Genomic DNA, 57,671 nt, shown 5'->3' on the forward strand with positions numbered 1-57,671 from the left:
GTCTTGAAAGTGAGTATAAGTCTGTGGTTGGTGGTGATATTGATGATGGTGACGGCGGAACGATTACTATGCCTAATCAATTAGCAAATGCTACTACTGTTGATGCTGTTAATGCCATTATCAATGATACAATGGCCGACTTCGATGATATCATTAATAGTGTTGCCAGTGGTAATACAGATCCTACTCCAGATCCAGCTGCAACTGCTGATCAAGCTAACACTGCAAAAACTAACGCATTAAACACATTGAACAGTACGTATCAAACAGCTGTCAATAAAGTTAAAGATTCTAATGCTAGTGAAACAGATAAAACTAATGCCAAAACTACTTTAGATCAATTACTGGCACAAGGGCAAACTGATATTAATGATGCGGCAACAGACTTAGATCTAACTGAGATCAGTGATACGTTAGATTCTTACGTTCAAAGTATTAATAATGTAGCGAAAGATTTTAACGCTAGTGATATTGGATATATTCCTGATATGAATACTACTTCAAGTGACAATTCTGTAGAAAGTAAACCAACAACTACTGATGCTAAAATTAGCGGTGTAGTAACTATCAACAATCAAGATGCTGTTGTTTATGACAAAAATGGTAAAGTTGTACCTTTAGTTTCGCTAGCTGCAGGTACAGATTGGAAAACAACAGAAAAATTAACATTAACTGATGGTCGTGTTTTGTATAAAGTTGCTCCTAATGAATATGTTTCAGGAGATGCTGTGACATTTTCTGACAAGAGTGCAGCTTCAATTGTAAAACAGCATGGTGTGTTTACTGTTGGTAATACACAAAGCGTTTTATATAAATTAAGTCCAGATGAAACTTTTACGGCAATTAACTTACGTTCAGTTGCAGCAAATACACCTTGGAAAGTTGACAAAAAAGCTACTGTTAATGGGCAAACTTATTATCGCGTGGCGGCAAATGAATGGATTTTAGCAAATACTGGCTCATTCAAGTAATATAAATTTTAGATTGTTTGATGTGACCCCCGAAGTTAGAAAAACTTCGGGGGTTATTTTATGTCTAAATTATCTAAGTGAAAAATTAGATTTTCCATTTATGGAAAGATGATGGTATTGATCAAAGAAATTATTCCTAAGCTAAGCTTTAAAAATATGACCTGATTTTATGATGCATATCATTTTGTTATCTGTATTAATTCTATAAAATTAAGTACACATTAAAAAGTGGATGATCTTAAACTTGTTAATTTAATTAGATTGCTTGAGTACTTTTTATCTCATTAAGATAAAATTATAGAAAATAAGCTTGTTGTTCTAATCATAAATCGTTAATGTTGAGGATTCTTATCCACTATTAAAGCTTGAAATTTAAAAAACGATAATTTAAAATAAATTTATTAAAGGTACTAATGATATTTATTAGTACTATCTCAGATAAATATGTAATTAGTATCTGCTTATAACTTTTTTGAGTTGTTTAATTAACTTTTAAAACTTTAGTAATGTAGTTAAATTACTGTAATTTTAATGATAAACTCATTGAACTTTAACTGTTAATTTTTATATTTGGGGAAATGTAAATTTGATTTGAGACGATATGAGGGGTGCTAGAATGAACTGTAAGTTTATTTATCGTTTGAAGTTAATTACGATGGCGTTAATAATTTTATTAATTGCTTTCATAAATTTGGAATGTGAGAGTAATGTGCAAGCTCAGGCTGGACAACCTGCTATTTTGGTACAGCGTGAAAACTCACAGTTGCAAAACCTTTTACATAATGGAGGACTGACACAAGCAGTTTTAAAACAGAAACAAACGAGTACTGATATTGATGTAAATAGCGTTACTAAAAGTTCAAGGCCAATTTCCTCTATATCAGTAAGTAGTGCGTCTACCATCCCTGCTTCTGATGCTTATCAGGCACCCACGGAATCAATATCTGGTATTTCAGGAACGTGCAAATGGGATATTAACACAGATGGAGTATTGACCATTCATAAAGGAACACTTGGAACAACCAAATTAGCAGATTTTAAGGTTTCTGATGCTATGAATCCAGGATTGAATGCTAACAATATTCGTAAAAATTATGTTAGCAATTTTGCTAAATATTTTCGAAATATTCAAACTGTTAAGATCGATCCTTTGGTTAAAGCGCCTACAGATGCTAGAATGCTATTTTGTGGATTAATTAATGTTAAAGATTTTGAGGGCTTGGATAATTTAGATACTAGTCAAACAACGATTTTAAATTATATGTTTGCCTATTGTTTGAGCTTGACCAAGTTGGATGTCGGTTCTTTTAAAACTGATCAAGTAACAGAGATGATTCGTCCATTTATTAGTTGTACTAATCTGCAAATTTTGAATTTAAGCGGTTGGAAAATGAACATACCTTATACTAATCAAGTTCAAAAGGATTATTTGCCTGCTGACGGTGACTACTCTTATAACTATTTATATAGTAGCGTGGATAATCCCAAGCTGTGGTGCTTAACGCTAGGAGCCACGGTTGGTCTTCATGCCTTTAATTCGGCAATAGATCTCTTGCCAACTCCTAGTGATGGTTCCACTATTCAAGATCAAAATTCCACTTACACAACTACTGGCAGATGGCAATTAGTTGCTGAAGGAACACCACATCATCCTCAAGGACAAGTCTTTAATAATGTTAAGGATCTACAGAACTTCACCGGCATGAACACTAGAAGTAGCAGCAGTAATCCTGAAACTTATGTTTTACAAACTAAAATAGTTAATCAGTCACCAGTTCTGACGCTTGATAATTCTCTTATGAAATATAGATATGATTATAAATATCCGGAGAAATTACCGGATTTTAATTTTTCAGGGACAGTTAATGATGCAGACAGTTCTAAAATAACTTTTTATTATTTAATCAGGACAATAAATGACCGGACTGCTATTCCGACAGCACCACCAACTGATCCTAAAAACAAATTACAGACTATTAATGTTACTCCTAACACGGATACACACTTTAATTTGACCATCCCTAACGATGAATTACATCGTGCTGACTTACAAACAATAGCCACGCCAGCATCTACGAATATGGACTATACTGCTTCTTATGCTGTGGTTATCTATGCAGTAGATAACGGTACTAAAGACTCTTCAGACAGTAGTGCAACGCAACAAACGATTAAAATTGCTCCCAATAGAATCAGACGCTTTCATTATTATGAAATAACTGCTAGTACCAAAAATGATTTTACTGATTTAGCGGTAGCTGCTGGATATCCAGATATTGCAATTGCTGGTCCTTATGATGATGTGGGGAAAACTTTTGATCGAAAGTCGACTTTATATGTTAATAATTCCGTCTATCAACTTGATAAGAACAAAACTCAGGATTTAAGTGGATATTTTGGATTATTACCTATTAACTATGATATGACTGGTAATTTTGTTGCATACGATAAAATAGGATCATTAACCTTAACGTCAGTGCCTACGCTGGATTTTGGGAGTGATACTGCTCCTGCTGTTAATCAATTACTTCCTATTAAGAAGATGACAGGGCAATTGTCAGTTTCGGATACTACTCAGAATAATAACTGGCAGTTGGACCTACAAGTAACCAAATTTGTTAATGATAAAGACAGTTCAATTAAATTGGATAATATTTTAAAATACAATTCGTTGCCAATTACTGCTGAAACAGGGCCTATTAACATAGAACACTATACTGATGGAGCAACGACTAAAGTAATTAGTGATAGTTGGTGGAATGCTGAACATCAACAAATTGGTGGGCCACAATTGAATCTTTCTCAAAAGCCTGTTAGTGGTCAATATAGCGCCAAAATTACTTGGTCCCTCAATAACGTTATTCAGTAATTAAAAACTGTTACAGTATAATGTATATTTGCAAGTTATGTTAATTATGTAACAAAAAAATTACAAATAGATTATATTCGCGTTTTTTTGATCAATATCGCTTGCAAAAGCTTATTTAAGAGTTAAAATAACATTGTTGGTATAAGATATTGGTTGTATACTATCTTTGATTATTGTGTGTCATGACGACTACCAATTACCATCATTTTTACACACTTTTACTAATCAAAGTAATTTGTGATATAATAACCATATCGTATAAATTATGATTAATTTGAGGAGGAATACCAATTATGAAGAAAACTTCATTAATGGGTGCAAGTGTTGTCGCTGCTGCGTTGTTAGCTGTTGCTCCAATTGCAGCACCTGCAGTAAGCTCTGTATCCGGTACACAAATTGTTAAAGCTGACGATACATCAGATTCACAATATACAGCTGTTTCAAATTATTGGAATTTATTTGGAACTTCTGCTACTAAAGATTTAGCTAATTCTAAAGAAGCAACTCAAGCTTCCGATGCTGCAAATGCTTTAGCTTCAGATGTATCAAATAATTCTCTTACTTTAGATAGTTTAGCAAGTGCAACTACGTTCAAGACTAAAGATGCTTTTTTGGCTGCTTTCCAGAAAGATTATAATGATGAAAATCTTCCCGATGGTGGTCCTGTTGCCAATATTGCTAATTATAAAGTTCGAGTTTCTCAAGTTTTGGATGCTAAAGGCGACATCACAGAAAATGCAAATGCTATTCAAGCAGTAGGGACTAATGGTGGTACTTTAACTGCTGTGTTTGATATTGTAAATCCTAATTCTGGTAAGACTGTTAAGTCACAAAAATTCACATTAAATGTTACACCAAAGGATAATAACGCAACTAAGTTATACGTTAATGCTTCATCAACAGCTAACGTAGTTAGTGGAACTAATATTGCTGATTATTCTATGGGTTACAATGCTGGTGTTACTTCTGTAGTTACTCCTGATGGTAAGGCTGTAACAGCTTTTGATAAAGGTGCTAATACTACTGTTGCTATTGAAAATAAGATTACTTTAGCGAATGGTAATACTGGTTCAGACTGGGGAGATAACTCCAATTTATATGATAACCCTAATACTTTCACTAAAGTAGTTAAAGATGGTAATGATACTAATGCTAATGTTGTGGCTGGTGCTACTAGAGCTTACCGCCAAAAAGTTACTTTGACATTACCAAAAGATGGTAGCTTAAATAACGTCAAGACAATCCATGTTAATGGTGAAGACTTGCCAGTTACAAACAATCAAGTTTCTTTCTATCAAGGTATTAACTTGACAGATGCTAACCAAGATTCTACACTTGAAAAATTAAATGGTGTAGTTACATTGAAGAGTGATGTTCCTGCTTCTCAGTTGTATGACAAGAACGGAAAAGCTATCAACTTACGATTTGCTGTTGGTAACGGTTCTCAATGGTATACAAATGGTAAGTTAACAATCTTAGCTACAGGTAAGACTTATTATAAAGTTGCTCCTAATGAATACCTTTCTGCTGATGATGTAGCATCATACACACCACGTGATAGTTCTTCAACATCTACATCCAATAGTGCAGCTGTTAAAGAAAAAGGTATCTTCACAGTTGATACTCATGTTATGCCTTATGTCAATCAATTAGGCGAATTAAAAGATGGTAAAATTTCACCTATCGCATTACGCAGTGTTCCTGATGGTTCACAATGGCGTTATGATAAGAAGTTGACTTTAGATGGTGTAACTTATTATAAAGTTGCTCCTAACGAATGGGTAAGTTCTACTTACGGTAAAGCCGTAGCTGAATAATTCGAATAAAACTTCTAGAAAAGTCTCCCTCAGGGGGGCTTTTTTTTGTTGCTTAATAATATCCGTGACGGTTATTAAATGTATGTTTTATTTTAGTTACAATTGATTGAATAACTTGCAATTACTTAGTGAAATCATTAGTATCAAAGTGTAATCAATTCTGGAGGGATTTTCTTGAAGAAAACATTCATAACTTCAACTTTAACAGCTGCTTTGTTAACTACTTCTGTTTTACCAAGTGTAGCTAATTTAACGCAAGCAGCTGACAATAACTCATCAACTATTGGTGATGAGCAGGTTAATTCAAAACAACAAGTAGCTAATAAGTCACAGGTTACTGATCAAACAGCGGCACAAGCAACACAAGCAACGCAAGATAGTGGTCATGCGGTTTCGACACAAAATAGTGATCCAACTGTTAGCCCAGTATCACCAGCAGCGACCCCGGCTATTAGCCCAAAAATGGTCACTGAAGGCACTTTTGCGACAACTAGTACTCAACAAGCCTTTATTCAGCAAATCGCACCTTATGCTCAACAAGCTGCTAATTCTCGTAATTTGTATCCATCAGTCATGATGGCCCAAGCCATTTTGGAAAGTGGTTGGGGAACATCGGCTTTATCCCAAGCTCCTAATTATAATTTATTTGGCATTAAAGGTAGTTATAATGGTGCTTCAGTGGATATGCCAACTTTAGAGTGGGTTAATGGCCAGTACGTTTCAGTTGATGCCTATTTCCGTAAATATCCTAGTTATTTGGAATCTTTTAATGATAATGGGGATAAATTACGTTATGGCGTCAGTTGGGATAGCTCCTATTACAGTGGTACTTGGCGTGAGAATACAACTAGCTATCGCGATGCAACAGCTTGGTTGCAGGGGCGCTATGCGACGGATCCCACTTATGCCAGCAAGTTAAATAATATTATCGACACTTATAATTTAACGCAATATGATAACACGGCTGCAGCTGATGCTACTTTACCAAATAATAGTAACTCGTCTAGTAATTCAAGTGGTGTTCCAGCCGAAGGACAAATTCAAACTTTTCGCCATGTTGTTCGAATTACTAATGTAGAATCATATGCTTGGATATATGGTGATACTGGTAAGAATATTCCATTACTTTACCTGCAGAAAAATACTGATTGGAAAACCGATAAAATTAAAACAATGAACGGACGTCAATATTATCGAGTTGCCGGAACTCCCAACGGTAGTCAATGGGTATTATCTAACGATACAACTATCATGCAATAATTTTTCAATTAATAAAGTATCATTAATTTTCTCCTAGATTGTGTATAATCTGGAGATTTTTTTATATAAAATTTGAATTTATGATTAATTACTGTATATCTTTCGTTTATGTTACACATTTGTTAAATCTATTGTTGGTTGATTTAATTCTTGCTAAGATATATATAGTATAAAGATAGAGGAGAAGTAAAATGATTAAAAGAAAATTAATGCTCATTTTAACAGCTTTAAGTGGGATTGTTTTTTTCTTTGGTTTTAACCAGCAACCAGCTCATGCTGAAACAATTAATGAGTACATCCAACGCAATAATATTCAACCAAGTAACATTCAACAGGTCAATGGGACTTTTGACCAGATGTTTGGCTATGAAAATGGCGTTGGTAAGCCTGAGGGGGTTGTTATTCACGAAACTGCAACTCAAGGGGCTACTGCTTGGGATGAAGTAACCTACTTCAACCGCGAATGGCAAACCGCCCAAACATATGTACATGCGTTTGCGGATGCGAACCACATTTTACAAATTCATAATACCGACTACGGTGTTTGGGGAGCTGGTTATTGGGCGAACCAACGCTTTATCCAAATTGAATTGTGTGAAGAAAACACTTATGATGGTTTTGCTCGTTCAGTGAATAATCAAGCTTACTTTACCGCTTATATGTTAAAGAAATATGGCTTGAAGCCATCCTTGGCTGATCATACTGGTAGTGGTACCATTTGGTCACATAATGCGGTTAATCAGTATCACCCTTCTGCTGGTGGTCATACTGACCCAATTGGTTGGTTTAGTAAATGGGGTTACTCCATGGATCAATTCTATCAATTAGTTCAATCTCAGTATGATAAATTGAACGGTAATACTGGTAACAGTAAAGATGGAATTGTTCAAATCAATAATTTAGAAGCTGATTTATTGCAAAAAAATTCTGATGGCAGTTTTAGCAAAATTCCTCTTCGAGCTTTAGCACCAAATAGTGACTGGATTTATAATAAGTCGGTAGAATATCAAGGAAATACTTATTATAAGGTTGCTCCTAACGAATGGGCTGTAAGTACTCAAGCAACAGTTTTACGCTATTCTACACACTAAACTATCATAATTATTTAAAGACTATTAGTGATTTTTTGCTAATAGTCTTTTTTTGTGATCTTTTTTACCAAAAAGAGTAGTCTTTTTAAGTAATTCGCGTTAAATTGTTATTGTTGCAACCGTTAACACGCGGCTGCTCCAATCATAAGGAAGAGGTATTGGGATATGAAAGATTACGATTTAACCAAAGTATCAGTGATGAATAAAGAGGTGTTAAAAACGGCGATTGCGCACCAACAATTACCCATTCGCCAGGAATTTCAATTAACGGCACAAACCATTGCTTTATTTGATTTACAAGGTCAAGCAGCATATCCAACCGTCATTTTTGACCGCCAATTGGGCTATTTTGGGCTTCGCCAAACGACTCGTCAAATTTGGAATAACTATTTTCACCAACATATCTTCGATTTGTACCATACCCGCCGCTTGATTCAATATCACGGGCACTCACGATTATTGGCGCTGTCCTTAGGTTCATTGGTGTATTTTCCATTAGGGGCGATTGGTCATGGCAACAGCGACTGGGTCGGTTTGCACGGGCAGATTGATTGTGCACAAGACCTTCAACACCAACAAGCAACTTTTTATGATGAGTCCGGACAGCAATTACAATTTACTTATAGCCGCCGGCATGATTTGTGGACGGCAATTCATCAAGCTGGCTTTTACGCGCAATATAATGTGCGGGCATTTGAACTGGCAGCTCAAGAGTTAGGCTTGGAACTTAAACCGATCGTTTGGAGTAGCTTATTGAAGCAGGTGATTAACTGTCACTGCTCCTTACATCGTCAATTACCAACCACATACTTAGAAGTTAAAGACTTTTTACAAAGTTTTCAGACCTGGTCTTTAACCCACTTATTAAAGGATCCCGACTTGGATTTAAATGAGCAATTGCAGCAAGAGCAACTGCGTTTTTGGCAAAGTAATTTACATGCGGCGCACTATTTATGGTAGTAATTGCGCCCGCGGTTGCAGATTAGTTGCGCACAACCAGTGGTAGTTAATTCAAAAAAATTGTGTTCAATCCTTTGGTAGTCGTGTTTAGTGCGTGTTTTATGGGAAGTTCAGACTTGTTATCTTAAAGCTACACAAGCGCTTGTGCAAACTTAAGATGGGAGTTTGAACTAGTGAAACATTCGTTACAGCAAGGTTTTGATTTAGCTTTAACTAATCAACGCTTAATTGGTGGCGCCTTGAAACAAGCTGGGGTTTGGCGCAATAATCTGAATTATGAAGATTATTTTCAGGATGCCTTAGTACTGTATGCCACGACGTGGGTCCAATTTGAGCAATCAGCTGGTCAATTTGCACCGTATATTTTTCAAAAGATTGTCTGGCGCACGCAAGATCAGTTGCGCCAAAGTCAGCGCCAGCAACATGAGTCGGTGGAAGAACTCTTTTATTTACCAGATCAGACGACCACGGCACTTAGCGACTGGCAGGTAGTGTTACACCAAAAGGCTCGGCAATTAGCACCGTTAGAACGGCAAGTCTTGCAAGCCTGTATTCTAGAAGTACCACTAACGCAATTGGCGAAACAAGTTCATAAAAGTCCGCGGTATTTACGTAAAATTCGCGCCCAAGTTCGTCAGAAATTAATATCATAAAGTTGATTGATTGAAAAAACACAACTAAAGTTCAGAGACGTTTGAATAACTTTAATTGTGTTTTTTTAATATTTTTCTAATAATTATCCTGCTTAGAATAACATAAATATTATTAAGGATTTTAAGATTAAATGAATTATGGTTTACTGACAATAAATACTCAGTTTGTTTGCCTTAATATCAAATAAAGTGATTTTTTAAAGGGGAAAATTTCATTGACTTGGTGAATTAATGAGCACTAAAATGGAGTATCAATTGTTACGTAGTAGTTGATGCACACACAGTTTATTGAACTTTTTTATAAAATAATTAATTATTTTTTGATTAAATGCTATAGCTAAATAAATTCTTTGATATCAAAGACACTGATAATTTGTATTATTTTTCAAGTAAATCTTTACTGGAAAAATTGTTTAATTTTGCATCGAGAACCATGAGAGATGCAGTGAGAATAGGTGTAGTGATGTTAAAAAGGCAAAAAGTTTTCCAAATTTTCATGGGTTTGGTAACTGTTAGTTTAGTGAGCATTATTTTATTTAATCAGCAAAGTTGTAATCCCACAGTGGTGGCTGCGCAAATTTCGTCATTGCTGCCTTGGACTAGCAAGCAACTTAGCAAAACGCCAACTGCCAGTTTGATGGCAACAGAGCCTTGGACGCGGATGAGTGAACCTGTATATAACTCGCAGGTTTATCAACCGGCAAACTTTCGCTTAACTGGTACGAGTACTTGGAATCCGCAGTCGAAAAGCTGTGATGTGGCGTTAAAGTGGGATGATTTGACAGCACCAGCGGCACCATATCAGCTTAATGGTGGCTATAAAGTTTATTCTTCATCAGCGAGTAATGCGAGCTGGTTGATGGAACCAATCAATTATGGCAAGCACCTCAAAGTTTTGAATGTGTATCCGGATAAAGGAAATTTTTTGAAAAAATGGCTTGCTGGCTATGATAAAGATCCCTCTGACGGTTCGAGTTTGTTAGATATCACTGAAGTGCCACTGACGACTTTTAATAAAAATCCCGATTATTATTTATATCAAAATCATCAAAATGGTGCTTATCAATATGATTCTCTTTTTTTTGGCTCCAAAGATAGCAATGGCAATCAAGATATTAGTGATGTGGCGGGCCAAGCTGTGACCAAGTTCGGGAATACGGGCCGCGCAGTGATTATTGGTCATGATGTTGTCGCAGGCAATCATTCGCTAGCACAACATGCTAACTTCAACAAATATTTAGCCGATAAATTAGGAATTCAAGTCGTGGCAGTGCCCGATGGGCAAGTGCAACCGCGGGTAGGCTCGACCAAAGTTAAATTTGTGAACGCCGGTTTTTTAACTGAGTATCCTAATGAATTACCTACGGATCAAGATTATACGATTTCCAAATCGCATACTTTTGGGCAGTACTATCTCTATGGCGGGCAAGCCCAACGCTGGATGCAATTTGATCAACCTTATTCAGATGCTGAAAATAGTCATTTCTTTGCCTTGAACGCTGCCAGTAATCCTTATGAATTAAGCAGTGGTCAAACACCAGCGGCGAGCGATTTAGGCGATAACAATCATTACTTAATTACCAAAAATAATTATGCGATGATTCAGACCGGTCACACTTTAGGAGCTTGTACCCCTGATGAAGCGCGGATTATCGTGAATACCATTTATTATGTTTCGTCCTTAACGACGACGAATACCGCTAATATTAAAACCGCCAAAGATACAACAGCGCCCAATGAACCCGACGTGACCCTGGCTAATACTAATCCTGGTAATCCGAACCGCCTCAATATTACTTTAGATAAGCATGTGGCTGCTGGAATGAGTTATAACGCGCAAGACGGCGATAATGGTAATCTCTATAATTTTAAAATTACGGCTAATGTTGCCGGGAGGAATGAAGAACTAGATTCGGATGCCATTCATCAAAAGGTTGAAAGTGGTGCTTGGGGTTATCTCTACCAAATTGATAATCAGCCTACCGCCACTTTGACGCCCAATCATGATAGCTATGGGAATGTTACTTTAACCGACATTGACCGCAGTGATGGGAGTGGTGAACACCTGACACCAGATATTAATAATTTAAAAGTTAGTTTTACCGCCCAACGTTCACTCGGCCATTCGCAATTTTTGCATGTTGCTACCGTCGATCGGGCGGGTAATGTTTCCACAACTAAAACGGTGAATCTGAATAGTTATAATTTGCCGTATCAAGGCACCTTAACGACAACAGGGCAAGTGGATGGACAGGCTGCTTCAACGACACCAACTTTTCGTCCCGGCGCGACTGTCCAGTTGAAGAGTGATTATCAGATGCAAAATCAAGCTTATAGTTATCAAGATTTACAAGCACCCATCCACTTCAGTGATCATTTACCAGTCGGCTTAACGTATGTGCCTAACAGCTTACAGGTAACACTGCGAACAACTAGTGGACAAAGTTATACTTTGACGCCACAGCAATTACAGGCTAATCAGCCACTGGACTTTAGTTTATTGAGTCCAGATGGAATGGCTATTTTTCCACCGGGGAGTTTAATTGAAGTAACTTTTCAAGCTGCAACGTCAGCGCAAGATAATTTAGTCCAAATCATCAATCATGCCGAAGTGACGGGCAAGAGTAGTGATCAACTATCCCAAAAGGCCACTAGTGATCTAACGCTGACGCGGGCTGGTGTGTTAGAAATTACGAGTGTGCCCCAAGAGATTGCCTTTGGGACTGTGAAGAGCGCACCAGTCAACAATGATAATACTAAAACGATTGGTGATCTGAAAGTGCGGCATTTTAGTTCGACTACTGCTGCTAGTCAGCATTTCAATGTGCAAGTGGCGTTTAATCAGCAATTACGTAATTCATTGCTCACGCCGGTAACGGGGTGGAATTTACAGTTGGATACGGACAATGGTTGGCAATCGGTCACTTCTGCGACAAACTTGGGTCAACAAACGCAATTCAGTGGTAATGTGCAGGGAGGTATCGTCGATTTTGTTAAGCAAATTGGAGTCGGTAAATGGCGGTTAACCATTCCCCGAACACATCCGAAAAGTGATGATTATCAAGGAACCATCACTTGGAGCGTGGTCAATGGAATCAATTAAGTGAACGACATTTTAGCAAAGGCTGGAACAAAATAATTAGAGGTTGAGGTAAAAAGGATTGTTCGTCAATTTCAACGGACATTTTCTTTTGATAGTGCCTTAAACCTCGTTATTGTTCCAACCTTTTTCATTTGCAACTTACATAGTTTTTAAAAACTAAGATCTGACAAGAGGCACTAAGAATCTATTTGGTGAAAGAAAGTAAATTCACGCACAAGAATATGTGGATTCTAAATGATAATTAAATTAAATTTGCTTCGATATCAAAAAAGTTATTTCTTTCAATCAATGTTTGCGTAGTAATTGGATTTTTATTGACTTTAATAATTATTTTGCATTAAAATTATTACGTAAATAATCCACGTGTTTTTAATTAAAATTAGGCTTTATTTATTAAATAAATGCTATTTTGAAAATGATTTTCGGAAATATTTTTAATTATTGTAAAAAATAATCTTGCTGGAATCGAATGTGAGTTCAGAGTTGGTTGGTTTTAGTTGCTAAATGTCAGTTGCGATGAAAAAAGGTGTAATGATGTTTAAATTACAAAAGCTAATTCAAAAAACAATCATAGTGGTGGCGATCGGATTTTTAGGCATTAATGTTGGGGTAGAACCAGTTAGTGCCCAACCGGTTCAAGTTGCAGTTGCCGCTAAAAAGCAAACAAGCACTGATTTAAAATCAATGATTGACCAAGTGCAAAATTTGGGACAACCAGTTGCTCAGTCCACACCAACAACGCAACAATCGCCTACCAAAGCGATTCGCGTTGCTCACACGCCTACAAAAGCTGCTTCTAATTTAGCAAGAACGGCAGTTCCCGAGCCGGTCTATAACTCTACGACTTATGGACAATCCAAGTTTGGTTTAAAGGGTCATAGTACTTGGGATCCACAATCGAAAAGTTGTGATGTTACTTTGAACTGGGATGATTTAAGTTCTCCTAATTCTAAATATACGTTAAATAGTGGTTATAAGGTTAATTCGGCATTACAAGGTGCCAAAACTTGGACTATTGAGCCCATTAATTACGGGCGCCATTTGAAAGTCTTGAACGTTTATCCTGATGATGGTAAACACAACGGGCGTTTTTTAAAAAGTTGGTTGACGGGCTATGATAAGAATCCTGATCCGGCATCAGCTCATGAAAGTATGTTGAATGTAACGGAAGTTTCGTTGCCTGATTTTAACAGTAATCCTGATTATTATTTGTATGCTAATCATAGTTCGGGTGCGTTCCAATATGATGCCATTTATTTTGGCTCGCGAGATAGTAATCTACACCAAGATATTAGTACTACTGCTAGTCAGGAAGTGGCGAAGTTTGGCAATGCCGGTCGGGCAGTCATTATTGGTCATGATGTCGTGGCGGGCAATCACTCAATTGGCCAACATACCAACTTTAATAAATATTTAGCCGATAAATTAGGGATTAAAGTCGTTCAAGTGCCTGATGGCCAAGTGCAACCACGTGTGGGTTCACAACAAGTGAAATTTGTGCATACCGGTTTTTTGACGGAGTACCCCAATGAATTACCAATTGATCGCGATTACACCATTTCTGAGTCGCACACTTTTGGCCAATATTATATGTATAGTGGTCAGGCAGAGCGCTGGATGCAATTTGACCAGCCGTATTCGGACGCAGAAAATAGCCATCCGTTTGCGATTAATAGTGCTAATAATTTGTACGAATTAGCGGTGGGACAGAATCCAGCGCCTAGTGATTTAGGTGATAATAATCATTATTTAATTACCAAAAATAACTATGCTATGATTCAAACGGGTCATACTACGGGAGCTTGTACACCGGATGAAGCGAGGATTATTGTCAACACAATTTATTATGTTTCATCTTTGTCAATGACTAATTCAGCCACGATTAAAACTGCTCAAGACAAGGCCGCACCGAACACGCCTACTATTTATGCTACTAAACCAACTGATCCATACAAAATTCATATTACATTAGATAAGCAAGTGACAGCTAACAATTCCTATGCTACTCAAGATGGTGATAATGGGTCGGTCTATTGTTTTAAAATTCAAGCCAATGTTGCTCAATTTCCAGATAGTGAAATTGAATCGGATGCGATTAACCAAAAAGTGGAAAGTGGCGTCTGGGGCTATTTATATAAGATTGATGATCAATCTTCGGAAACACTCACGCCACGCCGTGATGCTTACGGTAATGTAACTCTGACAAATGTAGATCGTCCGGACGGAAGTGGTGAACATTTGGTACCAAACATCAATGATTTGAATGTGGGTTTTGACGCTTACCGTGCGCAAGGACGCTCGAAAATTTTACACGTTGCCACGGTGGATCGCGCGGGCAATGTTTCGAAAACTGTAGATGTGGCTTTTGGCGATTATTATAATGCGCCGTATCAAGGACAATTAACGCAAGCAACTCAAGGAGCAGAACAAACAAGCTATAATACCACAACGACCTTTCAACCGGGTGATCTAATCAATTTTAAAATGGATTATCAAATGGATGATAAGTCATATGCCTGTCAAAACTTGACTTCACCAATTACTTTTAGTGATCATTTGCCAACGGGTTTAACCTATGTTCCGGGCAGTCTCAAAATCAGTTTAACTAATCCTAGTGGAACTAAGTATAATTTGACACCAAGTGTTGCTGACGCAGCACAGCCCTTAGATTTTAGTATGAACAGCCCTTCCGGAACGATCTTTCCGCCGGGCAGTTCGATTGAAATTACTTTTCAAGCAAAAACTTCCGCACAGGATAATTATGTTAATTTAGTCAATCACAGTGAATTAAGTGGCACTAGTAGTGATGGTACTAAGCAATCATCCGAAGCTAATGTAACTTTGACACGGACGGGCGTGCTGACGATTAAGGAAGTACCGTCGGAAATCAAGTTTGATAAAATTCGTATCCCCAAAGATAGTGGGACAAATGCTTCGACCGTGGGGAATTTAAAAATTCAACATTTTAGCCCTGACAGTACTAATGCGGCCACAGGTTCGCAGAATTTTAACGTGCAAGTTTCGTTTAATCAAGCTTTAGTCGGTAAAAACAAAAAAACTACTAAAAATTGGAGCTTAGATTTGAAAACAGATCAAGACTGGCTGCCAGTGGAGACTGGAACGAAGTTGGGCCAAAAGACTGAATTTACCGGTAATACTACGACGGATGGCATTGTTGATTTAACTAACAAAGTTGGTAAAGGCCAATGGAAATTGACAGTTCCTAAGGTTCGCCCTCAAAATAGTGATTACAGTGGTACTATCACTTGGACAGCAGTAAATGGACTGAGTTAAGTTTTAGAAAATATTGACGTAAAAAGACTCAGTATTCAATTAGGAGCTAGATTTCTAAAATTCTGGTTCGAGTCATAATAGCAGTGTTTTTAGTTTTCACCATAGTAATTGTTTGTTGGTTCAAAATAGTTCATCAAATTAATTTAAGAGATACAATAAAGTGGCTAGATCCTTGTAAATCAAGGATTTAGCCATTTTTGATGGTATACTTAATAAGTAAAGTTAAATGCTAAGGCGGTGGCTATTCCAGAAATGGGGTGGTGCTTATGGTGTAAAAACTGTAAACATAAATCCTAAAGAAGGGAGTAGCAAAGTGTTTCATTGGAACATTCATGATTTTTGCCAAATAATCAATACGATTATCGATGTCGCAAGTTTCGTTTGGATGGTCAAGCAAAGCACAAAAAAATAGCTGTCCTTAGCCACGCCAGACTAGATAGCTATTTAAAGTAGGTTTAAAATTTTGAATAGTCACCGCTTTGGCAACTTTACGGAAAGGTTAGTGTTACAGCACTGACCTTTTCTTACATACAAATAATAACATAGTTGGAAATAGATTTCATGCCAAAGGATCGCATTGATGAGCTTGAGGCTACTTTTCTATTATTAAATTTCGAATATTAATTATCCCTACTTTTCATATTTTGCTATAATGAAGCTTGTTATCTACATATGCATTAAAGCGCAATTCATTGGTCAAATAATGAGGGGATTATTTAATGAAGAAACAGCGAAGTTGGGGAACAGGATTGCTAATAATTTGCAGTTTGTTGGGACTGCTGTTAGTTGGGTGTCACAAGCAGGCAGTTAATCAACAAATTACGCAATCGAAAACAGCTTGGTATTTATACCAAAAGCCCAATCAAAATGTGCAACGCTTGCGTTTTTATCGCAATCAGACAGTAGGGGTGCAACATGTTAGCTTATTGGGCGATCGCCATGGCTCAAGCGTGTTGAATGCTAAGTTTGCGAATCCTACCTATCAGCTCAATCAAGATGGTCAAGAAATCACGATTAATACGACTCATCCGAAAATGATTTTAGCTGTTAAAAAAGCCTACCATGAACAAAAAGCTGGTTACACACTAACCGGCTTTGATGTGACTTATCAGGGTGAAAAGTGGAAGTTGGGTCAGATTACAAAAGTTAATCACGCTAAAAATAAGAAGTATCGTCAGTATCAAAAGCAACAGCGTCAAGCACAGTTAACGACGAAGCAATCAGATCAATTAGGGCCAACTTTATTAAAGCATTTGGTGACACCGTCTTTGAAAAATGCAAGTAGCCAATTAAATAATCAATCAATTGCGGGCGAGTATAATTATCGCGCCCTGTTAGGCATGAGTCGGGTTTACGGGCATTTAAGTATTGATACCAAAGGGCATTTTACGAATACTTTATATGTTCACGCCAAGCAAAGCGTGAAAAATCCTAACCAAGATAATCCAGTGATGTTAGAACAACAGACAATTTCTGGAATTTTAACAAGTTTATATGGTAAATTATATTTTAAGCCGGCTAATGTTTTAAGTGTCAAATACTTTACAGCGGGGCAAAATCCTGAAAATCCGGCGATTAAGTCGTTTAATTTGACGACTAATTCCAAGAGATATGGTCAAAATATTAAATTGGCCAAGTACCGCATTGAAAAAACGGATCAAGGGCTAATGCTTTATAATCAAGACTTAGCAGCATGGACTGATCAAAATCAGTCCACGACTGACGGTGTTCAGCTCTATGAAAATGCCAAAGCAGGCCCCACTTTAAAGCAGCAGTACGATAGGTTGTATCAGCATTATCAAGATTTAAAGAAAGCGCCAGTTACCTCGAATGCAGATTTAAGGCAATATGTTGCAGTTAGCGCTAGTCAACATGATAATACGTTAGCGGGAATTGGTATTAATTTGGCGGGCAAATTTAGCATTACACAAGATGCTAAAAGCTTTACCGGAATTGATCGTCAAGGTCATCAACAACCAACTCGCCAATACGTGGCGTTATTAGAACCGGCTATTTTGCAAGATCAAAAAAGTAAACATACCGTGAATACCCCCGCTGGTCAATTCTTGGTTTTTGGTGTTTATCAACAGCGTTTATATCTATTACAGCAACCCGATAGTGATTCCACGACCACTACGTGGACGGGGTTTAAGAATCTAAAATTAAAATTACCAATTGCGAATATTACGTGGAATTAATGAGGTGACCACATGAAATTATATCGAGAGTTTTTACAAAATCAGCAACTGCGCCGGAGTGTGGTGCTGTTATTATGCATTTTTGTTATTTGGTTAATGCGAGGGATCATGAGTATCGTCTTGTTAACGTTTATTTTTACTTTTTTGTCCATTAATTTTGTCCGGTGGGTGCAAAAACGCCTGCATTGGTCGCCATTTTGGATTGTCACTCCGTTGTACTTAATTATTATCGGGGTGATTTATCTGTTTGCGACGCACTATATTCCTAATATTATTAATTCCACGGTGCAATTATCCAAAAAATTATTTAGTTTTTATAATAGTAATCAAGTGCAAAATAATTCAGTTTTGGCTTACATCGTCGATAGTCTGAAAAGTTTAAAATTAGATGACCAGCTCAAAAAAGGTGTTGCTCAAGTAGTGAAATATTTGACTAGTGTCGGGGCTTTAGGTGTTACAATCGTTTTATCCTTTTTATTGAGTTATTTTTATAGTTTTGATGCGGATAAAATGAATGATTTTGGGCGTTCTTTTCAAAAGGGACACTTGGCATGGTTCTTTCAAGATATTAATTATTTTGCCCAAAAATTTGTGAACACCTTTGGCGTAGTTTTAGAAGCCCAGTTGGTGATTGCAGTTGTCAATACAATTTTAACGAGTATTGTCATGATTATTTTGAAGTTTCCAGGTATTCCGAGTTTAGCAGTCATGATTTTTGTGTTGTCCATGATTCCGGTAGCGGGTGTAATTATTTCCTTGGTCCCATTGTCAATCGTGGCTTATTCTGTGGGCGGTTGGCAACCAATGATTTATATCTGGATTGCTGTTTTATTAATTCATACGCTAGAAACCTATGTCTTAAATCCCAAGTTAATGTCTAGTCGCACCAACTTGCCGATTTTTGTGACCTTCGTAGTGTTACTCATTGCCCAAAAAATGTGGGGTACTTGGGGGTTAATTGTGGGTATTCCAATTTTTACTTTCTTTTTGGATTTACTAAAAGTTAAAACAATTAAAGTCTGATGAAAGTTAGTGTTCTGTATATTACTTTTATGTTAAACTGATATTAGTTGGTAATAGAGTGAGGTATTTTATATGTCATTATTTAATAAGCAACATTCTAATAAACAATCGGATTCTAATCAGCCGCAAGAACAACAAATGGCTAATAATCAACAACCTAATCCGAATATGATGCCAAATCAGGCGATGAATAATAACAATTATGGTGGCGCTAGTCAGCAGACACAGCAAATGCCCGTCCAAGACCCCAATATGGCGTTAAACCAGCAAACACAACAAATGCCGGTCCAAAACCCGAATAACGTAGCTTTGAATCAACAAACGCAGCAGATGCCAGTGCAAGATCCCAACGCGGCGTTGAATCAGCAAACACAACAAATGCCCGTCCAGGACCCGAATGCTTCCATGGGCCAACCGACTCAGCAGATGCCAGTTCAAAATCCGCCGGCCAATGATCAAAACGCGGCTAACGCCAATAATTCGGGTTATTTTCAAGATGTTGCTGAATATCCCGTGCAAAATCCTGCGCCTCAGAATAATGATACCAATTTATATCACTCCAGTAATTTTAATAAGCCCAATGTGACAGTTAATGAAGTCACTGAAAAAACGGCTTCGAAGAATACCGGTTGGGATCAGTGGCGTCAAACTGAAGAACAATTAACCAATCTCAAGTCTGAACAACAAGAATTGAAGCACGTATTGAAGGGGCAATTACTGAGCAGTCGGACTTTTTATCATCAAACGCTTCAAAGAAAGCAAGAGAGTGATGACCCGTATGCCCAAAATGTTAATTACGACTTGCAACAAATTCAACAAATTAATGATTCTTTGAAACGCTGGTTTGGAACCGATGCTATTTCTGGTGAGGTTATGTTTGAAAAAGGACAACAGTATTTAGTTTTAGAAGAACGTTTGGCCCAACCGGATGATGAAAGTACTGATGATTTAGCTAATTTGAATTTTTATTTAGATTCATTTCATGTGTTGCCTAATTTAGTGACGTTAAACTTTGATGAAGAATTAGCGGCCAATTGGCAAGATAACCTGGACGCAGGGGTTGTTAATCCCGAATCACAATTATTAAACTTGTACCAATATTTTCAAACTGAAGCAGACGCCAAAGCCAATGTGAAGCGTTCTGGGATGGGCATTGAAATTAGCCCTCATGCACGTGTAGAAACGGACTCGCAACAAAATATTGATCGCATTTATGAGCGAGATAGTTTAGTGATGAAGGTGGTCAAGGATGAAGACGGGCAACCAGCTAATATCTACCACTACTATAACGGTCAATTGTTAAGCTTAGACTATTTAAATGAAGCAGGAATTAATCTGGTAACAGAGTTTTTTGATAGTCGGGCGAAAGATCAATTGTTGCGTAAGAATTTTTATCGTTTAGATGGCACGTTGGCGGTGATTTTGAATTATCAAGAATCCCAACCGCGGGTTCAGGTCTTCAATCATAATAATTCTTTAGTCCAAGCTTTTGAAACGGAGCAAGATTTTGCAGCTTGGTGGCTGGTCAATAAGGTCTTAAATGATAAGACGACGATTATTGTGCCCCTGAGCTCACCGGTTTGCATGATTCTGCTAGAATATCCGGATGCTAATTATCAAGTAATGCCTTATATTGATGACTTCAAACAGCAACAAACTGAAGTTTCACAGTTATTACCGTTGACGGAACGTTTGAGTGCTGGAATTTTGGTTAAATCAGCTGATGATCAAAAACGTTTAAGTGAATTGACGCAAGGGCAAGTTAATGTTTCCATTGTGAATGCGGATGATGAACAGTAAGAATACTAAATTATAATTTATAAAAGCTGAGACAAGGCGATTAATGAAGCAGCATTAGTTGGTCATTAATTCGAAAGTCGCCAGCTTTTTTTTTGCTGTTGCAATCCATGCTAAAATATAAAGTGATATCTATTTTGTTAAATAAGTTAGGAAAGGATCTTTTGATTAATGCGCAAGCAGCAAATTGATAGTCTGGATGCAATGAAAATCTTAGCTGCTTTAGCAGTAGTTAGTATTCATACGGGCTTTGTTGATGTTTTAGACCGCTTGAGTCACAGTCATTTTTTTACTTTGACAGTTCGGATGGCTGTGCCATTATTTTTTATTGCTGCAAGTTTTTTATTGGCGCGTCATATTAATGTCCATCATGATCGTTTGCCAGCTTTAAAAAATTATACGATGCGGATTGGTAAGCTGTATATTTTTTGGTTGATCTTATACGGGTATTATATTGGGCGCGATGCGTGGGATAGCTTTCGCATATATGGTTGGAATTTGCCACGTTTTTTATATACTTGTGGTCAATGGTTACTGGTGGGTCCTTGGACCATGTTAGTGGGCTGGTATTTAAATGCACTCTTATTTGGAGTTTGGTTTGTTTATTGGTGGGGACGTAAAAGACCTAAATTGGGTTTTAGCATTTCCTTAATTATTTTTTTGACGATTGTGTTCTTTAGTGCCTATGTACCTGTGAACACCGGTATTTTAATCGCTTGCACACTTTTTGTCGGTCCGATTTATGTTTATTTGGGCCAATTTATTGCCCATTTAACGACTTTGCCAAGTTGGAAAATCTTGGGCACGACGTTGGTTGCCGCGCTTATCATAGCTTACTGTGAGTTACATTTTGTCTTACAAGGACATGGTCACAGTGATCAATTAGTGAGCTACTTATTGTTAGCTCCCGTGTTATTTATGATAACTTTGAAAATACCGCTCCATTTGCCACATGCTAAATGGTGGCGCAATTTAAGTACGGTGATGTATTTTAGTCATTACTTATTAATGAAAATTGGTTACAATTTTTTGTATTATCAAATTCATAGTACAACGTTACGTTATGGCTTAGTCGTTATTGCAGCTGTGCTTTGTTACTTGTTGATACTTGGCTTACAGCACACGCGGTTGCGGTTTTTGGTCAAGTGGTCTTATTGACACTAGTTTACTGAAAACATATAATATCTTGTGAGATGTAAACCTAATAAAAGGGGTATTGCGATTATGGCAAAATTAGTATTTATTCGTCATGGCCAAAGCCAATGGAACTTATCAAATCAATTCACTGGCTGGGTTGATGTGGATTTAAGTGAAGAAGGCGTTGAACAAGCTAAAAACGCGGGTCGGTTATTGAAGGCTGAAGGCATTGAGTTTGATCAAGCTTATACTTCTGTTTTGACGCGGGCTATTAAGACGTTGCACTATGCATTGGAAGAAGCCGGTCAATTATGGATTCCGGAAGAAAAATCTTGGCGTTTGAATGAACGTCATTATGGTGCTTTACAAGGATTAAACAAGCAAGAAACAGCTGATAAATATGGTGATGAACAAGTCCATATTTGGCGGCGTTCTTACGATACTTTACCACCATTATTGGATGCTAGTGACGAAGGTTCTGCAGCACAAGATCGGCGTTATGCTGACTTAGATCCACGGGCTATTCCTGGTGGCGAAAACTTAAAGGTTACTTTGGAACGGGTTATTCCATTCTGGCAAGATAAGATTGCGCCGAAGTTGTTAGACAACAAGAATGTGATCATTGCTGCTCATGGTAACTCTTTGCGGGCTTTGACTAAGTATATTGAAGACATTTCTGATGAAGACATCATGGATGTTGAAATGGCTACTGGTCAACCTGTAGTTTATGATTTAGATGATCAATTAAATATCATTAGCAAGACTAAATTAGGCTAGAAATCAGTAATTTTAAGAGAAACTTCCTTAAATGGGAGGTTTCTTTTTTTGTTGTGAAATTTAAAGTTAAGTACTATTTATTTTTGTGAATAAAGGAAAAGTCTAATGAGTAAAGTTGTCTTATATCATGCAACCGATAACTCTAGTAAGGACAAAATATTAATTAATGGTTTTAATATTAAAAAAATTAATTGGAATTATCTTTATGGAAATACATATCGTAAATACTTGAAATAGCCAGGCAGTTTAGGATATGGCATTTATGGTTTTTATAATGATAAGAATTTAGCAAGAAATTATTGGGATAGCTTACAAAATAGTAAAAATTGCTCAATTTTAAAACTTGAGGTTGATATAGATGAGGATAAATGTTTAAACTTTGTCGATGATTTAAATGATATGAGGGCTTTTAGAGAATTTTTGATGAATCCCAAAACGCAATTAATCATAGGTCAATTGAATAACAAGTATAAAAATAAGATTACTCAGCATGAATTAGATGGAGCTTTGTTAGGATACTTTATACAAAGTAATAAAGAGTATATTTGTATTGACTATGTTTGTTGTGCTACAACAACTAACTTATATCAGACGATTCATAGTTATATTCCTAATGGGATAGAGTATTGTATTCGAAATAAAAACAGCATTTATAATGTTGAAGAAATATCATTCGAGGAGGATTGGGAACATGGCTAAATATTTAAAGGGCTATGATGCTTTACTAAAACATAATGATGAAATAGCGGAACAATTAACAGTTGAAGATTTGACCAATTTCATAGAAATGACGTCGGATCATGGTAAATATGAGTACTCTGATGAATTATATTTGTCAGGTATGGTGGCTAATGAAAATTTTAAGTCTTTGTCTTCTGAATTTAATGAATGTGATTTATTGAAACATCAAAATGACAGTGAAATCAATGATTTGACAAGGAAGCGGTGTGAATAAATTGTCCAATTCTGAACCGATTATTAGATTTAAAAATTATAAAATTCATAGAATAGATTATCAAGTGATCGATCAACAGCAGTATAAAAAGGAGTTTGGGAAAGCCAATGTTAGGGTTGGGTTAGGTATAGGTAGCAAAATCAAAGAGCATACAGGTGTTGTTCAAACTAAAGTTACTTTTGGTAATCATAGTGATGAAGAACTTTATCGAAAATGTTATTTAGAAGTTGAGGCTTTTTTTGAAGTTAGTGAGGAGCTAAAAGAAATAGAAAAAATATCTAGCTGTTAATGGATCTGCGATGCTTTATCCGTATGGTAGAATGATCGTGTCAATGATTACGGCCTTGAATGATTCTAAGGTTAAACTGTTGCCAACGCTTAACTTTACGGATGCTTTTAAGGAATGGCATGAGTAGGTTTTTCAATTAATTTAAAAATAACGTTTCTGCAAGAGCTGTTCACAAGTGAAAATTGTGAACATTTTTTGTACTGTTGTTTTGGATAAGATTATAGGGGATTATTTTAGTTTTTGGACAATAATTTAAAGTTATTATAATTAACTGTCAACGTATAGAAAGAATCACGCTTAATTAATGGTTCTAGACTTAACTATTTGGCTAGATCTGCTACAATGATAGGTAATTAAGGATTTGGAGGAGAGACATTATGATTGAAGCAGTAAGTTTACGTGCTGGGATGACATTTATTCAAGATGGCAAATTAATCAAGGTAATGAAGGCTGATCATCATAAGCCAGGTAAGGGCAATACTGTAATGCGCTTGAAGCTTAAGGATTTGCGCAGTGGTTCAATTGTCGACACAACCATGCATCCAGATGTTAAATTGGAGCAAGCAGTTATTGATACAAAAGCGGCACAATACTTATACACGCAAGATGATGTAGCGGTGTTTATGGATTTGGAAACATATGATCAATATGAAGTTCCTTTGGCAATTATTTCCCAGGAAATGAAATTTTTAATGGAAAATATGGAAGTAAAAATTGATTTTTATGGTTCTGAGGTGGTTGGAATTAGTTTACCAACAACTGTTGTATTGACGGTGACGGACACGCAACCTTTAATTAAAGGGGCTACGGCAGCGGGTTCGAATAAGCCGGCAACAATGAATACAGGTTTGGTGGTCGCCGTTCCTGATTTTATTAATGTTGGTGAAAAACTGGAAATTAATACGCAAGACGGAAGTTATGTCAAACGTGCCAATAAGTAGACCAGATCAGCACTTCTTAGTAGCTGAAGATTGGTCCAGTTGGGGCAGTATGTCTTTGCAGGTAGCGACCACTGTCTTGCAAAATTTGGGAATACCTAGTGTCAGTTTACCAGTTAACATTTTGGCAACGCATCCAGGACATGACGTGCAGGCGCCTAAATTAGATGTGAGTCAATGGCTCCAGCAAGTGCTAACTTATTGGGATCAAGTCGCGTTTAGTGGTTTGGCACTTGGTTATTTGGGTACGAAGCAATTAGTTACTATTTGGCAAAAATATTTAGTAAGACATCACTTGCCGTTAGTCGTGCTTGATCCCGCGATGGCTGATCATGGTCAATTGTACGGTTTATTGAATCATGATTATGTGAAAGCGCAACGCCAGTTATTACCATTCGCTGATGTATTGACCCCCAATTTCACAGAAGCGCAGCTGTTATTAAATACTACAATTACGACTCTAGACCAATTAGTTCAAGCATTGAAACAATTAACACAACAAATTAAAGGCAATCAAGTAGTGATTACTGGTGTGGCTAAGCAGGACAAGATTGGCTGCGCTTATCTCGTGGCAGGAAAATTACAATATTTAGCGTATCCGAAAGCTCATCATTCTGTGAGCGGTAGTGGTGATTTATTTACCAGTATTTTGGCTGGTTGTTTACTACAGCAAATGGATTGGTTACCAGCGGTGCAAACAGCAACACGATTAACGACGAAGGCAGTAACATTAACACCAATAGAGCAAAGTGATGTCCAAGTAGCGACAATCGCGGCCGATTTAGAACAATTGAGGATGAGAAAATGACATCAAAAACATTACGGAAAACGATTTTTACCGGTTTGTGTGCCGCAATTATTTTTATTGGAATTAGTCTGTTTCGAATTTATTTGCCAGCACCAACGGGGCGGCCCTTTATTCATTTTGGCAATACTTTTGCGGTTATTTCAGTCATGTTGCTAGGATTTCGAGCAGGTGCGTTAGCTTCGATGATTGGTCTGGGACTATTTGATATTCTCAATGGTTATGCGGCAACATCGTGGTTAACCATTTTGGAAGCTTTGATTTTAGCCTTTGTCACTTCCTGGGTCTTTAAACGAGTACATTATGTAACTGACAAGCGGATCAGTAAATTGTATGTAGTATCGTTTGCAGCGGGGGCTATTAAGTTGTTAACTTCTTGGTGTACGGGGATTATTGAAGGGTTGATGGTTGGAACGCAATTACACGTAGCAATGATTAATGCGTTTGTTAGTTTGCCAGCGACTTTGATTAATTCGCTCGCGACTTTTATCATAGTACCGTTAATTTATGTAGCATTGGAACGAACCTTATTGAAACGGATGAAAATATAATCATATGATTGAATTAGCTGATGGAACTAGAAGACGCCTCAAAAGTTCCGAAATGATTTTTTATTTGGGATTTTCCATTATTTTAAATTCACTGGCCAATGGCTTAACAGTTGCTACTCATCTAGGTAGTGCTGTTTGGACGGCCTCAGCGGTTAATCTCGAAGGTCAGATTTCTTGGAGCTTAGGTACAATTTTGTTGGTTTACGCATTGCTAGTTCAGTGCTTAAATACTCTGATTAGTCAAAAATTAGATTTGACCATGTTTATCAGTAATATGTTGTTTGCACTGTGCTTTAGTTATCTCGTGCAATTTAGTAATCATTGGTTTACTTTATTGAAAGTTCCCCAATTACCATTGATTTGGCGCTTAATTCTCGATATTTTAGGTGTTTGCTTAATTGCCACGGCGGTGTCCGTATATCAACGTGTGAATGTGATGTTACATCCTAATGATGAATTTAGTTTTTTATTACGGTTTCATTTTTTTCACGGAAATGCCGCGTGGGGGCAAATTGTTAGTTATATTATTCCAGTATTAATTATGATTTATTGCTGGGTACGTTCAGGACAATTGCAGTCCGTGGGCATCGGAACTTTGTTCTCATTGTTTTGCCAAGGTTTTGTCATCGGCTGGGCTGATCACCACATTTTTAGCAAATTACAGCACCGTTTTACGACTAAGCCGGCTGAATAAACTAACTGCAAAATGTTAGTGTAGTTGTCTATACCACTAATTTTTGCGTGCTAAAATTAGGACATGATGAGAAGTGAGAGTTTTGGCAATTAATTAGAGTTTTGATAACCTCTGAGACTTTTAGCCTTCCAAATTAATCATTAAAATAACTTGTGTCTTATGAACATTATGTTAAACTTAGCGCGAGTAAATTAAAGCATATCTGTAATTTCAGATAATTGATAAGGTGTAGTAGACGATGACAATACTTGACCACGGGACGCCGATTACATTAGCTGCCATGAAGCAGAATCAAATTTGGCGTACTCAACAACAAGCAACTCTGACAAAAAATTACCGTATGGATGTACTTTTAACAATTCGGTTGATAATTCCTGGCAATGTCAAGAATAATGAAGCTTTACGTAGAGTTTTTATTGCAGGTTTAAAAGAACTAGAATTAATTTGTTCCAAAGAACAACTGCCTATAATTTATTTTGAGAACTATTTACATCGACTGACAGGGCCAGAAGCTTTTTTGATTTTGTCAGAAAGCTCAGTGCTAATTAAACGGCGAATGGTTCGTTTTGAAGATCAATTTACTTTAGGCTGTTTATTTAAAATTGATATTTGGCCGTATGGTTCAGACAAGTGTTTATCACGGACCGATGTTGGTCGTAGACAACGACAGTGCTTAATTTGTTCGCAACCAGCTCAACAATGTTGTCGTGAGCAAAAACATAGCTTAGAGCAATTAAAATTAGCAGTTGATCAGCGCTATTGGGCATATTTTGGTCAATAATTTTCAGTAAAAGTATAAGACTGAAGCAAGCAAAGTTAGTGTTCAAAAATGAACCATTTCGGCTTGTTGCAGTCTTATTTTAGTGGTGAAAATTATAGTGCTCAGCTTTTGTTCATCCGGTGGTGTAGTCTGCTATTTGGGACTTGAACCCCCTTCCAAAAAAGTGTAGTTTAAAATTAGTTAATTTTAATGCTGAACATTTTAGGAGATGCTTAGGATGTGGCTGACAACAAGTGACGGAATCCAGTTAAATTATCAAGTCCGTGGGCAGGGACCAGTCTTAGTCTTTGTTGCGGGTTATTCTGGAACGCAGTTAGAATGGCAACAAGAAGTCGATTTTTTTGTGCAACAGCACTACCAAGTAGTGACAATTGATCAACGCAATCACGGTCAATCACAACGGACGCGGCATAATTTACGAATCGCTCGCCTGGCCGCCGATTTGGCGGAATTATTTGCGGCCTTGGACTTACATAATGCAGTTTTAATTAGTCATTCCATGGGCGCAGCCGTGATGTGGTGTTATGTTAGTTTGTTTGGAACGAAGCGCTTAAAAGCGTTAGTTGATGTGGATGAATCCCCTAAAGCTTTGAATACGCCGCATTGGCAATACGGAGCTTTAGATCTAACTTGGGAAACTGTGCGGCAACAGCAACAGCGCATTTTACAAACGAAAATGACTTATCAACAAGTACCAACACCAATTTGGCAAGCATTGAAAGCACAACAGCAGGCGCATCCATTTGATCCAGAATTAAATGCGCCCTTATTAACTAATCACTTGTTGCAAGATTGGCGCGATGTGATTGCTACCTGTTTGTTACCGCAATTATTTTTAGGTAGTGTGCATTCGCCGATTTGGCACCCCGGTTATGTCGACTTATGCTTGCAGTTAGCTCCCAAAGGTTATGCCCAGATTTTTCAAAATTCGGGGCACTTACCGCATTTAGAAGAAGCGTCGCAGTTTAATCAGTGGGTATTAACGTTTTTGCAAACGGTAGTTTGAGAGTTATTGGTTCAAAAACGGGTTTAGCTGTATAATAAAAGCTTACAGAGTTTGCTAATAAGTTAGCAATCAGAATCTAATGGTAAAGAATTTCAAAAGACAACTGATTGTTCTAGGTAATCCAAGAAGGGAAGATTGACATGAGTGATTTAGAATCCAAAATGAGTACAGCTGCATTGCAGTTAAAACCACAAGATATTTTTTTGTTTAATGCTCAAGCTAATCAAACACCAGGCATTGTGAATATGACAGTCGGGGAACCAGATTTTATTACGCCCCAGCATATTCGTGAAACGGCTAGTCAAGCAATTTTAAATGATAAGATGCACTATACAATTCCGGAAGGCAAACCTGAATTAACACAGGCAATTGCGGACTTTTTAAAGACCAAATATGATCTACAATATGATCCCAAAACACAAATTGTCACTACAATTGGTGTGACGGAAAGTGTTTATACCACTTTAACAGCAATATTAAATCCTGGTGATGAAGTAATTTTACCGACACCTTGTTTTACTATTTATGAACCGGATATCTTATTAAACCAAGCAAAACCAGTTTATTTAGATACTTCACAAACTGATTTTCGGATTGATCCCCAAGTTTTATTAACGTTGTTACAACAACATCCGAAAGCTAAGGCTATTATTTTGAATTATCCGAATAACCCGACAGGGGTAACCTATGATCAACAGCAGCTACAAGCGTTAGCTGATGTGTTACGGCAATTTGAAATTTTTGTTTTGAGTGACGAAATTTATAGTGAACTATCTTATGATGTTCAACACGTTAGTTTAGCGAAGTTTTTACCGGAACAAACAATTTTAATGAACGGTTTATCTAAATCGCATGCGATGACTGGTTGGCGCGTGGGTTATGTTTGTGGTCCCCAAAAAATTATGGCTCATTTGTTACATGTGCATGAATTAGTTACCACTTCCATTCCAGAAGTTAGTCAGGATGCGGCAATTGCGGCCTTGACAGCTGGTCAAGATGATACAAAAGCGATGAAAGTGGAATATCAAAAACGGCGGGATTACTTGTATCAACATTTAACACAGTTAGGTTTTCAAACTTCTAAACCGCAGGGAGCTTTTTACCTGTTTATTAAATTGCCAGCCAGTTTGCCGCAAGATGACGTCCTAGTGGCGCAAGAGTTAATTGCACAAGAAAAGTTGGCTTTATTACCAGGTAGTTTCTTCGGTTTAGGAGGTGCTGGTTATTTGCGGATTAGTTATGCTGCCAGCATGGAAAAAATTAAAACGACGGTCACGCGTTTAGCTGATTACTTGAAGAAAAAGGAAGGTTCTATTGCTTGATGGGTGCAACTTTCCAATCATGGATGACTAAAGTTTTAAAATTGGTTTTAATTGGCTTTAGTGGCTTGATGGTTGTCGGAGCCATTTTAAATAGTTGGACGCTGTTAAAAGAACAGGTAGGTACAGATCGGTGGCTATTGGTAGTGAGTTGGTGTTTACTACTAGGCTTAATCACAGTTTGCACCTGGTTATTAGTCAAAATTCCCGATCAACCAATTAACAATTTAGCGGTGGTCACACTTTTATTAATTATTTTTGCGGGGCTTTTTTTAGCTTGGATTTATCAAACACCAACTAAACAATTTAGTGACTATCATAAATTTTGGAAATTGGGCGCTCAAGCAGTTCACGGACATCCGATTTATCATACTGATAACAGTTATTTTTCTAAGTGGGCTTATCAAACCGGTTTTTTAGTTTACGTAATGGGTTTTATTAAACTATTTGGTGTTAATTTGCGACTGTTTCAATGGTTCACGGTCGTACAACAAGTTGTGGTGCTAGCTCTAACTTATGTGTTGGCACAAAAGTTATTCCACCAAGTAACAATTAGTCGCCTTAGTGTATTTTTTATTGGGATTAATCTGGAATGGTGGGCACTGAACAATCGGGTGACCAGCCAATATTTGGCGTTAATCTTTTTCTTGTTGACCTTTATTCTGCTAATTGATGCTAGACCGTTTCACTGGTTAGCAGCGGGAATTTGCTTAGCACTCGGCAATGTCTTACGGCCCTTAGGGGTCGTCTTTGTGGCTGGGATTGTCGTATTTTGGCTTATTTATCGGTTGTGGACAGTACCAAGCAACTGGAAATCTTCAATAGCTCAGCTATTGGGTTTAGTCGCAGTTTATTTTTTGCTACTGGCTAGTTTGGGCTCCGCCATTAAATTATCTGGTTTAAACGCGTACGGATTAAGTAATCGCGATAGTGAATGGAAATTTGTTATGGGCTTAAATTATCCGACCGCTGGCGCTTACTCAAATGAAGTACGGCACCAGTTTAATTTACATGATAGCCGGCAAGTGATGTTACACAAAGAAAAAAATGTCACCCAGCAGCATATTCGTTATTTGAACAAGCATCACCTCTGGCTGAAATTATTTGTAAAGAAATTTTTTGTTCTATGGTCTAATCCGTCTAACACGCTGTCTTTTTCCCTTTTTGACCAAAATCATACGCCACGACATACTTGGTGGGTAACGATTATTGCTTACGGGATTAGTGTGATTGAGATGGGATTAGTGTTGCTGGGAGCTGTGGTATTGTGGTTGAAGCAGTCCAGTAATTCAAAGTTTAATCTCTTATTACTGGTGTTATTTGCCTATGTTTGCGCGCAACTAATCATCGAAGTGCAAGGGCGTTATCGCTTAGAGTTCGTGCCGATATTAGCGATCATTGCCAGTGTTGGTGTTAATCAGTTTTGGTTGGGGATAAAAGAGTCGAGGTGCGGTCAGTGAGCACAAATAAATTAAGTATTGTGGTGCCCTGTTTTAATGAACAGGCGGTTTTGCCACAATCCATTCCGGTTTTAAAACAAGTCTTACAAAAGCTGATTGTTCAACACCAAATTGCGATTGATAGTCAAATCGTTTTGGTAGATGATGGCAGTAAAGATCAAACTTGGTCGTTAATTGAACAATATAGTAATGCTGATCAAAACGTGACCGGAGTTAAGCTCAGCCGTAATTTTGGACATCAAGGTGCGCTACTAGCTGGTTTAAGTACTGTGGTGCATGATTCCGCTATGGTAGTGTCGATTGATTCGGATTTACAAGATGATCCCCAAGCCATCATTGAAATGGTAGATAAGTATCATCAAGGCTACGAAGTAGTTTATGGTGTACGCAATAATCGCGCTACTGATAGTGCGTTTAAACGTTCAACGGCCGAACTATTTTATCGAGTGATGAGTGTTTTAGGAGTTAAAATGATTCCGGATGCGGCAGATTTTCGATTAATGAGCCAACGAGCTGTTCAAGTACTATTAGATTATCCCGAACGCAATTTGTTTTTACGGGGATTGGTACCATTGGTCGGTTTTCAGAGTGCTAAAGTCTATTACCGACGGGCAGCACGTATTGCAGGGGAATCCAAGTATCCGTTAAGTAAAATGTTGAAGTTAGCTATTGATGGCATTACTTCCTTTTCAATTGCGCCGATTAAATTAATCATGGGTCTAGGCTTTTTTATTGTGCTAGTAGCCTTGTTATTATTACTGTATACTATTGTGCAGAAAATACGGGGCGCCGTAGTATCTGGCTGGTCGTCGTTAATGATTTCAATCTGGGCGTTAGGTGGTGTGCAACTGATCTGCATTAGTGTGATTGGTGAATATGTGGGGAAAATTTTTCAAGAAGTAAAACAACGACCGCGTTTTACAATTGAGAAAGATTTGTACCATGCTAAAGAATCAGCTAACACAAAAGTAAAAAATTAGGGTCAATTTTCTAGTTAAAATTAGCTATAATGAAAGATAAATACTTGCTAAAGGAGTGAGGTTCGTGACTAAAAATATTATTGATGAATTAACTTGGCGCGGTGCCATTAATCAACAAACTGATGCAGAAGGTTTAAAGTCTTATGTTCAAGATCATCAGATTGCACTATATTGTGGGGTTGATCCGACCGGTGATTCGTTACATGTGGGTCATTTAGTAACTTTTATGATTTTAAAGAGATTTCAATTATTAGGTCATAAACCAGTGATCGTTATTGGCGGAGCAACGGGTTCAATTGGCGATCCGTCGGGTAAAAAATCTGAACGTGTTCTACAAACAATGGAGCAAGTGCAAAAGAACCAAGCGGCTTTAACTAAGCAGATGGTGGCTTTATTTGGAACTGATAACTTTGAAATTGTTAACAACTATGATTGGTTGTCAAAAATTGATTTACTCACCTTTTTACGAGATTACGGCAAATTATTTAATGTCAATACAATGTTGAATAAAGAGATTGTCTCTTCGCGCTTACAAGTAGGGATTTCTTATACTGAATTTACTTATCAAATTTTACAGGCGATTGACTTCTTAACGCTTTATCGCCAACATCAAGTTCGCTTGCAAATTGGTGGCGGTGATCAATGGGGCAATATTACCGCGGGCATTGATTTGATTCACCGAGTTGAAGGTAATGATACACAAGTCTTTGGCTTAACTATTCCGCTCTTACTGAAAGCCGATGGGACTAAATTTGGTAAAACGGAAGGGGGCGCAGTCTGGTTAGATCCGAAGAAAACTAGCCCGTACGAATTTTACCAATTTTGGTTTAACACTGATGATCGAGATGTGATTAAGTACTTGAAGTACTTTACTTTCTTAGATCAAGACCAAATTTCGCAATTAGAACAACAAATGCATTCAGCTCCGGAAAAACGGGAAGCCCAACGCGTATTAGCTCAAGAAGTTACCCGCTTTGTGCACGGTCAAGCGGCTGTTGATGAAGCAGAAAAAATTTCAGCTGCCTTGTTTAGTGGAGATTTACTTGCTTTATCTGCGCAAGAAATTGAACAAGGTTTTAGCTCGGTGCCATCAGTGAGTGTTACTGGTCAAATTAGTAACTTGGTGGAATTTTTGGTTGATCAAACCCAAATTGAACCTTCAAGACGTCAAGCTCGTGAAGATATTCAAAACGGAGCAATTTATGTTAATGGTCAACGTCAACAAGACGTTAACTATGAATTAGATCCAACCCAGGCGTTTGATGGGCGATTTGTGATTATTCGTAAAGGTAAAAAGAAGTACACTTTGGTTCGCATCCAAGGGTAGTTAGAAAGTATAGGTAAAAAAGATTGCGACTTCCCCAAAATATTTATGAAATTAAGCGTCAAGCCCGTCTCAATTTAGCGAAACATCCGCGCAGTTGGTTGTATTTGGGATTAGTACCAACTCTAGTATTAATATTGATTATTTATTTAATTTTTTGTTTAGCCGTAAAAATAACTAATCAATTACCTAGTGGGTTAGATTCACAGCAATTATATCGTGTTGTGCAGCAGTTCGTTAGTGCCAGTCCTAAATTATTATGGTATAGCCTTGAAGCACAATTAGCTTACGCTTTAGTAGCGATTGGCACTCAGTTCGCAGCTTTAAATTGGACGCGTGGTCTGAATTATAAAGGCGGCGTATCGCAAAGTTTACAAGTCTTTTCGGGAGTGTATTTCTTTCGCGTTTTGTTTTTATGGTTGATTTGCTATGGTATTTTTGAATTAGGCTTGCAACTATTATGGATTTTCGGGCTTTATTTTAGTTATGGTTTACGTATGGTTTACTTTATCCTGAAAGATCTTTCTCAAGTTCAAAAACTATCTTGGACCCAGACTTTGAAAACTCTTTGGTTTAGTTGGCAAATGATGCGGGGCAATAAATGGCGGTTATTTATGTTGGATCTGAGCTTTTTAGGCTGGGATATACTGAATGGTTTAACTTTCGGGTTGACTAACTTATATGTAGCACCTTATAAAGCAGCTAGTTATGCCGCCTTTTATCAAGATATTTTGGCTGTTCGCATGAAATCTCAATTTTAGCTGAATAATAAGTAACAAAAAACAATACCAGAAAGGACCATTAGTCTGAACTGGTATTGTTTTTTTGTATTCATTGTATGAAGTGCGCCGAGTAATTTGAAGAAATACTTAATTGGTAAGCAACCTTACTCATGCTTCATCAACTGGTTCGACAAAAATGTAATTAGCTAATTTTTGACTTAAAGAAATCTTTTGTTGCTCATCAGTAATGATTAAAACTGAGTGATCAAAGCTGGAGTGTTCCGTAACGGTAATGACTTGGTTTAATTTTAAGCCTAAGCTAGCAAAATGTGCCAAAAAGTCGCGGTTATCAAAAATTCGCACGATTTTGACGGGCAGATTAGGTTTCACCTGACTTAAAATGAGATCATCGGCATCGGTTTCGCCTTGACCATTGCCCGGAATGATACCGCCGTGTGGACACTTTTGCGGAAAGTTCAAATAACGATTTAAAGCAGCCGTCATTTGGGCATCAGTCGCATGTTCTAAAGCATCGGCCTCCGGATGAACTTCCACTAATGGATAGTGTAATTTGTCAGCTAAAAAGACTTCCCAAAGTCGATGTTTCTGGACTAACTTTTCTGCTAAAGCTTGACCTTTGGCAGTTAAGGCAATGGAATTATATGGCGTGTGCTCGATAAAACCATTTTGACTGAGGGTCAAGAGCATTTCAGTAACGGATGGGGCACTAACATTCATCATGGCTGCCAAGCGCTTATTCGTAACTTTTTGTGCGCTTTGCTGTAATTCAAAAATGTTTTTTAAATAATTTTCTTGACTGGGTGACAAATTCTTGCTACCCCCTATAATTTAGGATACTATGCTCATTATAAAGTGTTCGTAAAAAACGTGCAATTTAATTTTAAAAATCGAGGCGAATAGTTGATGAAGACCCGGAAGTTTGATTTCTTTAGTCTAATTATTGGAATATTTTCTTTGTATGTTGGCTACTTGATTATGAGCCATCCTCTGACCGGCTTATTGTCCATCATTGTCGTAGTTGGTATTTTTGCGTTCGTGCGTGGCATTTATCAATTATGGTTAAGCTACTGCTTGAGGAAAGTGACAAAACGGCAGACGGGGTGGTTAATTTTTGCAGCCATTGTAGATATCATTTTGGGCATTATCTTCTTATTCAATTTACCATTGGCAGTTTCTACTTTAATTTATATTTTTGCCATTTGGTTTATTGTTGATGGTCTGGCAGAAATTAGTATCGCTCCTTTATACCATACTATGGGCAAAAGTTATCATTGGCTAATTATTGGGCTGGCAATTTTGAGTATCGTTGCGGGCGTCAGCTTATTATTTCGTCCAATGTTAGCTGCCATATTGATCGTGGCGTTGGCGGCAACTTATTTCTTTGTCGCTGGTATATTAGAAATCGTGGAAGCTTTTTAAATTGTTAATGAGACTACCGACAGTTGACAATTCATAGTATAATTAATGCTGTCAATTTTGCTGTTTCAGCAAATCATTGATGGTACTACATATTAGTCAACAGAGGGGTAGTTATTAGCATGGATCTTTCATTAGTTATTGTGGCGTTGGCGGCTTTTTTGACACCAACGATTTTGGCGCGGTTCAAAGTTTCTTTGATACCGTCTAACATTGCGGAAATTATTGTCGGGGTGATTTTAGGCAAAAGTTGTTTGAATGTGATTCACATTAATTCTGTTTTAGATACGCTCGCTACTTTGGGAACCATCATGTTGTTGTTTTTAAGCGGGATGGAAATTGATTTTTCATTATTTAAAAAACCGGAACCGACCACCACTTTAGAAATTAAGCGGGCCCAAACAGCAGACAATGTCTCACCATTAAAAACGGCAGCCATCGCTTATGGCTCAACGTTAGTGGCTTGTATTGTTTTAGGAATTTTATTTGCCGTGGGTGGCTTGTTTAAGGACGTTTTCTTATCATCAATCTTATTTGCGACAGTTTCTCTAGGCGTCATGATTGGAATTTTAAAGGAAAACAATTTATTGGGTAATACGTATGGTCAAACGTTATTATTGTTTGGTGTCTTAGGAGAAATTATTCCCTTAATGGGGTTGACGATTTTCTCAGCCATTAAAGGTGGCCATGGTACGACTCTGTGGTTATTGTCCTTAGTTTTTCTAGCAGCAGCCTTTTTGTTAGCACGTTTTCGGAATTTCTTTAAAAGTGTCATTAAGCTCAATAAATCGACGACACAACTAGATATGCGCTTTGCCTTTTTGGTAATTATTATTTTGGTAGTGCTCGCTATGTCGGTAGGGGCCGAAAATATCTTGGGGGCCTTTTTAGCAGGAATTGTGATCAAACTTTTGGAGCCACAGAAGGCAACGGAAGTGAAGTTGAATGCCATTGGCTACGGCTTTTTAATTCCCTTTTTCTTTATCTTAACCGGAGTTAAGTTGAATTTGATAACATTATTAAGTTCGAAAAAGACTTTAATTTTGATTCCACTATTATTAGTGGCCTTCTTAGTAGCTAAATTACCAGCTTATTGGAGCTTCAAACGTCTATTTTCTAAGTCGAACGCGATCGCGGGAACGTGGTTAGTGGAAACGACGATGACCCTAGTGATTTCCGGCGTAGCCATTGCGCAAGATATTCACGCTTTAACTAGTCAGCAAAGTGGCGCTTTTACTTTGGCAGCGATTATCACTTGTTTACTGGGACCGTTATTGTTTAAGAAATATTACCAACCGCAAGAACAAAAAGTGACGAAGACGAATGTGCATATTATTGGCACAACTGCGTTGGCAGTAGCTGCCGCTCAGCAATTGCCGAAAGAATGGTATGAAGTGGCGCTTTATACCAACCATCAGGATAGTTATGACACATTTAAAGCTAGTTATGACATTACTTTACTGCCAGACTTAGATGTTTCCAAATTAATTGCCGCAGGCATTTTTGATACTGATATTTTGGTGATTTCACACATTCATTCGAATATTAATTTTCAATTAGCGTTAGCGGCTAAAAAATATGGTGTCCCGCGAGTCTTGGTTCGATTAGATAATCCAGATCCTGATAAATCTGGCACGATGGCCCAAGAATTGACGCAAGCTAATGTTGAGTTCTTCAATACCTTTGATGTGGGCGCAGGCGTTTTGCGTTCAGCCATTGAATCTTCACGAATTTTACCGTTAATTACTTCGAAGCATTCACGTATCTTTGAATTTAAATTGGTTAACCCTAATTTTGCTGGAACAACAGTGGCGCAATTGCCGAAAGATGTGGTGGTCAGTCGCATTATTCGCAACGGCAAGCCGTTAATTCCACATGGCGAAACGTTGTTGCAGCAAAATGATCACTTAATTTTGACGGGACCATGGGAGTCGATTGTAAAATTACGGACGACTTTGGGTGAACAGAATTAAGGACACGGAGATAAAAATAAATTTGCGATAAATACAAATTGGGCTTGGCAAAGAGGTAATTGTTTGCTAATATAAATAAGTGCTCAATTGCCATCTTAGCTCAGTAGGTAGAGCGCCACCGTGGTAAGGTGGAGGTCGTCGGTTCAAACCCGATAGATGGCTTATTATGTAATAGGATGAGATTTTTGATCTCATCCTATTTTTGTATTTAAAAGATGCAACTCCTAACTTAGTTGAGCGGGGCTGGATTATACAAAAAAAGATTGCAACCAAAGTTGTTTCAAACTTGGTCACAATCTTTTTTTAAACGGCATCAATTTAACTAATTATTTAAGCACACCGATACTTAACTTCTTGCCTTGAACAACAGCGGTTACTTGGTAATGATTCAACTTCTGATTTTGTTGTTGTCCTTTATTACTTTTAGCTTTTTTAACGAGGTTATTCAAGTCAGCCCGTTTGATCTTCAACCCACTGGCAAAAGCATTGACGTTAGCTTTGACTTCGTTACTCTTATAATCGTTGAAAGTTAAAGCAACCCGATAGAGGTTCGTTCCATCACTGAGCATTTTATAAGTCGTTGTTGGACTAAATAAAAGCTCCATTGGTTGATTTAATTTTGGCAATTTAGCAGCCATCTTAGCTTGTAGTTGCTTTGAATTATTAAAGTTATTAGCAAAATCTTGTAAGGATAAAATCTTCTTCGGCTTTTGCACCGTTACTTTAATTGGCTTTTTCAAAGCTTTGCTTTGACTAACTTTCACTTGACGCTGTTTAGTTGCTGCTGGTAAAGAAATCGTATACTTATCGTTTTTGACGGTCACACTTTGCTTAGGATTATCTGCAACTTGGTAATAAACTTTGCTACCTTTGTTGGAATTACCCGTAATTTCTTGTTTAAAAACTTTAGTGCCCGTAGTATTGTGTGCGCTAAAGGGCTTATTATCTGCGCTATTATTTGAATTGGAGCAGCCTGCTAATAAGAATGCAAAACCTGCCACAGCAACAGTTAATTTTTTATTAAACATTGTTGTTCTAACCACACTTTCATTTTATTTGTTAACAATCACATTATAGCAGTTTTTCACGTTTAGTCCTATGATGAGTCACAAAACTTTTGACTTTGATAATTAAGTTGTAGTCGCGACTTTGATAATGGTATAATTCGCTAAGGATAACTGTTACAAATGGAGAATAATATGAATGTTTTAAAATCACCAACTTTACGTGGAACTTGGTATGTCATCTGGTTAATAATGGTTGTAATTTCGCAGCATTTGGAACAATTAAGTATTGGTAGTAAGTCGATCCGTTGGGCTTATGCCGTGCTTTTTTTGATTGTTTCAGCATTTTTTTTGTTAATGATGGTTGGGCGCTATCGCCATGAGCAGCTATCGTTTGAAGGCTCAGCCCCCAACTTATTCGAAGGATTGGGGTTGTTTTTTGGCTTTGTGACTTTTATAGCGCTTATCATTGGTATTTTCTTATTTCTGATTAGTTATTTAAAAGCGCAAGGGCGGTTACCATCATTAAGGGTCTCCTCAGACTATCTGGATCGGGGACTGTTAGTTTTTTGGTTTGACTTGTTGGCCTCTGCTTTTATAGTGGCTGTGGAACAACAATTTGTTGTCACGGGCTTTTTCTTTAATTATTTCTTTCGAGAAAATACTTTAACCAATGCTTTATTAGGCATTATTATTAGTGGTATTTTGTATGGACTACTGAATATGGAAGTCTTTCATTTTATTAATTTCTTTATTTACTGTGCAATTGGTTGTTTATTAGCCGTGGTTTATTTAGCGACACAAAATTTTCAGATTAGTTTGTTATTAGGAATTTTTGTAGCTATTTTACGAGTGATTTTGATTTAAAAAAGGGAGACGTGATTGCATGACAGAGTCGAAGCAAGTTGATAGTATTTTAGTTTTAGATTACGGTAGTCAATACAATCAATTAATTACCCGGCGGATTCGTGATATGGGAGTTTATTCCGAGTTATTACCACACACCATCAGTGCGCAGGAGATCCAGGCGAAACAACCGCAAGGTATTATCTTATCTGGGGGTCCCAATAGCGTTTATGATCATGATGCTTTAACGATTGATCCGCAAATTTGGCAATTAGGGATTCCCATTTTGGGAATTTGTTACGGTATGCAATTGATGATGCATGATCTGGGGGGGCAAGTGCAAGCCGCAGGCAAACCAGAATATGGTCGGGCGCAAATTGAAGTTTCAGATACCACGAATTTATTATTTGCTGACTTGCCCCAACAGCAATTTGTTTGGATGAGCCATGGCGATCGGGTGACCCAAATCCCGGAAGAGTTTACGGCAGTAGCCGTGAGCGATAGTACCCCGTTTGCCGTAGTTGCTGATACCCAACGTCAATTTTATGGTGTCCAGTTTCATCCGGAAGTGCGTAATAGTGAGTATGGCTTGGATATTTTACGCAACTTCACATTTCAAATTTGCCAAGCTACGGCTAATTGGAGCATGCAAGATTTTATCACTGAACAAATTGCTAAAATTCGTGCCACAGTGGGTAAGCGCCGAATATTATTAGGCTTGTCTGGCGGCGTTGATTCTTCAGTGACTGGTGTCCTGCTACATAAGGCCATTGGTTCACAATTAACTAGTATCTTTGTCGATCATGGTTTGTTACGCAAAGGTGAAGCGCAGGAAGTAATGGCGAGCTTAGAGGGTAAGTTCGGTCTGAATATTATTAAGGTTGATGCCCAACAACGGTTTATGGACAAATTAAAAGGTGTTACTGATCCAGAGCAAAAACGGAAAATTATTGGTAATGAATTTATTCAAGTTTTTAATGATGAAGCACGTAAGTTAGATGGCATTGATTTCTTAGCGCAAGGTACTTTGTATACTGATGTAATTGAAAGTGGCACTAACACGGCGCAAACAATTAAGTCCCACCATAATGTCGGTGGTTTACCTGAGGATTTGCAATTTACCTTGATTGAGCCCTTGCGGACGTTATTTAAAGATGAAGTGCGTGAACTCGGCGAAAGATTAGAGATGCCCCACGATTTAGTTTGGCGGCAACCATTCCCCGGCCCCGGACTGGGAATTCGAGTTTTGGGAGAAGTCACGGCGGATAAACTCCAAATTGTGCGGGACAGTGATTGGATTTTACGCGATGAAATTAAAAAAGCGGGTTTGCAGGAATCGATCTGGCAATACTTCACCGTGTTACCAGGTATGCGCAGTGTTGGTGTGATGGGTGATGGGCGCACATATGATTATACTGTTGGTATTCGCGCAGTAACTTCCATTGATGGCATGACAGCCGACTTTGCCCAAATTCCGTGGGCCGTGTTAGCCAAAATTTCTACGCGCATTACGAATGAAGTCGACCACGTTAACCGCGTCGTGTATGATATTACTTCTAAGCCACCAGCAACGATTGAGTGGGAATAAAATTTGTTAATCTGTTGAATAGAAAAGGCAATGTAATCAGTTATTTTTGATGACATTGCTTTTTTGATTATTAAGTCAAATGTTGTTTAATATCTAAGGCAATTTGCACCATTTCAGTGGGCGACTTGGTAGCACCGCGGTTTAACCAATTAATTAACATCGCAAACATACCCCCAATGGCAAAATTTTGTAAATAACTGGCGTTGTCCGTGGGAAGGTTAGCTAAGGCACTCTGTTGTAAATTATCTAACCAAGAACGTTCTAACAAATGAAGTAATTTATTTTTTTGTAAGAGTAACAAAATTTGGCGATGTTGTTGCCAAAAGTTAAAAAAGTAAAAAACAATTTCAGTAAATTGTTGGTGATCTTCTTGGGCTAATTGACTGAATAAGGTACAAGTTAGCTGATTCAAATAGGTCATTAAAACATCTTCTAAAGATTGAAAATAATGGTAAAAAGTCCGGCGGGCATAACCGGCTTTGTTGACCACATCAATGACTCTTAAAGAGCTAAAAGAATGATCTGTTAATAAAGCTAATAATGCGCTGATAAAATCGGCCTGCGTTTGGCGGGCCTTAGTAGTTTGTTTAACAAGATAAATTGGCTCATTATTTGACAATTGTGCAATTCTCACTCTCATTGGATTAAGTTACTATGCAAAATTATTTGCAGTTATTATAATCTAAAGTGACTAGCTAAACAATAACGAGTGAGGCATCAGAAATGAAGCGATTAGTTCAACATTGGTACCAATGGGCAGTTTATGTGGCAGGTTTGTTGACTGTCATTTTGGTTTGTGGCGACTGGACATTGCTGCAACAAACGTTATTGGCTTCTTTAGTAGTTTTACATCTACATTTTTATGAAGAAATGGGTTTTCCCGGTGGTTTTCCCTGGATCGGGATGAAAATTGAATTGCATTTAACTGATGATGATTCTCGTCAGTGGGATTTAAATCAAGCTTCATCATTTTTTGGCAATGAATGGTTCGCTGTGGTCGTGTACCTTTTGCCATTATTTGTACCACAAGTTCACTTTTTAGCATTGGCAGCAGTGATTTTTGCTTTTGCAGAAATTGCGATGCACTTGTTTTATTTCAATTGGGCCATGAAAGTTTGGTATAATCCGGGCTTATTAACTGCGTTATTGGGACTATTACCTATTTCGGTTAATTATTTATGGCGTGCGATCTCACAGGGGCAATATTCATGGCTCGATTTAGTAATGGCTGTGATTTGGATTGCCTTTAATTATTGGGTCGCTTTTCGTTCGCCAATCTATAAAAAGTTAGGATCGCTGAAACAATATTCTTTTACTACTGAAGAAGTGAACCGTGCGCAGTATTATATGAAGAAAATGAATAAGGAGTAATAGCAATGAAATTTTTATGTCGACACTGGCAGCACTTAGCTGCAATAATGTTTGTGGGATTGGCGTTTTATATGGGTTTTTGGGGTGGCCGTCAATTAAACACTCTGCAAGTTTTTATGATTATGAGTCTGATGGCTTTATTAGCGCACCAATCTGAAGAATACATTTTGCCTGGTGGCGCAGCCTTAGTGATTAATTTAGGAATTTATCATGAGCCGCAGAATTATCGCAATTTCCCGGGAAATACTTTATCCTCCATGTTAGTTAATGTCATTTCATGGTTGTTTTACTTGTTAGGAATAATTTTTCCCCACTGGATTTGGTTAGGACTAGGGATTATGTTCTTTAATTTGATTCAATTACCCGGGCATGCTTTGATGATGAATAAAGCGTTAAAGACGTGGTACAATCCGGGCATGGCTACCGCGATTTGTTTGTTAATGCCAGTCAGTGTGGGCTATTTTATTTATATTGTAGAAAATAACTTGGTGGTGCCATTAGACTGGTTGTTAGGCGTTGGAGTATTGATTGTGGCAATGGTTGCAATTATTGTTTTACCAGTGCAGTTACTCAAAAATCCTAACTTACCATACAAAGTCGCAGATTGGCAAGTGCAACAATATCGTAAAGTTAAAGCTTTTGCTAGCTGGCAAAAGTAACTCTGCTTAACAGATTATAATTCTAATTGCTTGGCAATTCTCCGCTTTTTAACTATCATAATCAATGAGGCTCAAAGGAAAGGGAGTTAAGTAGAATGTTTTTACAAGTTGATTCAGCTGCACAAACTAAATTGCAACCGTATTTGGATGATCCAAATGCTTTGATACTATTAAACTTTGATGACGGAGTAAGTGATTATTCGCATACGCAAGCTAGTTGTACCTTAAATGTGAACTTTAACTTGACTGTGATTCAAAAGAGTGCTGATCATCATGATTTTCAACAGATGTTAACAACCTCGGTCGGCGACTTTTTAATCAAATCTTATTCACAGGACTTTTTAGACGAACAAATGCAATTAAAAGCTACCGCCGGTGGTGTTTTACAGTTGACCGGGGCGCATGCGGGGATGATTGCTAGTCGCGTACCAGTTGTCGATGAACGTTAACATTTAGGAGTACCACTTACTTAATCTTAAACAAAGTACGTGTAATTTTTTAATTACGCGTATTTTATTTTTTAAATAATTGCGACTATTGCAACACTGATGGAAATTGACAAATTGCTTTGTAGCATCTTAAGAAATTCTTAAACATTTTGCTTCACATTTGGCACAATTCGTTGTAAATTAGTATTAGTAAATTACAACAGGAATTGAGTGGAGATAAGGGATGATTTATGGTGAAACAATTGAATAAAGTTTTAGCAGCTGGTACTTTGATGGCGGCTGGTGTAGCGGCGGTAACGACTCAAACTTCACCGACTAAAGCTGATACTTACAATGCCAAGATTGCCACAACTAATGCGCAAACGAGTACGGTTAATTTATATAATAACCAAGGGCAAGTAATCCCTAATCGACAACTACCGGCCAATACGCAATGGCGCGTTGGTAAAGTTGCTTATTTTCAAGGTGGAAGTCAAAACTTACAAAATGTTTTGATGTATCAGGTTGCACCTAACGAGTGGTTACGCGCTCAAGATAGTTCTTTAAACGTCACACCCACTAACGTAGTGACTAAGAATTTGGATACCGGCGTGACAACACCAGTCAGCCCAACACCAGTTACTAATGCTGCCAGTGTGACCAATACTCCTGCCACCACTGCTACGCCAGTTAATAATGGTGATGTAGTGACAACGGCTAAGAGTATGCTGGGTTACTTTAATTATGGTGCGACTCATGGTATTGGTAACATCGGTTCCGTGGCCAATCCTAATCCTAATGGTGTTACCGATTGTTCTGGTTTTGTTTGGCTAGCTTTAGCCAAAGCCGGTTATCGTGTTCCGGCTAATATGGGTTGGTACACACAAACCATGGAAAACGATGCTAAGGGTGCTCACCAATATTTACAAGCGATTGATCCTAGTCAAGCTCAAGCAGGGGATATTGTTATTGTTAATACCAATGATGGCTTTGGACAAAATGGACATACTGCGATATTAGAAGGACCGTGGCAGAATGTGACACCTGGTAGTAACATGACACCAGTGATTCAGATGGGTGGTCGCACTACTGCTAAGGGTGTTAATGAAGATGGCTTTGCTACGTCATTTTTGAGTTTATTACAAGGTAATTATACGTTAACGATTGCGCGGCCAATTCGTTAAAATTGCTAAAATATTGGAAATTAATCAACCGAATAGTAATAATCTTCACTACGTTGGTGAGCCAAGGTAATTGAGACTTTTCTCATCAATTAATTACGTTTAAAAAATGTAATAGGTGATTGATTGTTACTGCGGTCTAATGATAACTTTGGAACAATAGTTTCAAAGTTATTTTTTTAATTTTAATTTTAATTAAAATCTTGCAATTTTTGCTTATTATTTTATAATGTGAGTTATTAAATAAAGGAGGTATTATTTATGAACAAGCATAAGTCTTGGTTACAAGTATTAATTGTAATTTTGACGGTCATTTGGGGAGGATTGACGGCGACCACACAAGCGCAAGCCGCGGGAACAAATGGTCAAGTGCAAGATGACTATTTGCAAAAAGTGCAAGCTAAAAAAGAGCTAGTGATGGGAACTAGTCCTGATTTTCCACCATATGAATTCGTTAAAAATATTCATGGCAAATCAACAGTTGTCGGAATGGATGTCGAAGTCGGTCAAAAAATTGCGTCGGACTTGGGTGTGAAATTAGTTATTGAGCGGATGGATTTTGATTCGTTGTTGGTGGCTTTAGAGACTGGCAAGGTTGATATGGTCATTTCAGGTATGAATAACACGCCACAACGGGCGAAGAGTGTGGCTTTTAGCAAGGATTATTATCAAACAGGGCAAGATTTATTAATTCGGCAAGCTGATGTACATAGGTATCATAATTACCGATCATTTTCAGGCAAAACTATTGGCGCACAAACAGGTTCTATTCAGTATTCATTGATTAAACAACAAGCTAAAGCTTCGAAACTCAAAGGCATGGATAAAGACAATGATTTAGTTTTGGCGTTGCAAACACATAAGATTGACGCAGTGGCAGTTGATACGGCAACCGCTAAAGCCTTTGTCAAAAATACTAATGGTTTGGTTCGGATTCCTTCGGGTTTTAAGATTTCGTCAGCGGGTTCTGCAATTGCTTTTCCTAAAGGGGCCAATTCTTTAGTACAAGCAGCCAATAAATCCATTGATACGATTCACAAGGATAATTTAATTAATAAAGTCTATTTACCCAAAGTTGGTAAATATATGACCAATAATAAATCTAAGAAAGCCAAGCAAAAAGCTAACTCCATGTGGGCTTATAAAGATTTCTTTGTTGCTGGTGTGGGTTATACCTTAATGATTTCCGCAATTTCGGTCTTCTTTGGGTTCTTATTAGGAATCATCTTAGGTTTAATGCGGTTAAGTCAGAGTTCTTGGGCGCAAAAGTTAGCAGGAGCTTATATTGAATTTGTGCGGGGCACACCGTTGATGGTGCAATTACTGTTTATTTATTTTGGTTTAGGTGTGGTTGTTAATATTCCCGCTTTATTATCGGGAATTATTGCGGTTTCGCTAAATTCGGCAGCTTATGTGGCTGAAGTGATTCGTTCCGGTATTAATTCGGTTAATGTTGGGCAAAGAGAAGCTGCCCGTTCGTTAGGAATGTCACGGGTTTTAACCATGCGGTATGTCGTCTTTCCACAAGCAATGAAAAACATTTGGCCCGCTTTAGGTAATGAATTTATTTCTTTGATTAAGGAAAGTTCGATTGTGTCTGTAATTGGAGTTAAAGATTTAATTTATCAATCGCGTTTAGTGCAGGCGGATACGTATCGTGGCGTAATGCCTTTAGTCATCACCATGATTTTGTACTTTATCATTACGTTCAGTTTGTCGCGTTTAATGAAATATTTTGAAAGGAAAATGGGCCATGGAAACGACTAAACAACAGCCAGTTTTGTTAGCAACGAAACAATTAACAAAAGCATTTGGCACCAATACAGTGCTCAAAAATATTGATTCACAAGTACACGAAGGTCAAGTAATTTGTTTAATTGGACCTTCAGGAGCCGGGAAAAGTACCTTTTTAAGATGTTTAAATTTATTGGATCAACCAACTTCGGGGGCGGTCCTTTTCAAAGAGCAAGACTTAACACAGTTAGCGGATAAACAGCTGGATCAGTTGCGTCAGCAAATGGGGATGGTTTTTCAGCAATTCAATTTGTTCCCTCACATGACAGTTTTGGATAACTTGACCTTAGCACCGCTGAAAGTTAAGCAAATTTCAGAAACGGCAGCGACTGCGAAAGCACAAGAACTGTTAGAACAAGTAGGTTTGAGTGATAAACAAACGGCCTATCCGGCTAATTTATCAGGGGGCCAACAACAAAGAGTGGCCATTGCGCGGGCCTTAATGATGGATCCGCAAGTGCTACTTTTTGACGAACCTACGTCGGCCTTAGATCCCGAAATGGTGGGCGAAGTTTTGAAAGTAATGCAGGATCTGGCTCAAAAAGGAATGACGATGATTGTCGTTACTCACGAAATGGGTTTTGCCCGTAACGTTGCTGATCAGGTTTGGTTTATGGCCGATGGTGGCATTCAAGAGTCTGCTACACCAGCACAATTCTTTCAACATCCTCAAACTCAGCGGGCACAGGACTTTTTAGATAAGATTTTAGAGTCTTAGGGGTTATTTTATGGAACAACAACAAGCGTTAAAAATTTTAACTGATTTAATTGCAATCGAGACCGTTGATCAAAACGAAAGCCAGGTCGCCGACTATATTGCACAGTTGTTTCAGCCGTATGCCGATCAAGTAGCAATTCAACGCGTTAATTTTGCTCCGGGACGCGATAACTTATTAGTTACAATTGGACAAACCGGACCGATTTTGGGTTTTAGTGGTCATGAAGATGTCGTTGCAGCTGATGCTCATGCTTGGCAAACGCCGCCTTTTGCAGGAACTGTTCGTAATGATAAAGTTTATGGTCGCGGTGCGAGTGATATGAAATCCGGCTTAGCAGCAATGATTGTGGCCATGCTTGATTTATTAGCGGCCAAACAGCCGTTGGCAGGACGAGTCCGACTATTAGCCACAGTTGGTGAAGAGACGGGCGAATATGGTGCAGCTCAATTAGTCAAGTTGGGTTTAGTCGATGATTTATCCGGACTAGTTATTGGTGAGCCATCCAATTTGCAGCTGGAAGTTACGCATAAGGGCGTCATTGATTACTGTGTCACTTCACGGGGAAAGGCGGCTCATGCTTCGACACCAGCGGCGGGCAAAAATGCGATTTGGCCATTAATAGACTTTGCCCAAAAAGTGCAAGCCTATTTTGCACAAGCTGAGCTAGCGGATCCTATTTTAGGTAAAATGACGCATGTTCTGAGCCAAATCCAGGGCGGTGAACAGATTAACTCCGTCCCCGCACAAGCAAGTTTAACGGGAAATATTCGGACAACGCCGGCTTACACTCATGAACAAATTTATCAATTTTTAAATGAGCAAATTCAACAATTAAATGCTCAAGGGGCCGATTTAACCATTGAGTATCGTTATCCGGAGTTACCGTTACCGGATCAATCGCAAAGTAAATTAGTGACTATAGCCCAGTCTGTTTTACAAAAGCAACTGCATTTGCCAGGCGAAATCATCGCCGGTCAAGGAGCAACTGAAGCTTCAGAATATATTCAAGTTGGTAAATTTCCGATTGTCATTTGTGGTCCAGGTGAAGGAGTGAGTGATCACCAAGCTAATGAATGGGTCAGTGTCCAAAATTATTTGTTAGGCTGCCAATTTTATCAAGCTTTGGCACAAAATTTTTGGCAAATGAATTAAAAATAGCACTTCACAATAGTTGTTGTGTTAAGTTTCATTACTCAGAAATTTGTTTTCTGCTTTTTAAGAAAAAGGTTGACAAAAAGTTGTTGCTGTTTTAAAGTTGCAATAATTAAAAATTGCTGAGAAAAGATGAGTAAATATCACGCTAATTTAGAGAGTCACGGTGGCTGAAAAGTGATTTAAAACGGATATTGAAGATGGTCTGGGAGCAATCTCAAGTTTAACTTGCGGTTAACAACTGATAACTTGTTTCAGTATGAAAGGTACTGATTAAGAGTAGTATTGTGAGATACTGCTAAAAAAAGGTGGTAACACGCTAAGTGCGTCCTGCATGAATTCATGTAGGACGCTTTTTTGATTTTCGCCAAGGCCGATTTCGCAGTAATCTAAGGAGGATAATTATGAAACAACAGGTTAATCCATTAGCAGCATTACATTATGATATCGTCGGTAGTTTTTTGCGCCCAGCAAATTTAAAACAGGCGCGCCAAGCTTTTACTGAACACAAAATAAGTGCCCGGGATTTAAAACAAGTTGAGAATCAAGCGATTATTGACTTATTAAAGCAAGAGGCGAATTCGGGCTTAAAAGTTGTGACGGATGGCGAGTTTCGCCGCAGTTGGTGGCACTTAGATTTTTTCTGGGGATTAAATGGTTTACAAAAGGCTCAAGCGCAAACGGGTTACCAATTTCATGGTGAACAAACTCGAAATGAGACCGTTAATCTGAACGGTCCGATTAGTGGAGAACAACATCCGTTTGTGGAGCACTTTAAATTTACGCAGGCGCACACGCCGGATAATTTATTAGTTAAGCAAACCATTCCAGCACCGAGTCAATTATTAGCGGAGTTAAGTCGACCAGAAAATCAGGATAGTGTGCGGCAGTTTTATCCTCATGAGGACAAATTATTGCAAGCTATTACAACTGCTTATCAACAGGTTTTAACAGATTTAGCGGCAGCAGGTTGTCAGTTAGTTCAGTTTGATGATTGTTCTTGGGGGCAGATCATTGACTGGACGCTGCATCAAACGCAAACTCCAGCTCGTATTGCCCAAATTAAGCAACAATTTGTCGATTTGAATAATGCAGTGATTGCTTGTGCTCCGTCAGAGTTAACTATTAATACGCATATTTGTCGTGGTAATTATCATTCCACTTGGTTTGTGTCCGGGGGTTATGAGAGCGTGGCAGATGTTTTATTTAAAAAAGAGCAGGTTCAAAGTTTTTATTTAGAATATGATACAAAGCGAGCTGGCAGTTTAGAAGTAATTCAAGCTATTCCAGCAGATACGCGCGTGGTTTTGGGCTTAGTGACGAGCAAGTCGGGGCAATTAGAAGACAAAGCCCAATTAATTCAACGGCTGCAGGTGGCTAGTCAGTATCATCCATTAGAAAACTTGGCTTTGAGTCCTCAATGTGGTTTTGCTTCAACTGAGGAAGGAAATATTTTAACCGAACAACAACAATGGGCTAAAATTCAGCTGCTTCAAGACGTGGCGCATGAAGTTTGGGATGCGTAGTTTAAAAAGAGCAGTATAATTAAAATATGTTTAATAAAGATGATGGAGGCAAGCAAATGGATAATGAAGAAGCGGATTATTTTTGGCAGCAAAAGCTAACTAATGGGCATACACGCGTTGGTTTGGCGCCTAAAGGACAAGAGGAAGTGGGAAGTGTCGGGTTTGTTGATTTGCCGCAAGTTAGCGAATTAAACGTCGGCGATTTCTTACTATCAGTGGAGAGTGATAAAGCAGTGACGGAATTGCATACGCCCTGCGCTGGCCGAGTTGTTCAGTTTAACCAAGCTTTGGTAGAGCATCCAGAATTGTTAAACGAAACTGATCAGCAGCATAATTGGATTGTAGAATTAGCTTAAATTAAAAGCTTAATGGTTGATCAATTTTGCTACTTAAAAGTCTCACGACTGGTAGAAGCATTTTACTGAAAATAGGTATGCTATAATGAAAAGCAGTTGATTAAATTTTAAATTGTACAAAAAAGGTTGGCGAATTTAGTGCCTAATGATAAAAAATTACAACCCCATTTTCATTTAGCTGCGAAAAATCATATGGATATTCCCTGGTCCCGAGTTGTGGCACAGCATTTAAAGCAAACTGCAGTCAATGCTTCCTTGATGGAAAAAGCTACGATTATTGGACGAGTGGGCATGATTATGTTAGCTTCCGGTACGGGAGCGTGGCGTGTGCGCGACTCAATGAATACGATTGCGCGAATTTTAAAAGTGACGTGTTCAGCGGATATTGGTTTGGTTTCGATTTCGTACAGTTGTTTTGATGGGCAAGATGAGTACCGCAGTGTGACAGAAGCTTTATCGCTAGCTAGCAGTGGGGTAGATACGACTAAATTAGCAGCCATGGAAAATTTTGTAGCGCTTTTTGAAGAAGAAGGCGCTTTTTTAAGTGTTGGCAAAATTCATCATTTACTGGATAAAATTCAACAGCGACCCAAAAATTATTCTCCTTTGATATTGGGGCTAGCCGCGGCAGTAGCTTGTAGTGCCTTCGTCTTTTTGTTGGGCGGTGGTCCAGTCGAAATGTTTTGTACTTTTGTCGGGGCTGGTTTAGGTAATTATGTCCGGTCGTTAATGAATAGTAAGCATTTAACACTCTTTGCAGGTCTAGCAGCAGGGGTAGCGGTGGCTTGTTTAACTTATTTAGTCATTTCCAGAACCTTAGAATTTAGTTTGCATATCAATGTGGCACATGAAGCGGGTTACATTGGTTCGATGTTATTCGCTATTCCGGGATTTCCGTTTATTACCAGTGGTTTAGATATTGCTAAATTGGATATGCGCTCGGGCATTGAACGCTTTGTCCATGCTGTCACGATTATCATGGTCGCGACCTTAGTCGGCTGGATGGTCGCCTTAGCCAGTGACTTACGGCCCGATAATTTTGTGCCCTTAGGGTTGAATCCGTGGTTGTTAGCAGTGCTTCGGTTTCCGGCCAGTTTTTGTGGAGTGTTTGGTTTTTCTGTGATGTTTAACAGTTCCAAAAAAATGGCGACTCTGGCCGCTTTTAATGGCGCCATTGCCAATACTTTACGCTTAGAATTAGTTGATTTAACCACATTGCCGCCCGCTGCGGCCGCTTTTGTTGGGGCCTTAGTGGCCGGTTTATTAGCATCAATTATCCATAAAAAGTTTCATTATCCGCGGATTAGTTTAACCGTACCTGCTATTGTAATTATGGTTCCCGGTTTATATATGTATCGAGCAATGTATTATTTAGGCGTCGGTGCGATTTCACAGGGTTCTCAATGGCTATTGAATGCGATGATGATTGTCATCTTTTTACCACTAGGTTTAATCTTAGCGCGAGTCTTGATGGATTCTGATTGGCGACGGGCGAGTTAAACTCAAAAGTGCAATTTTTTCAAGAATGGGGTTAATTGGTCTAGACTAGCTCGGCGCGTTTGCCTATTCTTGAGCGGATTTGCGGGTAAATAAATGACAACTTAATTATTTTAGAGTAAAATTATGACTTAATATTTATTATGCTGAAGAAGCGTTAATGGTGTATCATTAAACTTTAATTTAGAATAATTTAGCAAAGGAGATGTTGAAGTAGTTACCACTGAGTCTTTAGGAATTAATGGAGGGTTTAAATTTATTTAATAAATGGAGTGATATTGATGAAAAGTCATTTAAAAACACTAAGTAGTTGGTTAGTGTTGATATTTAGCTTCTGGACATGCTTTAGTCTTACTAGTCATCATGTCCAGGCTAAGACCTACCAAATTGGAACCGACGTTACTTATCCGCCGTTTGAATTTGCAAACGATCAAAATAAATATATCGGCATTGACATTGATATTATTAATGCCGTCGCTAAAGAAGAGGGCTTTAAAGTCAATACCAAACAAGTTGGTTTTAATTCTGCTGTGCAGTCCGCACAAGCAGGACAGTTGGATGGTGTCATGGCCGGAATGACAATTACTCCGGAACGACAGGCCAAGTTTGATTTTGGAACCCCCTATTTTAAAACTGGGGTTGTCATGGCTGTTGGTAAAGATAGCTCCATCAAAGATTTTAAACAGTTAAAAGGCAAACGAGTAGCGATTAAAACAGGAACAGCGGCTGCTCAATACGCTACGAAGCTGAAGAAGCGTTACGGCTTTAAAACAGTCACGTTTGATGATTCTAACAACATGTACCAAGACGTTGTAACGGGCAATTCGGTGGCCTGTTTTGAAGATCAACCAGTGATGCAATATGCGATTAATCAAGGTATGAAATTAAAAATTGTTACCAAACCAGCGCAAGGTGGTTGGTACGGTTTCGGTGTGAAAAAGGGTACGCATCAGGAATTGCTCCGGCAGTTTAATGCCGGCTTTAAAAAGATTAAGGCTAATGGAACCTATGACAAAATTGTGGCCAAGTATTTGGGCGGTAAGACGCACTCCGCAGTTAAAGGTCAGACTTTTACCATTGGGACTGATGTGACTTTTCCACCGTTTGAATTTGCCAATAAAAATAATCAATACGTCGGTATTGATATTGATGTTGTCAAGAAGATTGCTAAGGATCAAGGCTTTAAGGTAAAGATCAAACCGCTGGGCTTTAATGCTGCTGTGCAAGCCGTTGAATCTGGCCAAATTGACGGGGTCATGGCCGGCATGTCAATTACACCAGAACGTCAAGCCAAATTAGATTTTTCCGATCCGTATTATCATTCTGGGGTCGTCATGGCTACTTCGGATAAGGGTCGAGTAACTAGTTTGAGCCAGTTACGTGGTAAAAAAGTAGCAGTTAAGACGGGGACGGCTGGTGCGCAATACGCTAATAGTATTAAACACAAATATGGTTTTAAGACAGTCACGTTTGATGATTCCAATAACATGTACCAAGATGTGTTAACTGGTAATTCGGCGGCTTGTTTTGAAGATCAGCCAGTCATGCAATATGCGATTAAAAAAGGCACTAATCTGAAAATTGTTACCAAGCCGGCATTAAAAGCACCGTATGGTTTTGCTGTTAAAAAAGGCCAAAATCAAGAATTACTGAAAGCTTTCAATCAAGGCCTAACCAATATTAAGGCTAGTGGTACCTATGATGATATTAAAGCTAAATATCTTGGTGGTAAGGCAGATAAAGGCGTTGCTAAAGCAGGAGCTGATCGTGAAGATCGAAGCTTTATTGGTTTGTTAAAACAAAATAAAGGTGCGCTGTGGTCCGGTTTTGTTGAAACCATGTGGTTAACCGTAGTTGCCATTATTTTTGCAACAATCTTTGGCGTCATTATCGGTTTATTAGGTGTTGTGCCAATGAAATTCTGTCATTGGATTTCTAGTACAGTGATTTATCTGTTCCGGGGCATGCCGCTATTAGTCTTGGCATTATTTATCTATACTGGAATTCCTAGCTTAACTGGCCAAAAAATTCCCGCCTTTTTAGCTGGAACGATTACGTTAACCTTAAACGAAGGCGCGTATATTGCCGCTTTTGTTAAAGGCGGAATTGAAGCAGTCGATGTGGGACAGATGGAAGCGGCTCGTAGTTTAGGTTTGCCATTTGGTAAAGCAATGCGTAAAGTTATTTTGCCGCAAGGAATTAAGATTATGATTCCGTCATTTATTAATCAGTTTATTATTACGTTAAAAGATACGTCCATTTTATCTATTATTGGAATTTTGGAATTAACCCAAACCGGAAAAATTATTATTGCTAGAAACTTAGAAGGCTTTAAAGTTTGGACCATTATTGCGATTATTTACGTCGTTGTAATTACTCTATTAACTTGGTTATCTAATTGGGTGCAAAGGAGGACACAAGGATGAGTACCAAAGTCGAAGTGAAAAATTTAGTTAAAACCTACGGCACTAATGAAGTGTTAAAAGGAATTGACTTAACAGTTCAAGATAATGAAGTTGTGGTCATCATTGGTCCTTCTGGTTCTGGTAAGAGTACGCTTTTACGGACACTCAATAAGTTAGAAGAACCAACTTCAGGTAGTGTTTTAGTTGATGGTATTAATATTGCTGATCCCAAGACGAATATGAATCAAGTGCGGGAAAATATTGGGATGGTTTTTCAGCATTTTAACTTGTTTCATAACTTAACTGTGGGCCAGAACATTATGTTGGCGCCAGTCGAATTAAAAAAGCAAACCAAAGAACAAGCGCAAAAGAGTGCCCAACAATTGTTAGAAACGGTCGGTTTGTCCGATAAATTTGATGCGACTGTGCAGTCTTTGTCAGGTGGGCAACAACAGCGAGTGGCGATTGCCCGCGCTTTGGCGATGGATCCGAATGTCATGTTATTTGATGAACCAACCTCAGCACTAGATCCGGAAATGGTTGGGGACGTTTTGGCAGTTATGAAAGATTTAGCCAAAAGAGGAATGACCATGATTGTGGTGACGCACGAAATGGGTTTTGCCAAAGAAGTTGCCGATCGGGTAGTCTTTGTGGATTCGGGTAAGATTCAGGAACAAGGCGAACCCCAACAAATTTTTGAGCATCCACAAAATCAACGTTTGCAGGACTTTTTAGATAAAGTTTTGAATGTTTAAAAATAAGATTTAAAAAATTAATACTATATTATTAGCCAACTTGGTCTAAAAAAAGATCAAGTTGGCTTTTTGTTCACAAGCGTTTTAATTTTATTTTGGGTGGAAACGCTATATTATGAATGCGTATTAAGAATGTTCTTATTTTTTGAACAATAGACATAATGGAGGCTGGATGATGTCGAAATATACAAAATATACGCAAGACCAAAAAGTTCATTATAAAATGTACAAAGCTAAGAAGCACTGGGTGTTTGCAGCAATTACGACGTCAACTATTTTCTTGTTTGGCGCTAATTTAAATAATATGACAACGCAAGCAGCAACCGTAAGTGGTGATGATGCCAAAAGCGTCGATCAAGTACTGGCTAGCAGCAATTCTGATAGTTCTACTTCATCTGTTACACCATCGGTGCCAACCGAGCAAGAAAAGCCTGCTCCAGTGGCGCAAACGCCAGCATCTGCCACTCCTATTGCTGAATCTGCTGCGACAGTTAATTCAAATACAACAACTACTAATCAAATTCCGGCAGCAACAGCAGTTCAGTCGAATAATACAGTTCAGTCAACTACTAATTCTACAACTAATAATCAAACTGCTATTCATGAGCCAGTAACTACTACTCCAGCAAGTTCAACGGCTGTACAGTCGAACGCCACTAATTCTTTATTACGTAGCACTACTGCAACATCACCCCAACAAGTTTCCTATCAAGATGTTTTACGAGATTCGGGGATTGACCAGAATGGGATTGCCACCGTTACCAAAGATAATTTCTTAGATTATTTTGATTACAGTGGTAGTGGTTCCTACGATCCAAGTACCGGTTTGTTTACTTTTACACCAGATGATCGTTCTCATGTCGGTAGTTTTAGCTTAAAGAAAAAGATTGATTTAAGTAATGACTTTTCGTTAAGTGGCAAAGTTCGTTTGGGCGATAAGCCCAGTTATTATGGTGGTGCTGATGGTGTCAGCTTTGCCATTCATACTGGTAATACCGATGATATTGGAGCCTTTGGTGGTAACCTCGGGATTGGTGGTTTACAAAATGCTTTTGGCTTTAAGCTAGATACTTATCCAAATGAAGATTATCAAGCCCCCGATCCAAGTAATTCTGATAATGAGTTTGGTTGGGATGCTGATCAGCCAAATGGTTATTACGCTTATGGTGCCTTTGTCACGACTTCTTTTAAAAATGTCAAAGGAACTGATGGTAAAGATTATCCACGTTGGTGGGCTACTGTTGACCAAAAGTCTGTTCAAGGTTTGGCCGATAATAATTTAAATAATTCGCTACATGATTTTACGGTAACTTATACCGCTAGCACTCGTGAATTAAAAATTACGTTCAAGACTACTAATGGTGTCACCATGGTTTGGACGAAAGACATTCCAGATACCGATATGTATCGTTCAGTATCCTTAATGATGGCGGCTTCGACAGGTTGGAATACGAACTTACAAGAATTCCAAATTGATCAATTTAAATTCAAACCTGCCCAATTTGTCAATTTGAATTATGTTGATCTGAACGGTAATCCTATTGGCAAAGGAACAGTTTCTCAAACAGTTACGATCAGTGCAGATGGTAAGACTTATACTGCCCAAGAACCGCCAGAGATTGCGGGTTATCAATACGTAGCTGTAGATTCCACGGGACTGCCAAAAACCGGAACTTTAGACAGTAGTACGAGTGGTAAGACGGTTACTTATGTTTATAAACCCGTAGCACAATCCGGCCAACAAGTCATTACTGATCAAGATAATTTAGTAGAAGGTAGTAATTTACCAGGAACCAGTGTTGCGGCCCCCGCAGAAGCTTATAAATCCAACTTAGTTGTCCCAATTACGCGGACGATTAATTATTTAAATGGTGCAACTAATCAATCAATTGCGCCTACTGTGACGCAAACTGTTAATTATTATCTCTCAGCAGTTGTGAGTGATGATGGAACTTTTTTAGGCTACGATACTAATGGTGATGGCCAAGCGGATACGAAAGATAAAAACCAAGCATTGCAGACCATTGGGGCAGCAGGCTCGACAACGAATCCTAATGCTAAGAGCTTTGCGGCAGTAACTTCACCGAATGTTGATGGGTACAATGCGCCCAGTCAAGCGGTGGTAGAACAAGCCATTGCGCGCCAAGAAGATGAACCATATGATGTTGATGTTTATTATGTTCAATCTAAGCTTCCCGATACTGGT

Annotated in this window: 48 protein-coding genes, 1 tRNA gene and 1 pseudogene (1 of these 50 running past the window's edge); 47 read left to right on the forward strand and 3 right to left on the reverse strand. The window is 38.2% G+C overall.

What is annotated here, in order from left to right:
* The 28 genes from AC3B6B_RS07835 to AC3B6B_RS07970 form a co-directional block, all read left to right on the forward strand.
* Positions 1 to 971: SLAP domain-containing protein (locus AC3B6B_RS07835; RefSeq protein WP_489758104.1), on the forward strand; the 971-nt coding region annotated here is incomplete at its 5' end.
* 616 nt (positions 972 to 1,587) lie between these two features.
* On the forward strand, positions 1,588 to 3,840 hold the full coding sequence (locus tag AC3B6B_RS07840; RefSeq protein WP_489756672.1) for a BspA family leucine-rich repeat surface protein: 2,253 nt from the start codon (positions 1,588 to 1,590) through the stop codon (positions 3,838 to 3,840).
* Positions 3,841 to 4,133: 293 nt separating this feature from the next.
* A complete protein-coding gene (locus AC3B6B_RS07845; protein ID WP_489756671.1) occupies positions 4,134 to 5,657 on the forward strand; it encodes an SLAP domain-containing protein in 1,524 nt (507 codons plus the stop codon).
* Positions 5,658 to 5,831: 174 nt separating this feature from the next.
* The gene (locus tag AC3B6B_RS07850; RefSeq protein ID WP_489756670.1) at positions 5,832 to 6,917 is read left to right on the forward strand and encodes a glycoside hydrolase family 73 protein; all 1,086 of its coding nucleotides are present in this window, start codon (positions 5,832 to 5,834) and stop codon (positions 6,915 to 6,917) included.
* Positions 6,918 to 7,108: 191 nt separating this feature from the next.
* Positions 7,109 to 8,008 carry a peptidoglycan recognition protein family protein gene (locus AC3B6B_RS07855; protein ID WP_489756669.1) on the forward strand — a complete coding sequence of 300 codons (900 nt, stop codon included), beginning with the start codon at positions 7,109 to 7,111 and terminating at the stop codon, positions 8,006 to 8,008.
* Positions 8,009 to 8,173: 165 nt separating this feature from the next.
* Positions 8,174 to 8,968, forward strand: coding sequence for a hypothetical protein (locus AC3B6B_RS07860; protein ID WP_489756668.1), 795 nt, complete (start codon positions 8,174 to 8,176; stop codon positions 8,966 to 8,968).
* Positions 8,969 to 9,141: 173 nt separating this feature from the next.
* Positions 9,142 to 9,621 carry a sigma-70 RNA polymerase sigma factor region 4 domain-containing protein gene (locus tag AC3B6B_RS07865; RefSeq protein ID WP_489756667.1) on the forward strand — a complete coding sequence of 160 codons (480 nt, stop codon included), beginning with the start codon at positions 9,142 to 9,144 and terminating at the stop codon, positions 9,619 to 9,621.
* 463 nt (positions 9,622 to 10,084) lie between these two features.
* Entirely contained in the window at positions 10,085 to 12,724 is a 2,640-nt protein-coding gene (locus tag AC3B6B_RS07870; protein WP_489758105.1) for a hypothetical protein, read from the forward strand.
* A 516-nt stretch (positions 12,725 to 13,240) separates the two neighbouring features.
* Positions 13,241 to 16,018: a hypothetical protein gene (locus AC3B6B_RS07875; RefSeq protein WP_489758106.1), complete on the forward strand. Its 2,778-nt coding sequence runs from the start codon at positions 13,241 to 13,243 to the stop codon at positions 16,016 to 16,018.
* A gap of 719 nt (positions 16,019 to 16,737) precedes the next feature.
* Complete coding sequence (locus AC3B6B_RS07880; RefSeq protein WP_489758107.1) at positions 16,738 to 18,216, forward strand: hypothetical protein; 1,479 nt, start codon at positions 16,738 to 16,740, stop codon at positions 18,214 to 18,216.
* Between the two features lie 12 nt (positions 18,217 to 18,228).
* On the forward strand, positions 18,229 to 19,239 hold the full coding sequence (locus tag AC3B6B_RS07885; RefSeq protein WP_489758108.1) for an AI-2E family transporter: 1,011 nt from the start codon (positions 18,229 to 18,231) through the stop codon (positions 19,237 to 19,239).
* Positions 19,240 to 19,311: 72 nt separating this feature from the next.
* The gene (locus AC3B6B_RS07890; RefSeq protein ID WP_489758109.1) at positions 19,312 to 21,039 is read left to right on the forward strand and encodes a hypothetical protein; all 1,728 of its coding nucleotides are present in this window, start codon (positions 19,312 to 19,314) and stop codon (positions 21,037 to 21,039) included.
* A 168-nt stretch (positions 21,040 to 21,207) separates the two neighbouring features.
* Complete coding sequence (locus tag AC3B6B_RS07895) at positions 21,208 to 22,194, forward strand: acyltransferase family protein (RefSeq protein WP_489758110.1); 987 nt, start codon at positions 21,208 to 21,210, stop codon at positions 22,192 to 22,194.
* Between the two features lie 66 nt (positions 22,195 to 22,260).
* Positions 22,261 to 22,950 (forward strand): 2,3-diphosphoglycerate-dependent phosphoglycerate mutase, encoded by a 690-nt coding sequence (locus AC3B6B_RS07900; RefSeq protein ID WP_489758111.1) that lies wholly within the window; start codon positions 22,261 to 22,263, stop codon positions 22,948 to 22,950.
* 423 nt (positions 22,951 to 23,373) lie between these two features.
* Positions 23,374 to 23,649: a hypothetical protein gene (locus tag AC3B6B_RS07905; RefSeq protein ID WP_489758112.1), complete on the forward strand. Its 276-nt coding sequence runs from the start codon at positions 23,374 to 23,376 to the stop codon at positions 23,647 to 23,649.
* A complete protein-coding gene (locus AC3B6B_RS07910) occupies positions 23,642 to 23,905 on the forward strand; it encodes a hypothetical protein (protein WP_489758113.1) in 264 nt (87 codons plus the stop codon). Before AC3B6B_RS07905 ends, AC3B6B_RS07910 begins: the two co-directional genes overlap by 8 nt.
* A complete protein-coding gene (locus AC3B6B_RS07915; protein WP_489758114.1) occupies positions 23,898 to 24,194 on the forward strand; it encodes a hypothetical protein in 297 nt (98 codons plus the stop codon). The genes AC3B6B_RS07910 and AC3B6B_RS07915 overlap by 8 nt, the downstream gene beginning before the upstream one ends.
* A gap of 377 nt (positions 24,195 to 24,571) precedes the next feature.
* Complete coding sequence (efp, locus tag AC3B6B_RS07920) at positions 24,572 to 25,135, forward strand: elongation factor P (protein ID WP_489758115.1); 564 nt, start codon at positions 24,572 to 24,574, stop codon at positions 25,133 to 25,135.
* Positions 25,122 to 25,940, forward strand: coding sequence for a PfkB family carbohydrate kinase (locus AC3B6B_RS07925; RefSeq protein ID WP_489758116.1), 819 nt, complete (start codon positions 25,122 to 25,124; stop codon positions 25,938 to 25,940). The genes efp and AC3B6B_RS07925 overlap by 14 nt, the downstream gene beginning before the upstream one ends.
* The gene (locus tag AC3B6B_RS07930) at positions 25,937 to 26,488 is read left to right on the forward strand and encodes an ECF transporter S component (protein WP_489758117.1); all 552 of its coding nucleotides are present in this window, start codon (positions 25,937 to 25,939) and stop codon (positions 26,486 to 26,488) included. The genes AC3B6B_RS07925 and AC3B6B_RS07930 overlap by 4 nt, the downstream gene beginning before the upstream one ends.
* A gap of 4 nt (positions 26,489 to 26,492) precedes the next feature.
* A complete protein-coding gene (locus tag AC3B6B_RS07935) occupies positions 26,493 to 27,182 on the forward strand; it encodes a DUF6198 family protein (protein ID WP_489758118.1) in 690 nt (229 codons plus the stop codon).
* Positions 27,183 to 27,420: 238 nt separating this feature from the next.
* Positions 27,421 to 27,963, forward strand: a complete 543-nt coding sequence (gene citX / locus AC3B6B_RS07940; protein WP_489758119.1) for a citrate lyase holo-[acyl-carrier protein] synthase — start codon at positions 27,421 to 27,423, stop codon at positions 27,961 to 27,963.
* Between the two features lie 217 nt (positions 27,964 to 28,180).
* A complete protein-coding gene (locus AC3B6B_RS07945; RefSeq protein ID WP_489758120.1) occupies positions 28,181 to 28,969 on the forward strand; it encodes an alpha/beta fold hydrolase in 789 nt (262 codons plus the stop codon).
* A gap of 140 nt (positions 28,970 to 29,109) precedes the next feature.
* Positions 29,110 to 30,291: an aminotransferase class I/II-fold pyridoxal phosphate-dependent enzyme gene (locus tag AC3B6B_RS07950; RefSeq protein WP_489758121.1), complete on the forward strand. Its 1,182-nt coding sequence runs from the start codon at positions 29,110 to 29,112 to the stop codon at positions 30,289 to 30,291.
* On the forward strand, positions 30,291 to 31,748 hold the full coding sequence (locus AC3B6B_RS07955) for a hypothetical protein (RefSeq protein WP_489758122.1): 1,458 nt from the start codon (positions 30,291 to 30,293) through the stop codon (positions 31,746 to 31,748). Before AC3B6B_RS07950 ends, AC3B6B_RS07955 begins: the two co-directional genes overlap by 1 nt.
* Entirely contained in the window at positions 31,745 to 32,728 is a 984-nt protein-coding gene (locus AC3B6B_RS07960) for a glycosyltransferase family 2 protein (RefSeq protein ID WP_489758123.1), read from the forward strand. The genes AC3B6B_RS07955 and AC3B6B_RS07960 overlap by 4 nt, the downstream gene beginning before the upstream one ends.
* Before the next feature lie 64 nt (positions 32,729 to 32,792).
* Entirely contained in the window at positions 32,793 to 34,055 is a 1,263-nt protein-coding gene (tyrS, locus tag AC3B6B_RS07965) for a tyrosine--tRNA ligase (RefSeq protein WP_489758124.1), read from the forward strand.
* Positions 34,056 to 34,078: 23 nt separating this feature from the next.
* Positions 34,079 to 34,813 (forward strand): DUF975 family protein, encoded by a 735-nt coding sequence (locus tag AC3B6B_RS07970; RefSeq protein WP_489758125.1) that lies wholly within the window; start codon positions 34,079 to 34,081, stop codon positions 34,811 to 34,813.
* A gap of 129 nt (positions 34,814 to 34,942) precedes the next feature.
* On the opposite strand, the gene AC3B6B_RS07975 is transcribed toward AC3B6B_RS07970, so the two are convergent.
* Positions 34,943 to 35,602, reverse strand: coding sequence for a metal-dependent transcriptional regulator (locus AC3B6B_RS07975; protein ID WP_489758126.1), 660 nt, complete (start codon positions 35,600 to 35,602; stop codon positions 34,943 to 34,945).
* Between the two features lie 96 nt (positions 35,603 to 35,698).
* On the opposite strand from AC3B6B_RS07975, the gene AC3B6B_RS07980 reads away from it, so the two are divergent.
* The 3 genes from AC3B6B_RS07980 to AC3B6B_RS07990 all read left to right on the forward strand — a co-directional run bounded on the left by AC3B6B_RS07980 (position 35,699) and on the right by AC3B6B_RS07990 (position 38,346).
* On the forward strand, positions 35,699 to 36,214 hold the full coding sequence (locus AC3B6B_RS07980; protein ID WP_489758127.1) for an HdeD family acid-resistance protein: 516 nt from the start codon (positions 35,699 to 35,701) through the stop codon (positions 36,212 to 36,214).
* A gap of 119 nt (positions 36,215 to 36,333) precedes the next feature.
* On the forward strand, positions 36,334 to 38,184 hold the full coding sequence (locus AC3B6B_RS07985) for a cation:proton antiporter domain-containing protein (protein ID WP_489758128.1): 1,851 nt from the start codon (positions 36,334 to 36,336) through the stop codon (positions 38,182 to 38,184).
* An 89-nt stretch (positions 38,185 to 38,273) separates the two neighbouring features.
* Positions 38,274 to 38,346: transfer RNA gene (locus tag AC3B6B_RS07990), tRNA-Thr, on the forward strand.
* 164 nt (positions 38,347 to 38,510) lie between these two features.
* Here AC3B6B_RS07990 and AC3B6B_RS07995 read toward each other — a convergent pair.
* The gene (locus AC3B6B_RS07995; RefSeq protein WP_489758129.1) at positions 38,511 to 39,212 is read right to left on the reverse strand and encodes a hypothetical protein; all 702 of its coding nucleotides are present in this window, start codon (positions 39,210 to 39,212) and stop codon (positions 38,511 to 38,513) included.
* A gap of 171 nt (positions 39,213 to 39,383) precedes the next feature.
* Here AC3B6B_RS07995 and AC3B6B_RS08000 point away from each other — a divergent pair, with 171 nt between their 5' ends.
* Positions 39,384 to 40,055, forward strand: coding sequence for a hypothetical protein (locus tag AC3B6B_RS08000; protein WP_489758130.1), 672 nt, complete (start codon positions 39,384 to 39,386; stop codon positions 40,053 to 40,055).
* A gap of 19 nt (positions 40,056 to 40,074) precedes the next feature.
* Positions 40,075 to 41,622: a glutamine-hydrolyzing GMP synthase gene (gene guaA / locus AC3B6B_RS08005; RefSeq protein ID WP_489758131.1), complete on the forward strand. Its 1,548-nt coding sequence runs from the start codon at positions 40,075 to 40,077 to the stop codon at positions 41,620 to 41,622.
* Between the two features lie 70 nt (positions 41,623 to 41,692).
* On the opposite strand, the gene AC3B6B_RS08010 is transcribed toward guaA, so the two are convergent.
* A complete protein-coding gene (locus tag AC3B6B_RS08010) occupies positions 41,693 to 42,241 on the reverse strand; it encodes a TetR/AcrR family transcriptional regulator (protein ID WP_489758132.1) in 549 nt (182 codons plus the stop codon).
* Between the two features lie 104 nt (positions 42,242 to 42,345).
* Between AC3B6B_RS08010 and AC3B6B_RS08015 the strand changes: the two genes are divergently transcribed.
* The 14 genes and pseudogenes from AC3B6B_RS08015 to AC3B6B_RS08080 form a co-directional block, all read left to right on the forward strand.
* Positions 42,346 to 42,993 (forward strand): HXXEE domain-containing protein, encoded by a 648-nt coding sequence (locus AC3B6B_RS08015; protein WP_489758133.1) that lies wholly within the window; start codon positions 42,346 to 42,348, stop codon positions 42,991 to 42,993.
* Positions 42,994 to 42,998: 5 nt separating this feature from the next.
* Entirely contained in the window at positions 42,999 to 43,652 is a 654-nt protein-coding gene (locus tag AC3B6B_RS08020; RefSeq protein WP_489758134.1) for an HXXEE domain-containing protein, read from the forward strand.
* 95 nt (positions 43,653 to 43,747) lie between these two features.
* Positions 43,748 to 44,101 carry an iron-sulfur cluster biosynthesis family protein gene (locus AC3B6B_RS08025; RefSeq protein WP_489758135.1) on the forward strand — a complete coding sequence of 118 codons (354 nt, stop codon included), beginning with the start codon at positions 43,748 to 43,750 and terminating at the stop codon, positions 44,099 to 44,101.
* Between the two features lie 230 nt (positions 44,102 to 44,331).
* Entirely contained in the window at positions 44,332 to 45,264 is a 933-nt protein-coding gene (locus AC3B6B_RS08030; protein ID WP_489758136.1) for an NlpC/P60 family protein, read from the forward strand.
* Between the two features lie 258 nt (positions 45,265 to 45,522).
* Positions 45,523 to 47,028 carry an ABC transporter substrate-binding protein/permease gene (locus AC3B6B_RS08035; protein ID WP_489758137.1) on the forward strand — a complete coding sequence of 502 codons (1,506 nt, stop codon included), beginning with the start codon at positions 45,523 to 45,525 and terminating at the stop codon, positions 47,026 to 47,028.
* Positions 47,015 to 47,773, forward strand: a complete 759-nt coding sequence (locus AC3B6B_RS08040; protein ID WP_489758138.1) for an amino acid ABC transporter ATP-binding protein — start codon at positions 47,015 to 47,017, stop codon at positions 47,771 to 47,773. Before AC3B6B_RS08035 ends, AC3B6B_RS08040 begins: the two co-directional genes overlap by 14 nt.
* A gap of 10 nt (positions 47,774 to 47,783) precedes the next feature.
* Positions 47,784 to 48,926, forward strand: coding sequence for an ArgE/DapE family deacylase (locus AC3B6B_RS08045; protein ID WP_489758139.1), 1,143 nt, complete (start codon positions 47,784 to 47,786; stop codon positions 48,924 to 48,926).
* A gap of 404 nt (positions 48,927 to 49,330) precedes the next feature.
* A complete protein-coding gene (locus AC3B6B_RS08050; protein WP_489758140.1) occupies positions 49,331 to 50,452 on the forward strand; it encodes a 5-methyltetrahydropteroyltriglutamate--homocysteine S-methyltransferase in 1,122 nt (373 codons plus the stop codon).
* Positions 50,453 to 50,508: 56 nt separating this feature from the next.
* Complete coding sequence (locus tag AC3B6B_RS08055) at positions 50,509 to 50,808, forward strand: glycine cleavage system H family protein (protein WP_489758141.1); 300 nt, start codon at positions 50,509 to 50,511, stop codon at positions 50,806 to 50,808.
* A gap of 138 nt (positions 50,809 to 50,946) precedes the next feature.
* Positions 50,947 to 52,308 carry a threonine/serine exporter family protein gene (locus AC3B6B_RS08060; RefSeq protein ID WP_489758142.1) on the forward strand — a complete coding sequence of 454 codons (1,362 nt, stop codon included), beginning with the start codon at positions 50,947 to 50,949 and terminating at the stop codon, positions 52,306 to 52,308.
* Between the two features lie 278 nt (positions 52,309 to 52,586).
* Positions 52,587 to 52,871: pseudogene (locus tag AC3B6B_RS08065) on the forward strand (transporter substrate-binding domain-containing protein); the annotation flags it as partial.
* Positions 52,872 to 53,294: 423 nt separating this feature from the next.
* Positions 53,295 to 54,731: an amino acid ABC transporter substrate-binding protein/permease gene (locus AC3B6B_RS08070; protein WP_489758317.1), complete on the forward strand. Its 1,437-nt coding sequence runs from the start codon at positions 53,295 to 53,297 to the stop codon at positions 54,729 to 54,731.
* Positions 54,728 to 55,465 (forward strand): amino acid ABC transporter ATP-binding protein, encoded by a 738-nt coding sequence (locus AC3B6B_RS08075; RefSeq protein WP_489758143.1) that lies wholly within the window; start codon positions 54,728 to 54,730, stop codon positions 55,463 to 55,465. The genes AC3B6B_RS08070 and AC3B6B_RS08075 overlap by 4 nt, the downstream gene beginning before the upstream one ends.
* Positions 55,466 to 55,640: 175 nt before the next feature.
* On the forward strand, positions 55,641 to 57,671 hold the beginning of the coding sequence (locus tag AC3B6B_RS08080; RefSeq protein WP_489758144.1) for a mucin-binding protein. It continues 6,147 nt past the right edge of the window; 2,031 of the gene's 8,178 nt are visible here — the first part of the coding sequence; the start codon lies at positions 55,641 to 55,643; the stop codon falls past the right edge of the window.

It is taken from the genome of Bombilactobacillus sp. ESL1197 (assembly GCF_058107145.1).

Bases quoted from the DNA above. Each gene is read 5' to 3' on its own strand.
- AC3B6B_RS07840 (WP_489756672.1), top strand. From the start codon at position 1,588: ATGAACTGTAAGTTTATTTATCGTTTGAAGTTAATTACGATGGCGTTA.
- AC3B6B_RS07845 (WP_489756671.1), top strand. From the start codon at position 4,134: ATGAAGAAAACTTCATTAATGGGTGCAAGTGTTGTCGCTGCTGCGTTG.
- AC3B6B_RS07855 (WP_489756669.1), top strand. From the start codon at position 7,109: ATGATTAAAAGAAAATTAATGCTCATTTTAACAGCTTTAAGTGGGATT.
- AC3B6B_RS07860 (WP_489756668.1), top strand. From the start codon at position 8,174: ATGAAAGATTACGATTTAACCAAAGTATCAGTGATGAATAAAGAGGTG.
- AC3B6B_RS07870 (WP_489758105.1), top strand. From the start codon at position 10,085: ATGTTAAAAAGGCAAAAAGTTTTCCAAATTTTCATGGGTTTGGTAACT.
- AC3B6B_RS07875 (WP_489758106.1), top strand. From the start codon at position 13,241: ATGAAAAAAGGTGTAATGATGTTTAAATTACAAAAGCTAATTCAAAAA.
- AC3B6B_RS07880 (WP_489758107.1), top strand. From the start codon at position 16,738: ATGAAGAAACAGCGAAGTTGGGGAACAGGATTGCTAATAATTTGCAGT.
- AC3B6B_RS07885 (WP_489758108.1), top strand. From the start codon at position 18,229: ATGAAATTATATCGAGAGTTTTTACAAAATCAGCAACTGCGCCGGAGT.
- AC3B6B_RS07890 (WP_489758109.1), top strand. From the start codon at position 19,312: ATGTCATTATTTAATAAGCAACATTCTAATAAACAATCGGATTCTAAT.
- AC3B6B_RS07895 (WP_489758110.1), top strand. From the start codon at position 21,208: ATGCGCAAGCAGCAAATTGATAGTCTGGATGCAATGAAAATCTTAGCT.
- AC3B6B_RS07900 (WP_489758111.1), top strand. From the start codon at position 22,261: ATGGCAAAATTAGTATTTATTCGTCATGGCCAAAGCCAATGGAACTTA.
- AC3B6B_RS07905 (WP_489758112.1), top strand. From the start codon at position 23,374: ATGAATCCCAAAACGCAATTAATCATAGGTCAATTGAATAACAAGTAT.
- AC3B6B_RS07910 (WP_489758113.1), top strand. From the start codon at position 23,642: ATGGCTAAATATTTAAAGGGCTATGATGCTTTACTAAAACATAATGAT.
- efp (WP_489758115.1), top strand. From the start codon at position 24,572: ATGATTGAAGCAGTAAGTTTACGTGCTGGGATGACATTTATTCAAGAT.
- AC3B6B_RS07930 (WP_489758117.1), top strand. From the start codon at position 25,937: ATGACATCAAAAACATTACGGAAAACGATTTTTACCGGTTTGTGTGCC.
- AC3B6B_RS07935 (WP_489758118.1), top strand. From the start codon at position 26,493: ATGATTGAATTAGCTGATGGAACTAGAAGACGCCTCAAAAGTTCCGAA.
- citX (WP_489758119.1), top strand. From the start codon at position 27,421: ATGACAATACTTGACCACGGGACGCCGATTACATTAGCTGCCATGAAG.
- AC3B6B_RS07945 (WP_489758120.1), top strand. From the start codon at position 28,181: ATGTGGCTGACAACAAGTGACGGAATCCAGTTAAATTATCAAGTCCGT.
- AC3B6B_RS07950 (WP_489758121.1), top strand. From the start codon at position 29,110: ATGAGTGATTTAGAATCCAAAATGAGTACAGCTGCATTGCAGTTAAAA.
- AC3B6B_RS07955 (WP_489758122.1), top strand. From the start codon at position 30,291: ATGGGTGCAACTTTCCAATCATGGATGACTAAAGTTTTAAAATTGGTT.
- AC3B6B_RS07980 (WP_489758127.1), top strand. From the start codon at position 35,699: ATGAAGACCCGGAAGTTTGATTTCTTTAGTCTAATTATTGGAATATTT.
- AC3B6B_RS07985 (WP_489758128.1), top strand. From the start codon at position 36,334: ATGGATCTTTCATTAGTTATTGTGGCGTTGGCGGCTTTTTTGACACCA.
- AC3B6B_RS07995 (WP_489758129.1), bottom strand. From the start codon at position 39,212: ATGTTTAATAAAAAATTAACTGTTGCTGTGGCAGGTTTTGCATTCTTA.
- AC3B6B_RS08000 (WP_489758130.1), top strand. From the start codon at position 39,384: ATGAATGTTTTAAAATCACCAACTTTACGTGGAACTTGGTATGTCATC.
- guaA (WP_489758131.1), top strand. From the start codon at position 40,075: ATGACAGAGTCGAAGCAAGTTGATAGTATTTTAGTTTTAGATTACGGT.
- AC3B6B_RS08015 (WP_489758133.1), top strand. From the start codon at position 42,346: ATGAAGCGATTAGTTCAACATTGGTACCAATGGGCAGTTTATGTGGCA.
- AC3B6B_RS08020 (WP_489758134.1), top strand. From the start codon at position 42,999: ATGAAATTTTTATGTCGACACTGGCAGCACTTAGCTGCAATAATGTTT.
- AC3B6B_RS08025 (WP_489758135.1), top strand. From the start codon at position 43,748: ATGTTTTTACAAGTTGATTCAGCTGCACAAACTAAATTGCAACCGTAT.
- AC3B6B_RS08030 (WP_489758136.1), top strand. From the start codon at position 44,332: ATGGTGAAACAATTGAATAAAGTTTTAGCAGCTGGTACTTTGATGGCG.
- AC3B6B_RS08035 (WP_489758137.1), top strand. From the start codon at position 45,523: ATGAACAAGCATAAGTCTTGGTTACAAGTATTAATTGTAATTTTGACG.
- AC3B6B_RS08040 (WP_489758138.1), top strand. From the start codon at position 47,015: ATGGAAACGACTAAACAACAGCCAGTTTTGTTAGCAACGAAACAATTA.
- AC3B6B_RS08045 (WP_489758139.1), top strand. From the start codon at position 47,784: ATGGAACAACAACAAGCGTTAAAAATTTTAACTGATTTAATTGCAATC.
- AC3B6B_RS08050 (WP_489758140.1), top strand. From the start codon at position 49,331: ATGAAACAACAGGTTAATCCATTAGCAGCATTACATTATGATATCGTC.
- AC3B6B_RS08055 (WP_489758141.1), top strand. From the start codon at position 50,509: ATGGATAATGAAGAAGCGGATTATTTTTGGCAGCAAAAGCTAACTAAT.
- AC3B6B_RS08075 (WP_489758143.1), top strand. From the start codon at position 54,728: ATGAGTACCAAAGTCGAAGTGAAAAATTTAGTTAAAACCTACGGCACT.